This is a genomic window from Bacillus sp. FJAT-29937 (genome assembly GCF_001509555.1).
Classification (GTDB): Bacteria; Bacillota; Bacilli; order Bacillales; family Cytobacillaceae; genus Cytobacillus.
In genome coordinates this window covers 321,326-378,996 of record NZ_LMAS01000001.1, presented here as the reverse complement: position 1 = coordinate 378,996, position 57,671 = coordinate 321,326, and the positions used below count along the sequence as shown (strand labels likewise).

At 38.7% G+C, this 57,671-nt stretch carries 59 protein-coding genes, 1 tRNA gene and 1 pseudogene (2 of these 61 running past the window's edge); 54 read left to right on the top strand and 7 right to left on the bottom strand.

What is annotated here, in order from left to right:
- Positions 1 to 260: the 5' portion of a DUF2621 domain-containing protein gene (locus AR328_RS01850; RefSeq protein WP_066288678.1), read on the bottom strand. 166 nt of this gene lie to the left of the window's left edge; 260 of the gene's 426 nt are visible here — the first part of the coding sequence; it begins with the start codon at positions 258 to 260; its stop codon lies beyond the left edge, outside the window.
- 141 nt (positions 261 to 401) lie between these two features.
- Between AR328_RS01850 and AR328_RS22445 the strand changes: the two genes are divergently transcribed.
- The 20 genes and pseudogenes from AR328_RS22445 (at position 402) to AR328_RS01755 (ending at position 17,917) form a co-directional block, all read left to right on the top strand.
- A tRNA-Sec gene (locus AR328_RS22445) sits at positions 402 to 498 on the top strand.
- Positions 499 to 800: 302 nt separating this feature from the next.
- Positions 801 to 2,162: pseudogene (locus AR328_RS01845) on the top strand (ethanolamine ammonia-lyase subunit EutB).
- Positions 2,163 to 2,181: 19 nt separating this feature from the next.
- Positions 2,182 to 3,051 carry an ethanolamine ammonia-lyase subunit EutC gene (gene eutC / locus AR328_RS01840; protein WP_066288675.1) on the top strand — a complete coding sequence of 290 codons (870 nt, stop codon included), beginning with the start codon at positions 2,182 to 2,184 and terminating at the stop codon, positions 3,049 to 3,051.
- A 138-nt stretch (positions 3,052 to 3,189) separates the two neighbouring features.
- The gene (locus tag AR328_RS01835) at positions 3,190 to 4,614 is read left to right on the top strand and encodes a sensor histidine kinase (RefSeq protein ID WP_066288666.1); all 1,425 of its coding nucleotides are present in this window, start codon (positions 3,190 to 3,192) and stop codon (positions 4,612 to 4,614) included.
- Entirely contained in the window at positions 4,611 to 5,183 is a 573-nt protein-coding gene (locus tag AR328_RS01830) for an ANTAR domain-containing response regulator (RefSeq protein WP_066288662.1), read from the top strand. Before AR328_RS01835 ends, AR328_RS01830 begins: the two co-directional genes overlap by 4 nt.
- A 220-nt stretch (positions 5,184 to 5,403) precedes the next feature.
- Positions 5,404 to 6,663: an ethanolamine utilization protein EutH gene (eutH, locus tag AR328_RS01825; protein WP_066288658.1), complete on the top strand. Its 1,260-nt coding sequence runs from the start codon at positions 5,404 to 5,406 to the stop codon at positions 6,661 to 6,663.
- Positions 6,664 to 6,693: 30 nt separating this feature from the next.
- On the top strand, positions 6,694 to 7,035 hold the full coding sequence (gene eutS, locus AR328_RS01820) for an ethanolamine utilization microcompartment protein EutS (RefSeq protein ID WP_066288653.1): 342 nt from the start codon (positions 6,694 to 6,696) through the stop codon (positions 7,033 to 7,035).
- A gap of 13 nt (positions 7,036 to 7,048) precedes the next feature.
- Positions 7,049 to 7,549 carry a EutP/PduV family microcompartment system protein gene (locus AR328_RS01815; protein WP_066288647.1) on the top strand — a complete coding sequence of 167 codons (501 nt, stop codon included), beginning with the start codon at positions 7,049 to 7,051 and terminating at the stop codon, positions 7,547 to 7,549.
- A gap of 190 nt (positions 7,550 to 7,739) precedes the next feature.
- Positions 7,740 to 9,185, top strand: coding sequence for an ethanolamine ammonia-lyase reactivating factor EutA (locus tag AR328_RS01810; RefSeq protein WP_197414403.1), 1,446 nt, complete (start codon positions 7,740 to 7,742; stop codon positions 9,183 to 9,185).
- A gap of 17 nt (positions 9,186 to 9,202) precedes the next feature.
- Positions 9,203 to 10,567, top strand: a complete 1,365-nt coding sequence (locus AR328_RS01805; protein WP_066288641.1) for an ethanolamine ammonia-lyase subunit EutB — start codon at positions 9,203 to 9,205, stop codon at positions 10,565 to 10,567.
- A 12-nt stretch (positions 10,568 to 10,579) separates the two neighbouring features.
- Positions 10,580 to 11,623, top strand: a complete 1,044-nt coding sequence (eutC, locus tag AR328_RS01800; RefSeq protein WP_066288635.1) for an ethanolamine ammonia-lyase subunit EutC — start codon at positions 10,580 to 10,582, stop codon at positions 11,621 to 11,623.
- A gap of 12 nt (positions 11,624 to 11,635) precedes the next feature.
- Positions 11,636 to 12,289 (top strand): ethanolamine utilization microcompartment protein EutL, encoded by a 654-nt coding sequence (gene eutL / locus AR328_RS01795; protein WP_066288634.1) that lies wholly within the window; start codon positions 11,636 to 11,638, stop codon positions 12,287 to 12,289.
- A gap of 34 nt (positions 12,290 to 12,323) precedes the next feature.
- Complete coding sequence (locus tag AR328_RS01790) at positions 12,324 to 13,853, top strand: acetaldehyde dehydrogenase (acetylating) (RefSeq protein WP_066288633.1); 1,530 nt, start codon at positions 12,324 to 12,326, stop codon at positions 13,851 to 13,853.
- Positions 13,854 to 13,869: 16 nt separating this feature from the next.
- On the top strand, positions 13,870 to 14,163 hold the full coding sequence (locus tag AR328_RS01785; protein WP_066288628.1) for a BMC domain-containing protein: 294 nt from the start codon (positions 13,870 to 13,872) through the stop codon (positions 14,161 to 14,163).
- A gap of 31 nt (positions 14,164 to 14,194) precedes the next feature.
- On the top strand, positions 14,195 to 14,848 hold the full coding sequence (locus tag AR328_RS01780) for a phosphate propanoyltransferase (RefSeq protein ID WP_066288627.1): 654 nt from the start codon (positions 14,195 to 14,197) through the stop codon (positions 14,846 to 14,848).
- On the top strand, positions 14,845 to 15,537 hold the full coding sequence (locus tag AR328_RS01775) for a hypothetical protein (RefSeq protein WP_066288626.1): 693 nt from the start codon (positions 14,845 to 14,847) through the stop codon (positions 15,535 to 15,537). Before AR328_RS01780 ends, AR328_RS01775 begins: the two co-directional genes overlap by 4 nt.
- The gene (locus AR328_RS01770; protein ID WP_066288623.1) at positions 15,528 to 15,809 is read left to right on the top strand and encodes a EutN/CcmL family microcompartment protein; all 282 of its coding nucleotides are present in this window, start codon (positions 15,528 to 15,530) and stop codon (positions 15,807 to 15,809) included. Before AR328_RS01775 ends, AR328_RS01770 begins: the two co-directional genes overlap by 10 nt.
- Before the next feature lie 2 nt (positions 15,810 to 15,811).
- A complete protein-coding gene (locus AR328_RS01765) occupies positions 15,812 to 16,198 on the top strand; it encodes a BMC domain-containing protein (protein ID WP_066288617.1) in 387 nt (128 codons plus the stop codon).
- Between the two features lie 54 nt (positions 16,199 to 16,252).
- A complete protein-coding gene (gene mdh, locus AR328_RS01760) occupies positions 16,253 to 17,200 on the top strand; it encodes a malate dehydrogenase (protein WP_066288614.1) in 948 nt (315 codons plus the stop codon).
- 150 nt (positions 17,201 to 17,350) lie between these two features.
- A complete protein-coding gene (locus tag AR328_RS01755; protein WP_066288609.1) occupies positions 17,351 to 17,917 on the top strand; it encodes a Uma2 family endonuclease in 567 nt (188 codons plus the stop codon).
- Positions 17,918 to 18,020: 103 nt separating this feature from the next.
- Here the strand turns inward: AR328_RS01755 and AR328_RS01750 are convergent, their stop codons facing one another.
- Together AR328_RS01750 and AR328_RS01745 are read right to left on the bottom strand one after the other, a co-directional pair.
- Positions 18,021 to 19,178, bottom strand: a complete 1,158-nt coding sequence (locus tag AR328_RS01750) for a thermonuclease family protein (protein WP_066288606.1) — start codon at positions 19,176 to 19,178, stop codon at positions 18,021 to 18,023.
- 303 nt (positions 19,179 to 19,481) lie between these two features.
- Positions 19,482 to 19,760 carry a phage holin family protein gene (locus AR328_RS01745; protein ID WP_066288603.1) on the bottom strand — a complete coding sequence of 93 codons (279 nt, stop codon included), beginning with the start codon at positions 19,758 to 19,760 and terminating at the stop codon, positions 19,482 to 19,484.
- 196 nt (positions 19,761 to 19,956) lie between these two features.
- Here AR328_RS01745 and AR328_RS01740 point away from each other — a divergent pair, with 196 nt between their 5' ends.
- The 7 genes from AR328_RS01740 (at position 19,957) to AR328_RS01710 (ending at position 28,726) form a co-directional block, all read left to right on the top strand.
- Positions 19,957 to 20,094 carry a YvrJ family protein gene (locus tag AR328_RS01740; RefSeq protein ID WP_066288600.1) on the top strand — a complete coding sequence of 46 codons (138 nt, stop codon included), beginning with the start codon at positions 19,957 to 19,959 and terminating at the stop codon, positions 20,092 to 20,094.
- 200 nt (positions 20,095 to 20,294) lie between these two features.
- Positions 20,295 to 20,495, top strand: coding sequence for a cold-shock protein (locus AR328_RS01735; protein WP_066288596.1), 201 nt, complete (start codon positions 20,295 to 20,297; stop codon positions 20,493 to 20,495).
- A 235-nt stretch (positions 20,496 to 20,730) separates the two neighbouring features.
- Positions 20,731 to 21,876, top strand: coding sequence for an exonuclease SbcCD subunit D (locus AR328_RS01730; protein ID WP_066288587.1), 1,146 nt, complete (start codon positions 20,731 to 20,733; stop codon positions 21,874 to 21,876).
- Positions 21,873 to 25,007, top strand: a complete 3,135-nt coding sequence (locus AR328_RS01725; protein ID WP_066288584.1) for an AAA family ATPase — start codon at positions 21,873 to 21,875, stop codon at positions 25,005 to 25,007. Before AR328_RS01730 ends, AR328_RS01725 begins: the two co-directional genes overlap by 4 nt.
- 92 nt (positions 25,008 to 25,099) lie before the next feature.
- Entirely contained in the window at positions 25,100 to 25,810 is a 711-nt protein-coding gene (locus tag AR328_RS01720; protein WP_066290119.1) for a diphthine--ammonia ligase, read from the top strand.
- Positions 25,811 to 25,812: 2 nt separating this feature from the next.
- On the top strand, positions 25,813 to 27,699 hold the full coding sequence (selB, locus tag AR328_RS01715) for a selenocysteine-specific translation elongation factor (protein ID WP_082677113.1): 1,887 nt from the start codon (positions 25,813 to 25,815) through the stop codon (positions 27,697 to 27,699).
- A gap of 259 nt (positions 27,700 to 27,958) precedes the next feature.
- Positions 27,959 to 28,726 (top strand): C40 family peptidase, encoded by a 768-nt coding sequence (locus tag AR328_RS01710; protein ID WP_066288579.1) that lies wholly within the window; start codon positions 27,959 to 27,961, stop codon positions 28,724 to 28,726.
- A gap of 57 nt (positions 28,727 to 28,783) precedes the next feature.
- Here the strand turns inward: AR328_RS01710 and AR328_RS01705 are convergent, their stop codons facing one another.
- From AR328_RS01705 to AR328_RS01695, 3 genes are all read right to left on the bottom strand, one after another.
- The gene (locus tag AR328_RS01705) at positions 28,784 to 29,833 is read right to left on the bottom strand and encodes a M42 family metallopeptidase (RefSeq protein WP_066288574.1); all 1,050 of its coding nucleotides are present in this window, start codon (positions 29,831 to 29,833) and stop codon (positions 28,784 to 28,786) included.
- A 126-nt stretch (positions 29,834 to 29,959) separates the two neighbouring features.
- Positions 29,960 to 30,574, bottom strand: a complete 615-nt coding sequence (locus AR328_RS01700) for a hypothetical protein (RefSeq protein WP_066288573.1) — start codon at positions 30,572 to 30,574, stop codon at positions 29,960 to 29,962.
- Between the two features lie 106 nt (positions 30,575 to 30,680).
- Positions 30,681 to 30,869 (bottom strand): hypothetical protein, encoded by a 189-nt coding sequence (locus AR328_RS01695; RefSeq protein ID WP_066288571.1) that lies wholly within the window; start codon positions 30,867 to 30,869, stop codon positions 30,681 to 30,683.
- A gap of 318 nt (positions 30,870 to 31,187) precedes the next feature.
- Between AR328_RS01695 and AR328_RS01690 the strand changes: the two genes are divergently transcribed.
- From AR328_RS01690 to AR328_RS01660, 7 genes are all read left to right on the top strand, one after another.
- Positions 31,188 to 33,164 carry an LTA synthase family protein gene (locus tag AR328_RS01690; RefSeq protein ID WP_066288568.1) on the top strand — a complete coding sequence of 659 codons (1,977 nt, stop codon included), beginning with the start codon at positions 31,188 to 31,190 and terminating at the stop codon, positions 33,162 to 33,164.
- A gap of 176 nt (positions 33,165 to 33,340) precedes the next feature.
- Positions 33,341 to 33,574: a group-specific protein gene (locus tag AR328_RS01685; protein WP_066288565.1), complete on the top strand. Its 234-nt coding sequence runs from the start codon at positions 33,341 to 33,343 to the stop codon at positions 33,572 to 33,574.
- Positions 33,575 to 33,705: 131 nt separating this feature from the next.
- A complete protein-coding gene (locus tag AR328_RS01680) occupies positions 33,706 to 34,410 on the top strand; it encodes a helix-turn-helix transcriptional regulator (RefSeq protein WP_066288559.1) in 705 nt (234 codons plus the stop codon).
- Positions 34,411 to 34,449: 39 nt separating this feature from the next.
- Positions 34,450 to 35,112, top strand: a complete 663-nt coding sequence (sdaAB, locus tag AR328_RS01675; RefSeq protein WP_066288556.1) for an L-serine ammonia-lyase, iron-sulfur-dependent subunit beta — start codon at positions 34,450 to 34,452, stop codon at positions 35,110 to 35,112.
- A gap of 27 nt (positions 35,113 to 35,139) precedes the next feature.
- The gene (gene sdaAA / locus AR328_RS01670; RefSeq protein ID WP_066288553.1) at positions 35,140 to 36,021 is read left to right on the top strand and encodes an L-serine ammonia-lyase, iron-sulfur-dependent, subunit alpha; all 882 of its coding nucleotides are present in this window, start codon (positions 35,140 to 35,142) and stop codon (positions 36,019 to 36,021) included.
- Positions 36,022 to 36,186: 165 nt separating this feature from the next.
- Complete coding sequence (locus AR328_RS01665; RefSeq protein WP_066288550.1) at positions 36,187 to 36,552, top strand: hypothetical protein; 366 nt, start codon at positions 36,187 to 36,189, stop codon at positions 36,550 to 36,552.
- A gap of 201 nt (positions 36,553 to 36,753) precedes the next feature.
- Positions 36,754 to 38,001 carry an MFS transporter gene (locus AR328_RS01660; protein ID WP_066288547.1) on the top strand — a complete coding sequence of 416 codons (1,248 nt, stop codon included), beginning with the start codon at positions 36,754 to 36,756 and terminating at the stop codon, positions 37,999 to 38,001.
- A gap of 35 nt (positions 38,002 to 38,036) precedes the next feature.
- Here AR328_RS01660 and AR328_RS01655 read toward each other — a convergent pair whose 3' ends face one another.
- Complete coding sequence (locus tag AR328_RS01655; RefSeq protein WP_066288545.1) at positions 38,037 to 39,410, bottom strand: dipeptidase; 1,374 nt, start codon at positions 39,408 to 39,410, stop codon at positions 38,037 to 38,039.
- A 336-nt stretch (positions 39,411 to 39,746) separates the two neighbouring features.
- Between AR328_RS01655 and paaA the strand changes: the two genes are divergently transcribed.
- From paaA to AR328_RS01555, 20 genes are all read left to right on the top strand, one after another.
- Positions 39,747 to 40,709, top strand: coding sequence for a 1,2-phenylacetyl-CoA epoxidase subunit PaaA (gene paaA, locus AR328_RS01650; RefSeq protein ID WP_066288539.1), 963 nt, complete (start codon positions 39,747 to 39,749; stop codon positions 40,707 to 40,709).
- 32 nt (positions 40,710 to 40,741) lie between these two features.
- Positions 40,742 to 41,098, top strand: coding sequence for a 1,2-phenylacetyl-CoA epoxidase subunit PaaB (gene paaB, locus AR328_RS01645; RefSeq protein WP_066288536.1), 357 nt, complete (start codon positions 40,742 to 40,744; stop codon positions 41,096 to 41,098).
- On the top strand, positions 41,085 to 41,900 hold the full coding sequence (paaC, locus tag AR328_RS01640; protein ID WP_066288533.1) for a 1,2-phenylacetyl-CoA epoxidase subunit PaaC: 816 nt from the start codon (positions 41,085 to 41,087) through the stop codon (positions 41,898 to 41,900). The genes paaB and paaC overlap by 14 nt, the downstream gene beginning before the upstream one ends.
- A 19-nt stretch (positions 41,901 to 41,919) precedes the next feature.
- Positions 41,920 to 42,414: a 1,2-phenylacetyl-CoA epoxidase subunit PaaD gene (paaD, locus tag AR328_RS01635; RefSeq protein ID WP_066288526.1), complete on the top strand. Its 495-nt coding sequence runs from the start codon at positions 41,920 to 41,922 to the stop codon at positions 42,412 to 42,414.
- A gap of 38 nt (positions 42,415 to 42,452) precedes the next feature.
- Positions 42,453 to 42,761 (top strand): EthD family reductase, encoded by a 309-nt coding sequence (locus AR328_RS01630; protein WP_066288522.1) that lies wholly within the window; start codon positions 42,453 to 42,455, stop codon positions 42,759 to 42,761.
- Positions 42,754 to 43,533 (top strand): enoyl-CoA hydratase-related protein, encoded by a 780-nt coding sequence (locus AR328_RS01625; RefSeq protein ID WP_066288519.1) that lies wholly within the window; start codon positions 42,754 to 42,756, stop codon positions 43,531 to 43,533. The genes AR328_RS01630 and AR328_RS01625 overlap by 8 nt, the downstream gene beginning before the upstream one ends.
- 124 nt (positions 43,534 to 43,657) lie before the next feature.
- Entirely contained in the window at positions 43,658 to 44,533 is an 876-nt protein-coding gene (paaX, locus tag AR328_RS01620) for a phenylacetic acid degradation operon negative regulatory protein PaaX (RefSeq protein ID WP_066288517.1), read from the top strand.
- 282 nt (positions 44,534 to 44,815) lie between these two features.
- Positions 44,816 to 45,853 carry an ABC transporter substrate-binding protein gene (locus tag AR328_RS01615; protein WP_066288515.1) on the top strand — a complete coding sequence of 346 codons (1,038 nt, stop codon included), beginning with the start codon at positions 44,816 to 44,818 and terminating at the stop codon, positions 45,851 to 45,853.
- A gap of 18 nt (positions 45,854 to 45,871) precedes the next feature.
- Positions 45,872 to 46,885: an ABC transporter permease gene (locus AR328_RS01610; RefSeq protein WP_066288510.1), complete on the top strand. Its 1,014-nt coding sequence runs from the start codon at positions 45,872 to 45,874 to the stop codon at positions 46,883 to 46,885.
- On the top strand, positions 46,878 to 47,672 hold the full coding sequence (locus AR328_RS01605; protein ID WP_066288502.1) for an ABC transporter ATP-binding protein: 795 nt from the start codon (positions 46,878 to 46,880) through the stop codon (positions 47,670 to 47,672). Before AR328_RS01610 ends, AR328_RS01605 begins: the two co-directional genes overlap by 8 nt.
- A 190-nt stretch (positions 47,673 to 47,862) precedes the next feature.
- On the top strand, positions 47,863 to 48,246 hold the full coding sequence (locus tag AR328_RS01600; RefSeq protein WP_066288501.1) for a thioesterase family protein: 384 nt from the start codon (positions 47,863 to 47,865) through the stop codon (positions 48,244 to 48,246).
- A gap of 112 nt (positions 48,247 to 48,358) precedes the next feature.
- On the top strand, positions 48,359 to 49,465 hold the full coding sequence (locus tag AR328_RS01595; protein ID WP_066288498.1) for a Leu/Phe/Val dehydrogenase: 1,107 nt from the start codon (positions 48,359 to 48,361) through the stop codon (positions 49,463 to 49,465).
- Between the two features lie 88 nt (positions 49,466 to 49,553).
- Entirely contained in the window at positions 49,554 to 50,624 is a 1,071-nt protein-coding gene (gene pdhA / locus AR328_RS01590) for a pyruvate dehydrogenase (acetyl-transferring) E1 component subunit alpha (protein WP_066288495.1), read from the top strand.
- A complete protein-coding gene (locus tag AR328_RS01585) occupies positions 50,621 to 51,616 on the top strand; it encodes an alpha-ketoacid dehydrogenase subunit beta (RefSeq protein ID WP_066288494.1) in 996 nt (331 codons plus the stop codon). Before pdhA ends, AR328_RS01585 begins: the two co-directional genes overlap by 4 nt.
- 10 nt (positions 51,617 to 51,626) lie before the next feature.
- On the top strand, positions 51,627 to 52,838 hold the full coding sequence (locus AR328_RS01580; protein WP_066288492.1) for a dihydrolipoamide acetyltransferase family protein: 1,212 nt from the start codon (positions 51,627 to 51,629) through the stop codon (positions 52,836 to 52,838).
- Entirely contained in the window at positions 52,839 to 54,269 is a 1,431-nt protein-coding gene (lpdA, locus tag AR328_RS01575; protein ID WP_066288487.1) for a dihydrolipoyl dehydrogenase, read from the top strand.
- A 122-nt stretch (positions 54,270 to 54,391) separates the two neighbouring features.
- Positions 54,392 to 55,510, top strand: coding sequence for a 4-hydroxyphenylpyruvate dioxygenase (gene hppD / locus AR328_RS01570; protein ID WP_066288486.1), 1,119 nt, complete (start codon positions 54,392 to 54,394; stop codon positions 55,508 to 55,510).
- The gene (hisC, locus tag AR328_RS01565; protein ID WP_231734733.1) at positions 55,440 to 56,636 is read left to right on the top strand and encodes a histidinol-phosphate transaminase; all 1,197 of its coding nucleotides are present in this window, start codon (positions 55,440 to 55,442) and stop codon (positions 56,634 to 56,636) included. The genes hppD and hisC overlap by 71 nt, the downstream gene beginning before the upstream one ends.
- A complete protein-coding gene (locus tag AR328_RS01560; RefSeq protein WP_066288479.1) occupies positions 56,611 to 57,231 on the top strand; it encodes a flavin reductase family protein in 621 nt (206 codons plus the stop codon). The genes hisC and AR328_RS01560 overlap by 26 nt, the downstream gene beginning before the upstream one ends.
- A 4-nt stretch (positions 57,232 to 57,235) precedes the next feature.
- Positions 57,236 to 57,671, top strand: the 5' portion of a protein-coding gene (locus AR328_RS01555) for a fumarylacetoacetate hydrolase family protein (RefSeq protein ID WP_066288476.1). 473 nt of this gene lie beyond the right edge of the window; only the first 436 of its 909 coding nucleotides appear in the window; its start codon is at positions 57,236 to 57,238; the stop codon falls past the right edge of the window.

Here is a 57,671-nt window from a genome sequence, read left to right as displayed (position 1 = left end):
GCAATTTTTTGCCTTGCTACATCACGGAAAAGTTCGGGTACAGGACTCACAAGATCTTCAAGCAAGTTTTTTCCTTCTTGATTCCAAAGATGCCTAGATTCATTCACATAATATTCTTCCCAATCCATATCCGATTTTCCGTCTTCCTTAGGCATCTTTTTCAGGAATTTCCGAAACATAAAGAAGCCGCCAATGGCAAAAGAACCTGTCAGAACTACAACCCAGAACAGAATAAACCACAAAAACCATCCACTAAGCATTTATACTCACCTTCAAATAATTATACTCATTTTATTATAATCGCTTGTCAGATTGCTTACAAGTTAAGTGATCAATATAATATACAGATTATTTCCTTGCTCAAAATATTTTAAAATACTATAATGAACATGTCCAATACTGGGGCTGATTGGGGTACTGGTGTCCTCCGTAGTCTTCAAAACTATCTGTGACCACCGTGCGTGGTCAGCTGGGTTCGATTCCCAGGCAGTCCCGCCAAGTTAATTTACATTGTTTGATAGAGATGATTTACCTTAACCGAATAAAGCCAACCTATTTATATATTTGGGAAGTTGTACTCTAATCGAAATCTCATACACAAAATAGTCTATCTTTTTAAACAACTTCTTGCTATAATTTATATAAGTGAAAAAACTAGGTGAAGAAGCCTTAAAAGTTAACCGGCTATGGTTAACTTTTAAGGCTTCTTTTTGTTTTAAAGAGTCCCTTCCTGTGAAAACGGTTCCATTAGATTCGATTTAGTATTACTAAGAAGGGCTCTGCATGACTAGGGGGGAGATATTATGTTTGCATGTACTATTAAGAATCAAAGATTCCAATTCAATTCGGTTAAGGAGATTTTAGCAAAAGCAAGTGAGGAAAAGTCTGGGGATAAGATGGCGGGAATCGCGGCTCAATCTTATTTGGAACGAATGGCTGCAAAGGTCGTGCTAAGTGAACTTACTTTAAAAGAGATTTATGAAAATCCAGTGATTCCTTACGAAGCGGATGAAGTGACCAGAATTATCTATGATGGTCTCAATCAATTTATTTAAAAAGAAATATCGAATTGGTCAGTTGGAGAATTGAGGGATTATATTTTATCCCACAAGACGCACACATCTGATTTATTTCGTATTAGCAAGGGTTTAACAAGTGAGATGATTTCCGGTGTGGCCAAACTTATGTCGAGTATTGATTTAGTAGTAGCTTCCCAAAAAATAAGACCGATAGCACATTGTAATACAACAATTGGTGAAAAGGGACGGTTAGCATTCCGCTGTCAGCCCAATCACCCAATTGATAATCCAGAAGGAATATTAGCTTCACTTAAAGAGGGATTGTCTTACGGTTCTGGGGATGCGGTTATTGGTGTTAATCCGAATAATGATTCGGTTGAATCTGTGTCAAGAATATTACACATGACCCATGACTTCATCCAAAAATGGGAAATCCCAACGCAAAATTGTGTCCTTGCGCATATTACCACACAGATGCAAGCATTGAAAAAAGGGGCACCGATAGCTCTAATGTTCCAAAGTCTTGCTGGGACTCAGGCAGCTAATAATGATTTCGGTATTTCAAAAGCATTATTGGATGAAGCATCAGAGATGATGGCCAAATACGGTACATCTACAGGTCCCAATCAGTTGTACTTTGAGACTGGACAAGGATCAGAAGTATCACTTGATGCCCATCTTGGCGTTGATATGCAGACACTCGAAGCACGAACATATGGCTATGCGCGCCATTGGAAGCCGTTCATGGTTAATAATGTATCAGGATTCATTGGGCCTGAAACACTATACGATGGCAAACAATTGATTCGCGCTGACCTTGAGGATCTCTTTATGGGGAAATTACATGGACTTCCAATGGGAATTGCTCCAACCTATACAAACCATATGCAAGCAGACCAAAACGATCAGGAAATTGGGGGAATGTTGACCGCACTTGCTGGGGCGAATTTTTACATGGGTGTACCAGGAGGAGATGATGTCATGCTTAGCTATCAAGATACGAGCTACCATGATGATGCTAGTTTAAGAGAAATGCTTGGCCTGCGCCCATTACGAGAATTTGAAATTTGGCTGGAGAAAATCGGGATTATGGAAAATGGTCGCCTAACTGACCGCGCAGGAGATTTATCGATTTTTAAATAAGAAAGGAGGAGTTCACTAAATGGACATTCAGGCGATTGTTAAACAAGTAATGGCAGAATTGGAGAAAGTGGAACAAACGAACAAGGTTAAAGAAGATAAGAAAATCGAATTGGATAGTGTAGATCAAATTGTCAGGGATATTGTTTTTGAAAAAGAAAAAGTGGTAAGAGTAGAATCCCCGTTGGACCGTGAAGCCATCGAAAAGGTTCGAGCAATTACACCGGCAAGGATTGGTATTGGCCGGACAGGAACACGTATGACGACAAAGGAATACCTTGATTTCCGAATTGATCATGCCGCAGCTCAAGACGCTGTTTTTAAAGGTGTTTCAGAGGAGTTTTTAAAAGAAATGAAGCTCCCAGTCCTCCAGTCCAGGTCAGAGTCAATGGATGATTATTTAATGAATTTAGACAGCGGCAGAAGACTTGATCAAGCATCAAATGATTGGGCTGAAGCGAATCTTGCTAAAAACAAGCAGGTACAAATTATTGTTTCGGATGGACTAAGCTCTACAGGTATTGAAGCGAATGTCCCAGATTTGCTCCCAGCACTTATCCAAGGTTTGAAGGTGAAGAACATTTCGATTGGAGAACCAATTTTTATAAAACGGAGCCGAGTCTGGATTCAAGATGAGATAGCTTCTATTGTCAATTGTGATGTAGTTATATCGTTAATTGGAGAACGTCCTGGACTTGCAACATCAAAAAGTATAAGTGCCTATTTAATTTACCGCCCAAATCAGGATACGGTAGAAGCAGACAGAACAGTGATATCCAACATCCATGATGGTGGAATTCCCCCTGTTGAAGCAGGCGCTTATTTGGCTGATTTACTAGTGAATGTATTAAAACATAAAGCTAGCGGGGTAAAATTTGCTCAATTAAAGTAAGTAAGGATTTCATAGTATTAAAAAATCTATCCTTTTCCATAAAATTCAGAAAATGTCCATAATATTGACATTAATACTCAATAAGCACTATAATAATTCATGTATTCTTTCTTTCTATACTGTAGGAGAGATGTTTATATGAAAAACCTAACTGTTGAAGAATTGTGTCGTCTTCATACGAATCTATCTAGTGATGATGTCAAAAGAATTGAAGAAGTAGTAGTTAATTTGCCATTGATCGCTGACTTAAACAAAGCAAATGTTTTTGTGGATTGCCCTACGAAAGAAGGCAATCATGCAATTGTTGTCGCTGAGGCTGTACCCACTACTACTAAATCAGTCTATAAGAAGCCGGTTGTAGGTAAATTCGCCTATGAAGCATTTGAGCCTTCGGTATTTTTTACATTAAGAACAGGCAAGCCTATCTTTCTTAATCGTGCATTAACCCAAGAAGGCAAAACGGTGGACCAAAGTGTGGTTCCAATAAACGGCTGCAATAATCGTGTAATTGGTACATTAATTATGGAAAAGGATATAAGTGAACAGGTGAAATATCAGCAAAAAATGGAAGCGTTATCAGAAGCGACTGAAACGTTAAGCGAAATTCTCATTGGCATGACAGAGAATCGGCCGATTATTCCTGAGGTGATAGAAGAATCCTTATTCTTTATTGACCAGAATGGGAAGATACTCTATTCGAATCCTTCAGCAACCAATCTTATTCAGGAAATTGGTGAAAGTTGTTCCGAGAATTTGCTAGTACAGTATTTTCCTGATATAGAAGATATTCTTGAATCCCTTGATGAACTATTAGTCCAGGAAGTGACGATATTAAACAAGGTTTTTCAAGTAAAGAAAATTAAACTTGGTCACCAAGATAAGTCCAATGGAACCTTTGTGATCTTTAAGAATATTACGGAACTTAGGGAAAAGGAAAGAGAACTTACTGTAAAGTCAGTGGCAATTCGTGAAATCCACCATCGGGTAAAAAATAATCTGCAAACCGTTGCAAGCCTGTTACGACTTCAAATGCGAAGAGGATTGCCAGAGGAAAGCAAAGTCCATTTTGAGGAAAGCTTGAATCGTATTTCCAGTATTGCGTCAGTTTATGAGATCATTCTTTCCAACTCCAGTGTCGATGAGATTGATATTTATAGTTTAATAGAGAAAATTGGCAATATGTTAGTATCTGAAGCGGGGCCTGAATATCGGGGAATTAACATCACTTATTCAGGACCAAGGCTTCTAATACACTCTAATAAAGCTGTTTCAGTAGCATTAGTTATTAATGAATTGATACAAAACTGTGTGAAACATGCTTTTAATACTAACCATGACGGCAGGATTGAAGTCTTATTTAAACAAAAGGACGATAATATTGAGGTTCAGGTAATTGACAATGGTGACGGGTATTCTCCAGAGGCAAAGTCATCACTAGGTTTGGACATTGTAAAGATGATGATTGAACATGATTTAAATGGTTGTTTTACGATAGAACGTGCCGACCCTGGTACGATTGCCACAGTCAAATTCCCTTTGGAAAGGGAGGTGGTTTATTCGTGAAAAAGAGAATCATGGTCGTAGAAGATGAGTCAATTGTCCGCTTGGATGTGGTGATGATGCTGGAAGATGCAGGTTATGAAGTAATTGCTCAAGCAGGGGATGGAGAATCCGCGATTGAAAAGGCCTTTTCTTTAAAGCCGGATTTAATCATCATGGATATTAAAATGCCGAAACTTAATGGGTTGAAGGCAAGTGAGATCATTTCGAAGAGAACAAATATTCCCATTCTTCTTTTGACGGCATATAGTCAAAGGGAATATATTGATAAAGCGAAGCAAGCTAATATTATGGGGTACTTAGTTAAGCCTATAAGCGAAGCAAATTTAATTCCAGCTGTCGAGATTGCATTAAGGCAAGCCGAAAATGCAAATGGATATCGAGAACAAGTAGAGAACATGAATAAACAGCTGGAAGAAAGAAAAATCGTTGAAAAAGCTAAAGGTATCATCATGCAGAAATTCGATTTATCTGAAGAATTAGCTTTCAGAAAGATGAGGAAAATTAGCATGAATAAGCAGGTAACGCTGGAAAATGTTGCGAAGCAAATCATACTTAAGTACAATGCGTAATTTCTTTCACAAGTGAATAGATCGAGCAAAGGTGCTCTGCGGTTCCTATTTTTTGAACCGTACGGCACCTTTTTGCCTTTTCCAGGTCTATCAGAAAATGAAGGCTATTATTTGAATTTTATTCTTGTCTATGCCTGGATTAGTTATTTTCTTTCACATGAATGACGCAAACATTTTCCTGTTTTATATATTATTAAACTTTTTCAAGGAGGGGAATTATATGGAGATGATTGGAAATATCGTTATCTACATAATCATGGCTTGTGCTGTGATGGGGGCAATTGCAGCTATTCGAAATAGTGATGATGGATTAGGGAAACAATTTATGGAAGGTCTCCACGCTGTGGGTCACATTTTCGTTCCAGCTGCGGGAATCATGGCTTCCATTCCGTATTTATCTTGGTTTATTGACAAAGTGTGTGGACCGTTTTTTAGAGCAATTGGTGCAGATCCAGCCATTGCGGCTACTTCCATTTTAGCAAGTGATATGGGTGGATATCAATTAGCGGAAGTGTTAAAGCAAACCCAGGAAGGTTGGATTATGGCACTGATTGTCGGTTTTATGGCGGGTGCTACGATTGTTTTCTCCATTCCGATGGGTCTTGCCATGTTAGATAAGCGTGATCACAAGTATATGGCGCTTGGAGTAATGTCTGGGGTTTTGACCATTCCAATTGGTGCTCTTATTTCCAGTACTATTATTACTATTTCTGGATCGAAATTTCGCGATTTCATCTCCACTTCAGGAGAGGCGAAATACCAATTTGCTTTAGGTTATGGGAAAGTTCTGTTAAACTTAAGTCCGCTTCTTATATTTGTTGTAGCCATAGCGCTTGGACTATATTTCCTTCCAGACTTAATGATTAGAGGCTTTATGTTGTTTGGACGTATTATGGATGCTGCTATTAAGCTTGTACTTGTATTTTCGATTGTTGAAATTTTCACTGGATTGTTCAGCAACGTATTTGGAAGCTGGGGCTTCCACCCGATCATGGCGGATGCAGATGACCAATTCCGTGCTTTAGAAACGGCTGGTTATATCGGGATTATGTTAGCAGGGGCATTCCCAATGGTCTATTTATTGCAGAAATATGCAGGAGGCCCACTTGAAGCGATTGGACGAAAAGTAGGGCTAAGTAAAGAAGGAAGTGCTGGGATTGTAGCTACAATTGCTAATATCCTTGCTATGTTTAAGCTTGTCAAAACAATGCCGCCGAAAGATAAAGTTATTAATATTTCATTTGGAGTTTGTGCTGCCTTCCTTCTTGGTGATCATTTATCCTTTACTGCCAATTTCCAGCCAACATTAATTCTTCCAATTATGGTTGGTAAATTATCTGCTGGTATTATTGGTATTGGATTAGCCTATTGGTTATCTGTACCAAAAGCTCTTGAATTAGAGAAAAAGGATCGCGAGGCTGGAATTATTGGTAAGGATGAGTATTTACCAAAGAAAGAAAATGTTAAAAAAGCAATGTAACAGGGGTAATCACCTAGGAGGTCCAAAGTAATGAATGATGAAAAAAAACGATTTATCCAAGAATTCGTACCGGGAAAACAAGTCACATTAAGTCATTTAATCGCAAATCCTGACCCTGATATGTTTGATAAATTAGGGATTCAGCATGCGGGTGCAATGGGGATATTAACATTGACGCCAAGTGAGACCGTTATTATCGCCGGGGATATTGCCACAAAGTCTGCCGATGTTCAAATTGGTTTTCTAGATCGCTTTACTGGGAGTTTGGTCATTATTGGATCTGTTTCTTCTGTAGAAATGGCGATGGAAGAAATTAACCGATTTTTATCCGAGACTTTAAAGTTTACTCCATCGCAAATTACAAAATCGTAACGGAGGCTGTAAGATGACGAAGAAAAATAGGGCGATGCTAATTGGCTCAATCGGGGCGGGGAAATCAACCTTAACAAATGCTCTCCTTGAACGAAAGGCAGAAGCGGTAAAAACTCAAGCATTAAATTATTATGACTGGATTGTCGATACACCCGGTGAATATACGGAAAATCCTTTTTTCTATAAAAATATTATGGCAACTGCTCTTGAGGTAACCCATGTGTTGTATTTACAAGATGCAACGAAACAAAATTCAATCTTTCCCCCAGGATTCAGCACCGGCTTTAATAAGCTTCCAATTGGGGTAGTAACGAAGGGCGATTCCGAAAAAGCGGACATTCATGCAGCCATTAATCATTTGAAAAGAGTCATTCCAAGAGGACCGATTGTCATCTCCTCTTCTATTTCCGGAAAAGGGATAGAAGAGATTAGAAGTCTTGTAAAATGCCATTCCTTGCAGGAGATGAAGGAATATACGGATTCTATCACAGACGGGGTTGTAATTTTCGTATAAAGGAATGAAACCCTTTACAAAATTGATAGAATAGACTATAGTTTAACTATACAAAAGAATTTATTAGGCAAAGACGCCTTATATGAACAGTCATGAAAATGATCGTTCGTATAGGGCGTTTTTTTTATTTTAATTTTTAAAAAATTATGGATTCAATGTCGATTCCGCATATGAAATTGAGGTGATAATCATCAAACGATACGAACCTCAAAAAGAGGAAATTCTTAGTGCAGGTATTGATATCGGGACGAGTACGACAAAGATGGTCATCAGCAAATTCTCCCTTATGAATATGGCTGGCGGGATGCATATGCCCCGGATTGAAATTGTTAATAAGGAAATATTACATCGCAGCCCCATCTACCGGACTCCTTTATTGTCAGCAACTGCGATTGATATTAAGGCGGTGGAAGCACTCGTTAAGGAAGAATATCAGAAGGCTGGAATCGCGCCTCGTGATATTAAAACAGGTGCTGTTATTATTACTGGAGAAACGGCAACGAAGCAAAATGCCCAAGAAATGGTTCACTACCTATCTGATCACGCTGGTGAATTTCTAGTTGCGACAGCCGGACCAGATTTAGAAGGGATCATAGCCGCAAAAGGGTCTGGTGCCTACGAGTATTCGAAAAAAACCGGTAAAGTGATTGCTAATATTGATATTGGCGGAGGGACTGCCAATGTTGCTGTCTATAAATCGGGAAAGCTTTGCGGAACATGTACATTACATATTGGCGGAAGATTGATAGAGTTTGCAGGAAACTACGTCCAAAGTGTTTCACCTCCGATTAAAAAGTTGTTTCAACAGTGGGGGATTGCAGTAAAGAATGGAGATACTCGTAATCTGCCTGAAATCAAAGCACTTACTGATTATATGGCGTCCGTCATTTCGCGCATGTTAAGTCGGCAATTACGAGATTCGGATCGGCCGCTGCTCTTAGGTCACGAGCCAAACTGGAATGAAGACATTGATGTCATCATGTTTTCTGGTGGCATAAGCGAGTGTATCTATCAATATGAAGATCTTGCTTTTGAAACAGCACAATATGACGATATTGGAGAAATGCTCGCAGCTTCACTAAGGGAAAGTAAGGAGCTATCTAACTGGTCATGGGTGAGCCCGGATGAAACCGTACGAGCAACTGTCCTAGGGGCTGGAACACAAACGACTGAAATTAGCGGAGCAACCATCCATGTTGAAAGTAGTGATTTGCCGCTTCGAAATCTTCCAGTTTACCAAGTAGCTTTTGGACATGACCTAAAAGGAGGTTTGAAAAAGTTACCTGAAGCTGTTAAACAGGCGGTTGAAATGTATGACCCACAGCTAGAAGGTCAGAACTTTGCCTTGTATTTAACGGAAATCCCTTATTTAGGATTTCGAGACATCCAAGAAATGGCCGCTTCCATATTGGAATCAATTCAATTAAAACCTGATCATAGCCAACCATTAGTTATTGTTTTGGAAAGTGATCATGCGAAGGTTCTCGGCCAAACCCTGAAAGTTCAGAACCCTTCCCAAAGTATTATTTGTATCGACCAAATTCGTGTTGAACACGGTGATTATATTGATATTGGCAACCTGCTGCAAACGAGCGTGGTACCAGTGGTAATTAAAACATTAACGTTTCATCATTAAGAAAGGAGGGGTTTTCTATGAAACTGCAAACCAACTATTTAGGAACGGTCTATCAATTCACTTCGTTAAAAGATTTATTTGCGAAGGCGAATGAAGAAAAATCGGGAGATCGTTTGGCAGGAGTAGCAGCAGAAACCGTCCAGGAACGAATTGCCGCTAAAGAAGTGCTTAGTTATTTGACTCTTTCTGATATTCGTGAAAACCCATTACTATCCCCGGAACAAGATGAAGTATCCAGGATTATTGAAAGTCAAATTAAGGAACCTGTTTATCAATCAATTAAAAACTGGTCAGTTGCAGAGCTTCGAGAATATATATTGAGCGATTTGACTACTGGGGAAGATTTAAAAAGATTAAGTCTTGGGTTAAATAGTGAAATGATTGCTGCTGCGGCGAAAATTATGTCAAACCTTGATCTTGTTCATGCAGCCAATAAAATTGAAATTTTAACAAAATGCAATATTACAATCGGATATAAAGGTACACTAGCTTCTCGGCTTCAGCCTAACCATCCAACTGATAGTGTAGAGGGGATGATTGCCTCTTTGAAGGAAGGATTATCCTATGGGATGGGGGATGCGGTAATCGGAATAAACCCTGTTGATGACTCTGTTGAAAGTGTAAAGCGCTTGCTTCATGCTACACATGATTTTATTAATGAATGGGATATTCCAACTCAAAATTGCGTACTTGCTCATGTAACGGCGCAAATGAAGGCCATTGAACAAGGTGCACCTGCAGATATGATTTTCCAAAGCATTGCTGGAACAGAGGCAGCGAACCGTTCCTTCGGCATTACAGCATCCTTACTCGAGGAAGCCAACGATATGGCTAGGACTTTAGGAACAGGTACAGGTCCACAGCGTTTATACTTTGAAACTGGACAGGGCTCTGAATTGTCAGCTGAAGCACATTTCGGAATTGACCAAATGACGCTTGAATCAAGGAATTACGGGTTTGCTCGTTATTATGATCCATATATTGTCAATACTGTGGTTGGCTTTATCGGTCCTGAGTACCTTTATAACAATAAGCAAGTCATTCGTGCTGGTTTAGAAGATCATTTCATGGGGAAAATGCATGGACTTCCAATGGGTGTGGATATCTGCTATACGAACCATATTAAAGCAGATCAAAATGACATTGAAGATCTTAGTGTGTTGCTTACCGCAGCTGGTGTGAACTTTGTAATCGCCACTCCAATGGGTGATGACTGTATGTTGAATTATCAATCGCTAAGCTATCATGATGTAGCAACATTAAGACAAACTTTGAACAAACGCCCTTCCCCAATCTTTAATGAATGGCTCGAAAAAATGGGGATCTATGAAAATGGCAAGCTGAGTAAAATCGCTGGGGATCCAACCATTTTTTCACGATAGGAGTTGAATGAAATGAATCCTGAGCTAATTGAAAAAGTTACAAAACTAATTGTTGAAAAGATACAAGCACAAAGCAGCACTGATGGTAATGGAACCTTAAATAGAACTGAATCGGCAGTTAAGTTTTGGGATCATACATCAAGTTCAGAAGCTAAAAGTACATATCGTTCAATTGATAATGTACCTAGCTTGAAAACGGATGAGGAACGGGCTCATGGGAAGGTTGAAATTCGAAATTACATTGATACCAAGCCATCCAAATCTTCAAGTGAGAAAGAAGCTGTTGCTCGGAAAGAAAAGCAGCATGAGCAAGCTGTTTATCCAGTCTCCGGAATTGAAAACCCATTAAATCCGGAAGACCTTAAAGATCTCATTAGTAAGACTCCTGCTCGAATTGGAGTTGGAAGAGCAGGCTTGAGGCCGAAGACGAGCACTTGGTTGAAATTCCGCTATGATCACGCAGCTGCTGTCGATGCTGTGTATGGGGATGTAAATAAGGATCTTTTAGAACGGCTTGATCTTTTTAAAGTAAGCACGATGGTAAGCGATAAAGAGGTTTACATCCGCCGTCCTGATTATGGACGCAAGCTTTCTGAAGAAGCGAAGCAGGTTATTAAGGAAAAATGCAAAAAGGCACCCACTGTTCAAATCATTGTTTCGGACGGACTAAGCTCGAGTGCAGTTGAAGAAAATGCTGAGGATGTATACTTATCCCTTCAGCAATCATTAAAGAGCTTAGGCATTGATACGGGTACTCCTTTTTATATCGAAAAAGGACGAGTTGCGGTTATGGATGATGTAGGCGAACTGCTAAACCCAAAAGTAGTCGTCTTACTCATTGGTGAACGACCAGGACTTGTTAGTGCAGAGTCATTGAGTGCCTATCTATGCTATGAACCGAAAAAAGGAACAATTGAAGCAGATCGAATGGTCATCTCGAATATCCACAAAGGTGGTATTCCGCCTGTAGAGGCTGGAGCCTATCTCGGAACTGTTATTCAAAAAATACTAAAATATGAAGCTAGTGGAGTGTCACTTGTACAAAAGGAAAGCTAGGGGGGAAGGATTTTGGCTTTAGAACGTATTCACGCTGATATTTTAGCCGTTCGGGTTATTCCAAATGTTGACCCAGATTTGGCGAAGCAATTTAGTCTTGAACCACACCAGCGAAGCTTAGCCATATTCACCTCTACGGTCGATGATATTGGCTATACCGCACTTGACGAAGCAACGAAAAGAGCGGCCGTAGAAGTAGTTTATGCCCGTTCCTTTTATGCTGGATCCGGTCATGCTTCCGGACCTTTATCGGGTGAGATGATTGGAATTCTAGCCGGACCTTCACCAGATGAAGTAAAAAGCGGGATGGATGCAGTGCTTCAAACCGCTGAATCGGATGCTTATTTCGAAGCACTAAACCATGAAAAGACACATGCCTTGTATGCCCATGTCGTATCAAGAACAGGTTCCTATCTTTCTAAGGAAGCGGGAATTAGGCAAGGGGAACCACTAGCCTATCTTATCGCTCCGCCATTGGAAGCTGTATATGGATTGGATGCTGCGATGAAGGCAGCTGATGTTAAAATGGTTAAGTTTTTCGGACCGCCGTCTGAAACTAACTTTGGCGGGGGATTGCTGACAGGCTCCCAATCAGCTTGTCAGGCAGCCGCGGATGCTTTCCGTGATGCCATTTTGGAAATTGCTCAAAACCCGATTAAATATTAGAGTTTTATATTTTTAAAGAGAGGAGTGTGTTATGATGCAATTTGATCATGATCTCCAGTCGCTGCAAGAAATGCGAAATGCCGTTAAGCTTGCCAAGGAAGCGCAATTGAAATACATGTCTTATTCGCAGGAACAGGTTGATGAAATCGTCAAACGTGTTGCCCAAGCCGCATTTGCGAAATCCCATGAGCTTGCTGAAATGGCAGTTGAGGAAACAGGCATGGGTATCGTCGAACATAAAAAGATTAAAAACGAAGTCGGTTCCATGGCTGTTTACGAATCAATTAAGGATGAAAAGACAGTTGGGATTATCCGGGAGGACAAAGTAAATAAAGTAACTGAAGTTGCATATCCTTTCGGCGTGGTTGCAGGTATCATTCCAACAACAAACCCAACGTCTACTGCGATTTTTAAAACATTGATTTCTCTAAAAACAAGAAATGCAATTGTTGTAAGCCCACATCCACGTGCAGTTAAATGCACCGTTGAAGCATTGAAAATTTGTCATGAAGCAGCTGTTCAAGCCGGAGCACCTGCAGGTTTAATTGGCTGGATTTCTAAGCCATCCATGCCTGCTACGAACGAATTAATGAAGCACAGAGATGTGAATGTCATTCTAGCAACGGGTGGCGGCGCATTAGTAAAGGCTGCTTACAGCTCCGGCAAACCTGCTTATGGAGTAGGTCCTGGAAATGTTCCTTGCTATATTGAGAAAACGGCAAATGTTTCTAAGACTGTATCAATGATTATTGATAGTAAATCATTTGATAACGGAACAATTTGTGCAACAGAGCAAGCTTTAGTTGTAGACCGTAATATCCAGCAAATGGTTATTCGTGAACTGAAGAATAATGGAGCTTATTTACTTAATAACGAGGAAAAAGTTCTTGTTGAAAAAGTGATTTGTACTGCCCCAGGAAAATTAAATCCAAATATTGTAGGACAATCTGCAGTAAAGATTGCTCAAATGGCAGGTATCACTGTACCTGCTGACACAAGAGTGTTAATTGCCGAAGAGACAAGGGTTGGTAAGGATGTTCCATTTTCAATTGAAAAACTATCGCCAATCTTTGCCTTATATACCGCTAAGAGCTATGAAGAAGCAAAGGAATACTGCTTAAAGCTTCTAAATCTAGGGGGAAGAGGACATAGCCTGTCCCTTCATACAGAAGATGATACTGTAGCAAAAGAATTTGCTCTTGAAATGCCTGTATCCAGGTTAATGGTAAATACCCTTTCATCGATTGGAGCAGTTGGGGCAACAACAGCTTTAACACCATCATTAACACTTGGCTGCGGTTCATTTGGAGGAAATATTACTTCAGATAACGTCACAGCACGTCATCTCCTTAATATAAAGAGAATGGCTTATGGGATTAAGGAAGTTAGCATTCCTAAGCCATCCAATTCCACTGTGCAAGAAAGAAAAGAAGTGACTGGCAATAATGATATTGAAAATATTGTTGACCAAGTACTAAAGCAAGTATCACCATTAGGTAAGGTAGATGCAAAAGTTATTGCTGAAATGGTTAATCAAGTAGTCCAAAAATATCAAACTAACTAATTAGGAGGAAATTAAAATGAGTAGAGAATTAACAGCATTAGGAATGATTGAAACTAAAGGTTTAGTAGCATCTGTGGAAGCAGCTGACGCAATGGTAAAGGCAGCGAATGTTCATTTAGTAGGTAAGGTTCATGTTGGTGGAGGAATTGTAACAGTTCTAGTACGCGGCGATGTAGGTGCAGTGAAGGCGGCTACTGATGCTGGTGCAGCAGCAGCAACACGTGTTGGCGAGCTTATGTCTGTCCATGTAATTCCACGCCCACATAACGAATTAGAAAGCATTTTACCAAAGATCGATATTAAAGAATAAATAGTAGAATATTTAGTTAGGAGCATGAAACATGAATGAACATGCCATTCAATCGATTGTGGATGAAGTCCTTGCAAAGTTAAATGGAGCAACGGCAAATCATTCTTCCGTACCAATGGCTGTTTCTGCTCGACATTGTCATTTAAGTAAAAGCGACCTAGAATCCCTATTTGGTGAGGGATATGAGTTAACGAAAAAGGCAGATTTATCACAGCCTGGTCAATTTGCCGCCAATGAAACGATTACCATTGTAGGACCAAGAGGGAGCATCGAAAAAGTGCGCATTCTTGGTCCTGCGCGTCATATTACCCAAGTAGAGGTAAGTCGGACTGATTCTGTTAAATTAGGATTGAAACCGCCTCTGCGAGAATCGGGTGATATTGAGGGATCTGCTCCTATTACGCTTGTCGGTCCAAGAGGCAGCATCTATAAAAGCGAAGGTCTAATCATCGCACAGGCTCATATTCACATGAATCCTGAAGATGCTGCATCATTTGGAGTGGAGAATGGGGAATATGTCAAAATAGAGGTTGATGGTGAGCGTCCCGTCACTCTTGGGAAAGTTTTAATTCGGGTTTCCACTAGGTACAAGCTTGAAATGCATGTCGATACAGATGAAGCGAACGCAGGCCTTATTACGGGAAAAACGATGGGGAAACTTAAAAAATACGAGGGAATAGTATGATGGATCGCAAATTGATTGAACAAATCGTGCTGGAAGTCATAAAGAATCTAAATATCACAGAAAATCAATCTATTGATAGATCTAAAGAAAATCTACTAATAGTTGGAGATCAAAAGAGTTTAAATCAAAAGGATTTATTAGCCATTGAATCAAAGTGGAATATTATTCTTTTTGACTCCATCGAAAATTTAGAAATGCATACAGTATCAAAGGTTATTTTCTTAAATGCAAAACAAGATTTATTAGTAAAAGGTGCCCTTGGAATAAGTGATACACATGAGAGTGAATTGCTTTCGAACTGTATTCTTGAGTATGTTCCTGTATCGTTAATACCAGCGGACTATTTGCAAAGGTATATATTTAATGACCATCAAAATAGTCCTAATCGAGCTTATTTATCTCAATTGCTAGGATATAAGGATACATTAGGAAAATTAGGTGTGAAAGTGGAATCAATCGCTTCTTTTCTTAATAAGGAAAAGGAAATTCTAAAAACTTATTCTGAAAAAAGCCAAGCTAACGAGAAGAAGAAACTCATCACACATAGAGATGTACAAGATTATGTAGGTGACCAGATACTGGTTGACAAAAATACGATTATCACCCCATTGGCACGTGATACAGCACGGGAATTGGGAAAGAGCATCAAGGTAATTGATCCAAAAGGGGCGATTTGTTCATGCAATTAGGGACTGTAATCGGTAATGTCTGGGCTACAAGGAAAGAAGATGACTTACGAGGCTTGAAATTTTTAATTGTTCAACCTGAATTACCAAATGGCAAAGCTGTGGAATCTCCATTTGTTGCTGTTGATCGAATTGGTGCAGGTAATGGCGACAGAGTCCTTGTAACGCGTGGAACCGCGGCAGCTAATATGTCTGATGCATCAAACTTGCCTATTGACGCCCTTATTATTGGGATTATTGATTCGATTGATGCGGGAACAGAGAGAGGTGAATAAGTATGGGCAGAGCATTAGGAATGATTGAAACAAGAGGACTTATCGGTAGCATCGAAGCAGCTGATGCCATGCTGAAAGCAGCTGATGTTACGCTGGTCAAGCAAGAAAAAATTGATGCAGCACTTGTGACCGTACTTGTGCAAGGAGACGTAAGCGCCGTTCAAGCTGCTGTTGAAGTAGGGAAAGCAGCTGCAGCACGTGTTGGTGAGCTTGTATCATCCCACGTAATCCCACATCCAGATGAGGATGTCAATAATGTGTTATTAAAGGATGAAAAAGCAAAAAAGCCCGAGGAGAAAGGTTCGGAACTTCCTTCAGCAACAAAACGCTCCAATAAAGCAACAAAAGAGAAATCAAATAAAGAGAATGATAGTATAGAAGAAAAGTAACCTCCAACAGTAAATGGGGCTTAAAAAACCAAATAATTGAACGGAGGAGAAAAAATGGCTTTTATACGCAGAAAAATAGCAGTAATCGGAGCAGGTTTTACAGGTGCTACTGCTGCTTTAATGCTGGCTCAAAAAGAACTTGGCGACATTGTAATAGTGGACATCCCTTCTCAAACGAACCCAACGAAAGGGAAAGCACTTGATATGTTAGAGGCCAGTCCAGTCCAAGGCTTTAATGCCAACATTATTGGTACATCCAATTATGAAGATATTCAGGACGCAGATCTCGTATTAATTACCGCTGGACTTCCGAGAAATCCCGGAATGAGCCGTGATGATTTAGTTGCGACAAATGAAAAAATTATGATCGAAGTTTCTGAGAATGTAAAAAAACATGCACCGAATAGCTATATTATTGTTTTAAGCAATCCGGTAGATGCAATGACCTATGTATGTTACAAAACGACTGGTTTTCCGAAAAATCGTGTAATTGGACAGTCTGGTGTATTAGATACGGCACGCTTCAATACTTTTGTAGCACAGGAACTAAATGTGTCAATCGAAGATATTTCAGGTTTTGTCCTTGGTGGTCATGGAGATGACATGGTTCCATTAGTGCGATATTCCTATGCAGGCGGGATCCCTCTTGATAAAATTCTTTCAGCAGAAAAAATTGCAGCTATCGTTGAAAGAACTCGAAAAGGCGGAGGGGAAATCGTCAACTTACTTGGCCAAGGAAGCGCTTATTACGCACCAGCAGCATCGATGGTACAAATGGCAGAAGCAATCTTAAAAGATAAGAAACGTATCCTGCCTTCCATCGCTTACTTAGAGGGTGAATATGGGTACAGCGATATCTACCTTGGAGTACCAACAATCTTAGGCGGCAACGGGATTGAAAGTGTCATCGAAATTCCTTTGACTCAGGAAGAGAAAGCCGCATTAGATCAATCAGTTAATTCGGTTCAAAATGTTATGTCAATCTTAAAAACAGCAAAATAATTAAAATGTGCTTAAACTTTTAAGTAAATATTAAGATAGTGATGGGAGGCGCGTATGTGCTTCTCTTTTTTTTTCGGATGACTTTCGAATTGTTAATAATTTTTCCCATGATAAAATGAAGATAGGTAATTCGATTAGGAGTGATAACGAGTGAATCTATATCGAAAGGATCCAATTTCCGTAGACGAATATTTCCAGATTCGAGAAAAGTCTGAGGAACTACTAGAGTACATCGATGGATATGTGTATATGTCTCCTTCACCCGCAACAAAGCATCAAAGAGTTTCTAGTAAGCTTCATATAAAATTAGGTAATTTTCTTGAGGGAAAGCCTTGCGAAGTGTTTCATGCACCGTTTGATATTGAATTGAAAAACGAAAAAATTGATGGAACAAAAATTGTTATACCAGATTTGACTGTCATTTGTGAAAAGAGCGGATTTACTGACAAAAGGTATATCGGGGTTCCAAATTTGATCATAGAAATTTTAAGTCCCTCTAACCAAACACATGATTTAATCACTAAATTAAATCTATATATGAACTATGGTGTTCAAGAATACTGGATTGTAAATCCGATGTTAAATGCGATTACAGTTTTTGCTCTTAACGATGAAGAAATGTATGAACAACATGACATGAAAGCTGAGATTGGAAGAGTTACATCGAAGCTTTTAGAGGGCTTTAGTGTGAATTTAGAGGAGGTTTTAACGGATTAAGTTGTGAATAGTAAATTTCAACAAATCGGATATTTAAGATACCAGTAGGAATAGATAAAAAACACTTGGAATATTTTCTCCAAGTGTTTTTTAAAGCTTTATTTTACCGCTCACATGCCCAATTGTCTTTGTCTCGGTCATGCTTTGATTCGTAGGCAGGGTGATCAGAAGGAACTCCGTTAGGATAAACCTTTCTTAATTCCGTACAGTTTTTATATGATTCGCTGCCGCCGCTTGAAGGGGCAGTGGAAGTGGAGCCTGTATTCGTATTTGTACTTGTTTTTGTGTTGTTATTTGTATTGTTACTTGTGTTGCTATTTGTCTTGTTAGCAGAAGAGCTGCTGCTGGATGCTGTTGGTTTGGAATCCAGGTCGCCCTTTGTAGTACCTTCTGGTCCGAATGCCCATAATCCGGTATTCTGTTCTCTCGCTTCGCGGGCAAATTTTACAAAGAAATCACTGTATTTCACGTCAGGCGGATAAGTAGATGGTTCTGCATATCCATTTAAAACAAGATCCGCATTAAACATTTTTGTTCGAATTTCATTTTCATCCATATCGTTTGTTGGAATTTCAAGCCAAACAATTCGCAGAAAACGAGCATAGCGGTCGGTATCTGAAACGTCCTTCTGTAAATATATTTGTTTCCCTTCGAGCTTTGAAGTAGTATAGTTACTTGCCTCTTTGCCATATTCTTCAGTTTTCGTAGTAGACTCAGGTGTATTCACACCTACAAGGCGAATTTTTCTGCCATCTGATGTTTCGATTGTATCTCCATCTACAACTCTGCTAATCGACACTAGTTCTAATCCTAGGCTATTAGCTTTTTCTTCTTTTGCTTTCTGTTCAGCTTCTTGTTTTTCTTTTTCTAATCGTTCCGCTTCAGCTTTCGCTTCTTCTTTTGCTTTAGCCTCTGCTTCAGCTTTAGCTTTCTCTTCTTCCTCATTCTTGGCTTTTTCCGCCGCTTCTTTTTCGGCAGAATCTTTTTGTGCAGTTGTACTTGCTACTTGTTTATCGTTATTTTTATCTTCTGTTTCAGTTGTGTCAGCAAAGGAAACCCCTAGAACGAAAAACAAGATTAATCCTCCTGTTACAATCAATCCTGGTTTCTTAACTATTGTGTTTCCCTTTTTCTTTTGATTAGACAAATATAGCCCAAATAAAAACACAGCTGTCCCAATATATGCAAGTGGTGCTGCAATACCCATGATTAACATGAATAAAAGAATAATAGCCAGTATGATTCCTTTTAAGACCTTCATTTAATTCTCCTCACTCCTAAATCTTTGTTTCTAACATAAGAATGCAATCAATGTTAATTATACATGTTTTTTGTCATTTGGTGATTTTGTTAGAAATGTATAAATTTTATGAATATGTAAGTGGTTTGAAAAAATAATGAAAATGCGGAAGGGATTGTCCAAGCCAAATTGCACAATTTTAATACAATAATATGGAAAGATCTCCTCCCTTAGGTCTTGTGAACTACACTTTGCCGTTCATTTCCATGAACGGTAATTTTTTTGATACGATAAAAAGGCCTCTTCAACGGAGGCCTTTCCCATTTAATGTCCTTTTTTACTTTTATTCGAACGATTCCTAACCATTGTTTGCTTATACATTTGATGTCCTAACACCGCAACTCCGGCAGCTGTAATCCCGTTTATAAGCCCATCTATAGAAAATCCAAATGCCACGCTTCCGATAGTGATCGATACAATAAAGAGTATCCAAATAATTAACCAATCAGGGATTGCTGGAGTCTGTTTAAGCGCAAACCCTAACACCCAAAGGGCAGGTACTAGCATTATATAATTCTGGTTTAAATAATCAATTAGATTCAAAAAAAGTCACCTCCTATTCCAGGTTTATATATTTTATGCGATTCAAGCAATCTGGCTTGTTTTATATCCCATAAATTTGGTGTAGATAAGGGGTTGTTCAAAGCGGCCATATCCTTTTTAGGTCAGAAACTATATATAGAATGTACAGGAGGTGATAGGCAAATTTTAATATAATCGAAGAAAGGAGTGCGGAGTAATGGAGGAGCTCTTACCATTAATAAGCGAAGTTGGCTTTCCGATCATTGTGACGCTATTTTTGCTGCACAGAATAGAAGCAAAGCTAGACGTAGTCGTTAATTCCATTCAGGGTCTTCCAGACCGTTTAAAGGAGTAAGTCTAGCAATTCACAATTATTGACTTTCAATTCCAAAAATGCTAAATTTAAATCAGCCGTTATGCATCGCATTATATTTTTGAAAGCAAATTTTCCAAAGAATTCTTTTGTTTGGATGAGTAATGAGAGTAAAAGCTATAATCGTTGTGAATGGTGAATTAACACATGGCTTTCATCAGCCTATAGGAGGATTTTTTTACATGAAAAACGGTAAAGTTAAATGGTTTAATGCTGAAAAAGGCTTCGGATTCATCGAAGGTGAAGACGGAAACGATGTATTCGTACATTACTCTGCAATCCAAACTGAAGGCTTCAAAACATTAGAAGAAGGTCAAGAAGTATCTTTCGAAGTTGTTGAAGGTGCTCGTGGACCACAAGCTGCTAACGTAAACAAACTATAATCATAAATTATAAACAGTCCTGCTTTTGTAGGGCTGTTTTTTATTTTAATAAAATATTATTAAAAGTTAGGAATATTTCAGTATTGTATGCTATAATGGGTACATACGTTCGTGTATTCGTAATCCACCTAGTAATTAATTCCTCAGACTTTTATTCCAAACCAATAAAAACTTAAATTTGATATAATGAGTGTATTTGAGACTATGAATATATAAAGATAAGAAGGTGAAGATTTTGAAATTTATTCATACAGCAGATTGGCATTTGGGAAAGCTTGTACATGGAATCTATATGACAGAGGATCAGCGCTATTTTTTGAAGCAATTTGTTGATCTTGTTGCGGAAGAGAAGCCGGATGCTGTTGTTATCGCTGGGGATTTATATGATCGCTCGATACCACCTACAGAGGCAGTTGAACTGCTCAATGACATATTATTCAAAATCAATGTAGAGTTAAATACACCTGTAGTGGCAATCGGCGGAAATCATGATAGTGCAGAACGATTGTCTTTTGGCAGCTCATGGTACCGGAAAAGCCGGTTTTATTTATCAGGAAAGCTAGATTCTAACATTGTGCCAATACATATAAATGGTGTTAATTTCTATCTTGTCCCATATGCGGAGCCGGGAATTGTTCGGCAATTATTCGCAGACGACACCATTCATACGCATCAGGACGCGATGAAGAAGGTTATCGGAAAAATTGAAGATTCCTTGAATCCCAATGAGCCAAATGTACTCGTAGGACATGCTTTTGTACTTGGTGGAAAAACAAGCGAGTCGGAGAGAACTCTTTCAGTTGGTGGGTCTGGATGCGTAGGAGCAGAATTATTTGAACCATTTTCCTATACAGCACTTGGTCATCTGCATAGTCCCGATGCTCTTAAACATGATAGAATTCGTTATTCCGGCTCCCTTCTAAAATATTCTTTTTCTGAATCAAAACAAGAAAAGTCTGTTTCCATAATTGAAATGGATGATAAGGGAAATTTTGATTTGCGGGTCCGTAAACTTTCTCCACAAAAAGATATGAGGGAAATAGAAGGGTTTTTGGATGAAATAATGGATCCAGGCTTTTACGAGAAGCAAATGGTTGATGATTATTTAAAAATCATTCTCCATGACGAAGGCGCTTTATTAGATCCTATTAATAAGCTCAGGAAAATCTATCCAAATATCCTGCATCTTGAGCGAAAAATCGACATCACTGATATGAAAAAGAAACAGTTTTTCACTTCAGTGAAAGAGGAGAAAAAGACTGAGCTTGAACTTTTTCAGCAATTTTATCAAGAAATGACAACTTCAGAATTTACCGATGATAAGAAGGCTGTTATGACGGATGTTATTGAAAAAGCTTTGAAGGATGGTGCAGCTATATGAGACCTTTAAAGTTAATTATGCAGGCGTTTGGGCCGTACGCAGGAACAGAAACGATAGATTTTACAATGCTTGGAAATCGGACGATGTTTGTCATCTCTGGCAAAACCGGCTCGGGAAAAACGACTATTTTTGATGGAATTAGCTATGCTATTTATGGAAAAGCAAGTGGAGAAGATCGAAATGGACCAGAATTAAGAAGTCAATTTGCAAGGGATGAATTATTAACTGAGGTAACACTAAAGTTTTCTTTAAGAAATAAGACGTTCATTATAACGAGATCCCCTCAACAGGAGAAGAAGAAGGAACGTGGGGACGGATTCACAACGATTGGTGCAAAAGCTGAACTGTATATGATTAATGGGGATGGGGAAAAACAGCTTCTCGCTTCAAATATACGTGATGTAGATGAAAAGATTAAAGAAATCATGATTATTGACAGCAATCAGTTCCGGCAAATCCTCATGATTCCCCAAGGAGAATTCAGAAAGCTGCTCACATCAGAGAGTAAGGATAAGGAAGTTATTTTGCAGCGGCTTTTCCATACGCAAGTGTATAAGCGGATCGAGGAAAAGCTAAAAGAAGATGCGGTCAATCTAAAGAAATCCGTTGAGAAGCAAATTGAAAATCGAGACCAGGCCATTCAGCAAATTTCTGCTATATTTAATGACGAGCTAAAAGGGTATTTGAATGCAGGTAGTGTGAATGATACGCTCATCATGCCTTTATTACAGTTAGAAATGGAATGTATGTCTGGAGAGTTGGCTAGGCTGGCAGATCAATTAAAAGGGAAACAAGAAAAACGGGATTTACTTCAGCAGAAGCTTTTTGAAGCAGAGACCATTGTTAAACAGCTAAAGGCAAAAGACGAATTAGAAAAACGGAAGACCGTACTTCAAAATGAAAAGGAAGCTTATATTCAAATAGAGAAAAAAATTTATCTAGCCCAAAAAGCAGCCGTGCTTGCTCAGCAGGAAGAGCTTTGTCATCATTTGAAAAAAGAGTCAGATGAGGCTAATAAAGAGCTTCAGTCGATAAACGCAAAGATTACGTCACTTTCAGATCTATTAAACGAACATGAAAAGAAATGGGAAGAAGAAAAAAACCGAGAAGATGTGAGGAAGGCTTTAGCCGAGGAAATCAGTTCCCTTCATAATATGAAAGAAGACATTGAATCTCTTTCCGTTGTGAAGAAAGAGGTCAAGTTGCTTGAAAAAGCCCTTGAAGAAAGAAAAATTGAAAAGTCACAGCTGGACAATTCTTTAAAGAAATCAGAACAAGCCATCCTTCTTTTACAAGAAGAAAAACAACAGATTGAAAGAGAACAGCTAACGTTTCTTCAAAATGCCCAAAAATTAGAGAAATTAGAAGAAGAATTGCAAAGATTTAATAAGTACGAAGAGCTAGTTCTCCGTTATGATCAGGCAAATTTGAATTTTGATAAGCGAAAAGGTTATTATGATCAATTTGTTTCACGATTAGCTGATGCAAAGGCAACGATCGACCTGCTGGAACAAAAATGGCTGCATGGACAAGCTAGTCTGCTAGCAAATAAGCTTCATGATGGCGAAGCATGCCCTGTTTGCGGATCAATGGATCACCCAAATGTAGCAGTACTATCAGATTCTGTCCCTGATGAAAAAGATTTAAAAGCCGCAAAAAAACAGGCAGATGAGCTTGAAAAGGAAAAAGCAAAGGCTGAATCAGCTTTTTATGATTCACAGTCTATTGTTAATTCATTAAAAGAAGCACTAGATTTACAGCTGAGAGAAATGAAGAATCAGCGTGATGATCTGACTATTCATTCTTTAACGATGGTGAAAGAAACGATATTGGCGGAGAGGAACGAACTTGTCCATAATCAGAGCATATTATCCGAAAGACAAGCGAAAATGCCAGCATGTTTAAACGAGCTTAAGTTATTGGAGCAGGATAGGGAGAAATTTTCAAAGCAGCTTCAATTGAATATGGAACAAATAAATAACGATACCATTCATTTTACAGAGAAGAAAACGAATTTAACTAGAATGATTGCGAAAATACCTCCTGATTTACATTCAGCTGATGCTTATGCAACACGGTTGAAAAACGCCGTTAAAAAGCATGAGGAATTAATAAATCTTTTGGAAACTATGCAGCAGCAATATCAGGACACAAAGGGAAAATTCCTCGCAGAATCGGCTAAATATGAAACAATCAAAAAACAGGCTGAAAGAATAAAAGAAAGATTGACTCTGGAAAAAGAAGCTTTTGTTCAGAAGATGAATGATCAAGGCTTTGGAACGTACACAGAATACAATGAATCGAAAAAGTCTGAACAGGAAATACAGATGCTTGATCAATCATTAAGGAATTACCGGGAAGAGCTGCGATCCGTTCAGGACCGTTTTGAAGAGCTTTCTATGCTGTTAAAAGACGTAGAAATGCCTAATTTAGAACAGATTAGTGAATCCTTTAAAGAAAACGAGGAACATATTCGTTTACTTCAAGAGGAATATACAGACTTATATATGAAGAAAAAACATAATGAAGAAACAGCAGAAAGAATAAATGAAATTAATGGGCGTATGAAAGCATTGGAAGACAGGTATAAGTTAATTGGTCATTTATATGACATCGCAAAGGGACAAAACACGTACCGAGTTACTTTTGAGCGATTTGTATTAGCTGCTTTTCTTGATGGCATTTTAAGAGAAGCAAATGGAAGATTGAGAAAAATGACGAGTGGAAGATATGAATTGTTAAGGAAAACCGACCGATCGAAAGGGAATATACAAAGCGGTTTAGAACTTCTTGTTTTTGATCAATATACGGGACAAGAAAGGCATGTTAAAACCTTGTCTGGAGGAGAAAGCTTTAAAGCGGCCTTAGCTCTTGCATTAGGGTTAGCAGATGTTGTTCAACAATATGCCGGCGGAGTCTCATTGGAAACTATGTTTATTGATGAAGGATTTGGAACTCTCGATCCAGAATCACTTGATCAAGCGATTGAGGCTTTAATGGATATACAAAGCAGCGGAAGACTAGTTGGAATTATTTCCCACGTTCCTGAGCTTAAGGAAAGAATAGATGCCCGTCTTGAAGTGATTGCAACTCAAACAGGAAGTCAGACAGAGTTTCAATTTTTAACTTAACATCATGGAAAGGTGCGAATCTGATGATTCAATCCTTTCTTTTAGGATTACAATTTATGCATTGGCATAAATTAGATAGAAGGATGATGACTATGAAAAAAAGAGTAGCATTATCGTGGAGCGGTGGAAAAGATGGCTGTCTCGGTCTTGATGTATTAACAAAGAATGGAATTGATGTCGTTTGTTTAGTGACGACCGTGCCGATTGAATTGGGCAGAACATTTGGACATGGTGAAAAATTAGAATTAGTGAGACTACAAGGAGAGTGCCTGGATATCCCTGTAGAGTTTATTTCCACCACCTTTGAGAAGTATACTGATAGCTTCATCAATAAATTAGCTATATTAAAAGAAAAGTATCAACTTGATGGCATCGCCTTCGGTGATTTGTATTTACAAGGGCATCGTGAGTGGGGAGAAAAGATGGCAGAATCAGCTGGTCTTGAAGCGATATATCCGTTATGGGGAAAGCAGGAAGATGCTCTTAATATGCTTGAGAATTATCTACAATCTGGTTATAAGGCAACGGTTATTCGTATACGCGAGGACATTCTAGATGAAACATGGTTAGGAAGGCAGCTGGACTATTCATTTTTTGAAGACGTAAAGACAAAGCAAATGTGTCCGATGGGTGAATCGGGCGAATATCATTCATTTGTATATGATGGACCGTTGTTTAAGCAGAAAATTATTCTTAAGAATCCGGAAATTATTCAATTAGAGACTACGAAGAAACTGGAATTTAGCCAGTACGAGCTACAGACAAAGGATCATAGCCATACAGAGGCAGGTGACAGCTTTTGAATATGAAAAGATATTTCACAATCGGCATGGCGGGTCATATCGACCATGGGAAGACAACGCTTACGAAAGCAATGACAAATGTTGATACAGACAGATTGAAAGAGGAGAAGGAAAGGCAAATATCAATTGAACTTGGGTTTGCTCCTTTATATGAGGATCAAGAGCTGGAAATTTCAGTAGTCGATGTTCCAGGTCATGAACGCTTTATTAGACAGATGATTGCTGGAGTAGCTGGGATTGATTTAGTTGTACTCGTTGTCGCGGCCGATGAAGGAGTCATGCCGCAAACACGGGAGCATTTACATATACTCGGTTTATTAGGGATTAAGAATGGAATTATTGCAGTGACAAAAATTAATCGCGTCGACAATGATTTTATCGACCTTGTTAAGGATGATATATTAGATGAACTAAAAGGTACGGTATTTGAAGATGCGAAAGTTATGCTTGTCGATAGTTTAACTGGACAAGGCATAATGGATTTGAAACATTTCATTATTCATGAATTAAAAAAACATGAGCCTAGAGATAGTAGAGGTGCTTTTCGTCTGCCAATTGATCAAGTATTCTCTGTGAAAGGGCAGGGTACAGTAGTTAGAGGAACTGTCTATGAGGGATCAGTAGAGGAAGGACAACCATTAATGATTATGCCAAAAGGGCTGGAAACTCGTGCAAGGCAGCTTCAGGTCCATCATAAACCGGCTATAAGCGCCTATGCGGGTCAGCGAACTGCCATTAATTTGTCCGGAATCGCAAAGGATGACATAGAGCGTGGTGATGTGCTAGTCTCTTCAGAGCATTTTATCGTGACGCAAACGATTGATGTCGCTCTTAGACTTGCAGGAGATTTGGAATACATGATTAAGCAGCGGATGCCAATCAAATGCCATATTGGAACAGCTGAGGTTATGGGGCGGATAGTATTATTTGACCGTAATGAAATTAAGACGGAAGAGGAAGAAATCCTTTGTCAAATCCGCTTGGACGAAGAGGTTGTCACGAAAAGAGGGGACCGCTTTATTTTAAGGCGTCCAAGCCCTCAGGAAACGATTGGCGGCGGCTGGGTTATTGATCCTAAAGGTGAAAAATATCGATTTGGGCAAAAGACAGTTGATGACCTTGAAAAGAAAAAAGAAGGTACACCGAAAGAAAGAATATATGCTGCCCTTTATGAGGCAAAAAGTTTGCCGTTTCAAGAGATTTTGAAAAGAACCTCCATTGCGGAACAAGAGCTGCATAACTATTTACAGGATGAAGAATTTCTCTTTTTTGGCGGAAAAGAGTATACCCTGTTAATAATCAAGGAATCGATTGAAAAAGACATGATAGCTCTCTTACGGGATTTCCATAGTGAAAGTCCTTTGAAGACAGGGATGAATAGGGCTGAGTTCTTGCAATTATTTAGTAAACAATACCCTAAAAAACTAGTAGACTTTGTGTTAGAGCACGGGATTGAAACAAATGTTTTCGGTAAGAAGGACCAATTTGTTTTCTTAAGTGAATTTATATCACATGTACCAAAAAGCTGGCAAAAGCGCACTGAAAATATGCTGGCAGATTTGAAAAAAGACGGATTAAAGGTTAAGCATTTCAACGATTATCTATCACAAGCCGGTATTCCGAATGATTTAAATCTAGATTTAACAAAATTTCTGACTGATATCGACGAAGTAATCTCACTTGATGGACAATTCTATTGGCATGCGGAGCACTTTAATAAAGCTGTCGAACAATTAAGAGCGGGAACGAATACAGAATTTGAAGTCAGTGATGCAAAAGACATCCTCGATCTTTCCCGTAAGTATATGATCCCATTTCTAGAGAAGCTAGACTCTTTAGGTTATACAAAAAGAGTTGATAATAAAAGGGTGTGGCAAGATAGAGTATAAATTCATGAGGGAAGCTGATTTCTTATTCAGCTTCTTTTTTTCGTGGTAACAAATAATTTGCTTGCTTTAATTATTTAATAGTTAATTAGATCTTGTATTTAGGGATAAATACCTATGAATACTTAGGCAGATTTTACATTAAACCCAATTTTGATATCCACAGGGTTAAACTACCAACACAGCCAATTTATACATATAGGATTTTAATAGATTTATTACTAAAATAAGGGTGTATAAGAAAAAATAAGGAGTGGTCACCATGAGAAAGCAGCTACTGACAATGACTGCAGCAGCCGGGTTAGTATTGACTGCATTTCAGAATCCTGCAAGTGCTCACGAATTGACTTATCAAGTACGACCGGGCGATATGCTTTGGAAAATTGCTCTAGCAAACAATCTATCTATTAGTCAGCTTATGGAATGGAACAGCCTTTTAGATGACGTTATCTATCCTGGCCAAAGTTTGAGTCTTTTAGCACCACATACTCATGAAGAAGTTACATACATAGTCAAAAATGGTGATACTCTTTGGAAAATTGCAACTGCCAATAATTTATCTGTTTCGCAGTTAATGTCTATGAATAATTTAAGCTCTAACGTCATTTATGCAGGGCAAAAATTAACGGTTCAACAGGCACCTGCTAGTCAAAATAAAGGAAGCGCAGTATCAAAGGTTGAAACTATGATTGCTGAAGCGAAGAAATATATAGGAGTGCCATATGTTTGGGGAGGGAGCTCACCTGCGGGATTTGATTGCAGCGGCTACTTAAACTATGTTTTTAATCATGCTGGAATACCTATTCCGCGAACTGTCTTAAACATTTGGAATGCCACAAAGCCAGTTTCATCTCCAAACATAGGGGATATTGTGTTCTTTAATACTAGCTCAGCCGGTCCATCTCATGCAGGAATTTATCTAGGAAACAATAAATTCATCCACTCCGGATCGTCTACTGGGGTCACTATTAGCGATATGACTCTTACATACTGGAAATCCCGTTACTTAGGTGCGAAAACGGCCTTTTAAATTAGTTTGCAGCAAAAGGTAAACCAAGCCACTAACAAAGGCTTGGTTTACTGATGTTTATTCTATCATCTCTGATTGCACGTAATGATATAGTAATTTAGCTGTATGATTGATGGAAGACTTATGAGTTCGTTCAAAAGCATGGGATGAATCAATACCAGGTCCAACTAATCCATGAACGATATCATGACCTGACCGAATTGCGGCAGATGCATCTGATCCATAAAATGGATAAATATCTAGTTTATAATCGATTTGGTTTTCCACTGCCAGCTGGACTAGTCTTTTTCTTAAACCATAGTGGTAAGGTCCGCTTGCATCCTTTACACAAATAGACACTGTGTATTCATCGGTAGATTGACCATCACCGATCGCTCCCATATCAACAGCTAAATATTCAACGGTTTCTGGGGTAATATTTGAATTTCCCCCATAACCAATTTCCTCATTATTAGAGATTAAAAAATGGGTAGTATAAGGCAGTTCGATTTTCTCTGTCTTAATTTGTTTAATTAATTCCAGAAGAATGGCTACGCTTGCCTTATCGTCTAAATGTCTTGATTTAATAAATCCTGACGGTGTTATTTCCACTCTAGGGTCAAAAGAGACAAAATCTCCGACCTCAATTCCTAAGGCACGAACATCCTCAGCATTTTTTACTACTTCATCTAAACGCACTTCCATATTGTCCTGGTTTCTTTCAGCCTTGCCTGCATCTTTGTAAACATGGACGGACGTTTGGTGCATTAAAATTGTCCCAGTATATTTTTTTCCTGATGCCGTTTCAATCTCGCAATATTCCCCTTCAATTGAGTTATATTTAAAGCCTCCAATTAGGTCAAGCTTTAACCTTCCGCTCGGTTTAATTTCCTTAACAATGGCACCAAGTGTGTCGACATGAGCTGTAAGCATTCGATGTTTCGTATCATCCTGGCCGCCAATCATTGCAATGAGACCGCCTTTGCGATTTCTTTTTGTTTCGACCTTTAATTCTTTTAAATAACTTTCGACAAAAGTAATGACATCATTTGTATTTCCTGATGGACTTGGTATGGATACAAGTTTAGAAATTAATTGAAAAATCTCATCTGTATTCGGATATGACATATGTATGGACCCCTCTCTATAAAAAATCATGAATCTTTCCTATTATACTGCTTTATACATTCTTATTAAATGAATAAGAGGCATGCTTGAAAACCGAAATGGTGTAATTAGCATGCCTTCCCATGATTAATGAATTTTTTCAAGTTCTGAAGTAACGGAGAACTCTTCTGTATTCTTTTCTGAGGAAACAAATTCCTGCTTAACCATCCCCAACCCAGGTGCCCAATATTTTCGGACAATCGTTTTATTTTCCTCATCTTGCTGTTCGATGATGACGACATTTTTGACTTCGCCGATAGGAAGCAACAGTTCCGCATTTGTTTGAACGATTGTAAAGCCATTAAATGTTTTTTCGGCTTGTAATGGTTTTATTAAAAGGGGGATAGGGTTAAACTCCTTTTCTAATTCCGCCAATGGTGGAATCTCTTCATCATAAAATTCAGGCCGATTGTAAACCTGATAAATGCCTTCATCCGTTAACTTATAAATCTTTAATATTCTAGTTCCGCCATTTTCAACAATAGAAGGGAGGTAGCTGTCTGTTCTTTGATAAAAAAACTCTGAAAAGGCTGCATATTCATTCCCTTCACCGCGGTATACATAAGTTTTATTTTCCTGAGGAAAATAGTCTTCTACCATTATTTCTTTAGCAGTCCCATTTGGTTTTGGCGGTGCCGCCTTTTTTTCGGTACATCCCGTTAATAAAAGAAATCCAAGAAGCAGAAATAAGTACTTGTTCATATTTTTAACCCCTTTTATAATATGACGGAAAAATTGTAAAAAGGTTTCAATCTTCTACCTTGTCTTTATGTACATCAGGAGATCATAAAAAGATCTCCTGATTCATTTATTTTTTACCAATTAAAGCTTTGACTCCTAAATAAAGCAGCGCCAAAGAGAAAACGATGATTGCAATTACGCCTAAAATATGAAATAAACTTGCGATGCCTGCTGTGATTATAGCAGATGTAGGAACCTTCATTAAAGCAAAGCCAGCCAAAATACATGCTAAATAAAGTAAAGCTGATGAATGCATAACTTATCCCTCCTTTACTACAATTTATGTAAAGAAAGAGGGTATTGCTTGGGTTAAAGGACAGTACAAAGGTTGGAAAATACCGGTAATTTTCGAAAAATAAGATTATCTAGTCATCGATTATTTTTGAATTTTTTGCAGAATTTTGAAGAAATAATACTAATAATTTATTGTACATCTCTGTTTAATTTTTATTTTTTTTATGTTATATTATTAATCGTTCACCAAACTGATCATTATTTATTTGCGAATAAACAACTACTATAAACTTAGCGATTGCTAAGTTTTTCTGATTTTTACAATTGTGAGGTGCAATCAATGAAAAAACTAATCCCTTTAACAAAGGAATTGATGAAAGAAAAAAGAATGAGAATTTTCTTCTCTATCGTCCTTCTTTTTTGGTTAAAAACATATGCAGCATACAAAATTGAATTTAGTTTAGGAATTGATAATAAACTTCAAGAGTTTTTATTGTTTCTTAATCCGTTAAGTTCTGCCTTATTATTCTTAGGTTTTGCTTTATTTTTTAAAGGACGGATGCAATCTGCATTATTCATTACATTCAACTTCCTGATGTCGTTTTTATTATATGCAAATATTGTATACTACCGGTTCTTCAATGACTTTATTACCGTTCCAGTCGTCATGCAAACGAAGACTAACGGGGGGCAATTAGGAGACAGTGCTTTATCCTTAATGAGTCCTTTTGATGTATTTTACTTTATTGATACAATTATCCTGGTCGTTTTCATTGTAAAAAAATGGTACAACCCAAGTAAAACTGTAAGCAGAAAGCCTGCAACGTATATAATTGCTGCAGCTATCCTTACGTTTATTATTAATCTAGGTTTGGCTGAAGCGGATCGTCCGCAATTGCTTACGCGTTCTTTCGACAGAAACTATCTTGTGAAATATTTAGGCGCTTATAATTTCTCTGTTTATGATGTTATTCAGAATGCAAGATCAGCCAGCCAACGAGCTTTAGCTGATTCAAATGACATTACTGAAGTGGAGAACTATATTAAAGCCAATTATGCAGCTCCTAATCCTGAATACTTTGGAAAAGCTAAGGGAATGAATGTGATTTACATTTCTTTAGAATCACTTCAAACCTTTATTATTGACTACAAGCTAAACGGGCAAGAGGTTACTCCATTCTTGAACTCACTAGCACATAATGGAGAAACGTTCTATTTTGATAATATTATTAACCAAACAGGTCAAGGAAAAACATCGGATGCTGAATTTATTATGGATAATTCCTTATATCCGATGTCACAAGGCTCTGTTTATGTAACAAAAGCGCAAAATACGTATCAAGCAGCACCAGCTATTTTGAAAACACATGGGTATACATCAGCAGTATTCCACGGTAACTATAAAACGTTTTGGAATCGCAACGAAATGTATCGCTCTTTAGGCTATGATAAATTTTTCGATGCAGAATACTACGATATGAGTGAAGAGAATACAAAAAACTATGGTATGAAAGATAAGCCATTCTTTACTGAATCCATGCCAATATTAGAAAGTCTGCCACAGCCTTTCTATACAAAATTTATTACTTTATCAAACCACTTCCCATTTAAAATGGATGAAGGGGATACTGATTTCCCTGCAGCTGAAACTGCGGATAAGGTAGTAAACCAATACTTTCAGTCTGCTCATTATATGGACCAAGCCATTGAACAGTTCTTTAATGATCTTAAAGCATCTGGACTATACGATAATACAGTAATTGTCATGTATGGCGACCATTATGGCATTTCAGAAAATCACAACGATGCAATGGCTGAAATTATCGGGAAAGAAATTACACCTTTTGAATATGCTAGAAATCTGCAAAGGGTTCCGGTATTCATTCATGTGCCGGGTGTAGATGGCGGAGCTCAGCATCAGCTAGGCGGCCAGGTAGATGTCCGTCCAACTGTATTGCATTTATTAGGAATTGATACGAAGGATTATTTAGAAATTGGCTCTGATCTGTTGTCTAAAAACCATCGTGAAGTCATTCCTTTCCGAAATGGCGACTTTATCTCTCCGAAAGTCACCCAAGTAGATGAAAAAATCTATTCGAATGACACTGGTGAGCTTATAGATGGAGAAGAATATGCACCTTTAGCTGAAAAAGTAAAAGCTGAACTGCAAATGTCAGATAACATCGTATATAAAGACCTTTTAAGATTCTATCAGCCGGATGGATATGAACCAATTAACAGAAATGAATATCAGTATATAAAGAAAGAAGACCCGATTCAAACTGAACAAAGAAAACAATCGGGTAGTGTAGAATAAAGGGAGGAGCGAAGAGAAATCTTCGCTCTTTTTTGTGTTGCTTAAAGTGATTTCCATAAAATGGCGCAAAAAATAAAATAATAATATTATGTAAACTATCACACTCAAAATTAGACTATCGATCATCTATATAGTAAAGTGATGTTATAAGGCTAATCAGGCAGGAGGAATTAATAATGAGCGAGTGTAAATTAGATCATTCACATGAAGATGTTAGGGAGAAGTACGAGCAGCAAAAGGATTTTTTACCTCATGAAATGGCTCCTCTTTTTGAATCATTCTTTAAAAAAGAACATACACAAGATATTTTGAATGAAGTGTTTCACCTGTTAAAGAAATATGATTTGGCTTCAGAAGATGAGAGAAAGCAGCGGGAAAACCGGTTAAATTTAGTATTAAAAAATGTATAAACAGATAATGTAAGAAGACTTTTTAAACGAAGTCTTCTTTTATTTTTGGAGGGCATTACAAAATTTTTGTAGCTATTAAAATATTATTTTAACTACATAATTTTTGTGATATTATTATATTGCAAGGTTAGATGAAACAGTTTGTGAAGGATGTGGCGGAATTGAAGGAATCTCATCGCCCAATATTTGATTTAGCAATTCGCACAGCCGATATGCTTGTAAAGATGTTTGGGTCTCGTTGTGAAGTGGCCGTTCATGATTTCTCAGATTTGAAAAGTTCGCTTATTCATCTTGCTGGGAGTGTGACTGGCAGAAAAATTGGCTCTCCCATTACGGATCTCGTGTTAAACGAGCTCGCAAAAAAGGATCAGGATATTGAGGATATTCCGAGCTATAAAACCCAATCAAGCAAAGGGAATGTGATGAAATCAGCAACGATCTTTCTTCGTGATACTCAGGGAAAGATTATCGGTGCTTTATGTATAAATTATGATATAAGTCTTTTAATGCAGTTCGGCGGAGAAATCGAAGAATTTATTAGCTTCGATGAGCAGCATACAAAATCAGAAAACTTCTTTACTTCTGTGCAAGAGGTTATTCATGAAATGGTTGAACAAGTTTTGCTTGGATTTAAGAAAGCGCCATCTTTAATGAGCCTTGATGAAAAAGTGGAATGTGTTCGGCAGCTTGATGAAAAAGGGACCTTTCTAATAAAAGGTGCAACAGATTATGTGGGATCAGTACTCGGTGTTTCAAAATTCACTGTTTACAATTATCTGCAAAAAATTAGAACAATAAATGATCTTCAGCCGGAAGAACTTGCTGAACATAAATAATTTTGAACTCATAAATATAGAGAAAAAGGAGCATTCGATATGAAATATAGATCCGCCTTTGATATTATCGGTCCGGTTATGATCGGCCCATCCAGCTCTCATACGGCAGGAGCCGCAAGAATCGGCCGAGTGGCCAGAACTTTGTTTAACCGACTTCCAAAAAAAGCAGTCATTTCATTATATGGTTCTTTTGCCAAGACCTATAAAGGTCATGGAACGGATGTAGCCATTGTTGGTGGGCTCTTAGACTTTGATACGTTTGATGAGCGGATTCCTACCTCTCTAAAGCTTGCCGAAGAAGCGGGAATGGAAATTGTATTTTCCGTTGAGGAAATGATACCAGACCACCCAAATACAGTTCGAATTAATTTATACGATGAAAAAGGCGATTTAGAGGTAGTTGGAATTTCAATTGGCGGAGGCACGATTGAAATAACCGAACTAAATTCATTTAAGCTTAAATTGTCTGGCGAACATCCAGCCATTCTTGTTGTTCATAACGATCAGTTTGGTGTGATCTCATCTGTTACAAAAATATTAGCCAATCATGAAATCAATATTGGTCATATGGAGGTTTCCCGTAAGGAAAAGGGAAAAATGGCCTTAATGGTTATAGAGGTGGATCAAAAGATCAAGCAGGGTGTCATAGCAGAGATAGAAAATGTTCCTAATGTAACGCAGATTATTAGAATGGTCGATTAATAGATAGCCAAAATTAGGGGTGGAAAGATGATTTTATTTAGGAATGTAGCTGAACTTGTTGAGCTTGCAGAAAGTAAACAAGTGAAAATAGCAGAAATTATGATTCAGCAGGAGATTGAAGTAACTGGACTTACAAGAGAAGAAATTATTGCTAAGATGGATCGTAATTTAACCGTTATGGAAGAAGCTGTAGAGCGAGGTTTAAAAGGGGTTACTTCTGTATCTGGTTTAACGGGTGGTGATGCAGTTCTGCTGCAAAATTATATAAAAAGCGGAAAATCATTATCGGGAAATATTCTGCTTGATGCGGTAAGTAAAGCAGTTGCAACGAACGAGGTTAACGCAGCAATGGGGACTATTTGCGCAACTCCGACTGCTGGTTCTGCAGGTGTTGTACCTGGTACGTTATTTGCAGTGAAGGAAGTCTTAAATCCAACGAGAATGGAAATGATCGAATTTCTGTTTACTTCTGCAGCCTTTGGCTTTGTTGTGGCGAATAATGCATCTATTTCTGGAGCAGCTGGCGGCTGTCAGGCTGAAGTTGGCTCAGCAAGCGGGATGGCGGCTGCGTCTATTGTTGAGCTTGCTGGAGGTACACCTAGTCAGGCAGCTGAAGCAATGGCCATTACGTTGAAAAACATGCTTGGCTTAGTATGTGACCCTGTTGCAGGATTAGTAGAAGTACCATGTGTAAAACGAAATGCGATGGGTGCCTCAAATGCAATGACTGCGGCTGATATGGCTCTTGCTGGCATCACAAGCCGTATTCCATGTGATGAAGTCATTCATGCGATGTTCCTCATCGGTCAGTCAATGCCTTCAGCATTAAGAGAAACGGCTGAAGGCGGTCTTGCAGCAACACCTACAGGACGAAGACTAGAAGCAGAAATATTTGGCGAAAAAAAATAATAAACGTAAAAAGCCTGGATATGTTGAATGTCCAGGCTTCTTTATTTTTGCTATTCACACATCTGACATATTTTGTGAATCTTTAATATTGTAAATAAATATTCACAGATTCCTCCTACTCAATGGTGGTAAGATGAATGTAATAAAAGTAAGGAGCGATAAGTGATGGAGGAGATATTAACGAAAATATTGAATGGAATGAATGACATAAGAAATCAAGTTGCTGACATCAGTGATAACATTAAATCGCTGGAGAGACGGCTGGACCGATTAGAAAAAGTCGATAGCATTGAACATAGAATTGAAGTGAATCAAATTGATTTATCTGATATTAAGGACATCGTTGAAAAAATGGAATCGTACCAAAGAGAGGAATTAAATGACTTTTTTCAATTTTTAAAAGGGGCATCAATGAAAATATTCAACGAAGAACTGCATTGTATAAATCAGCGTTTGGATGCCCAATTAACGAAAATTGCCAAAAACGAAGAAGCGATTTTGATGTTAAAAGGTAAGAATATGGTAAGCTGATTTTTTTATATGCCATTTCTAAAGAGGCCGAAAATAAGGCTTCTTTTTTTTTTGAAAAGCCGTTATGAGTCACAGGAATAATTTTTTTCCTAAAACGCAGAAACCCTCTTGCATCTTGTTTGAGGAGGGATTATGATAGCTAAAGAAAAAATTATTTAGAATAACGAAATAAATAGTTATATGAATGAAGGAAGAGGAAAAATGCCACAGTCTTATAGTACTTTAAAGGCAAATGAAAAGCTTAGTATTCGAAACGGAATTGCAACAACGATTGTCCTAAATATTAGTAACAATTATTTTCCATTGTTCGCCATTAGTGTCCTTGGCGCTACCAATTATCAGGTTGGTTTAATTAGTTCCTTGCCGCAATTTGTCGGCATGTTCGCGATGCTGATCGGCTCCATTATTTTAAGCAGATTAGAAGAAAAGAAGAAATTTACCGCGTATTCTTTTCTAGCAGCACGTTTGTTTCTCATTGCCATGTTTTTTGTTATTTTTCTGCCTGTTGAATATCGGAGCTGGGCATTTGTTCTTTTAGTTGGTTTGATGAATTTACCTGGTTCATTTGCCAATTTAAGCTGGCAATCCTTTATTGGAGATCTTATTCCTGATGAAAGAAGAAGCGGATTTTTCAGTGAAAGAAATAAAATGATGACCATTGTTGGGATGATATCTACCTTCTTGATTGGTATTCTTTTGCAGCAATTTGATAAAAGCAATGCGTTACCATATCAGCTATTATTTATTTCCGCGTTCCTTTTCGGATTAATGGAAGTTTACTATTTATTGAAGCATAAAGAAAAAAAGACTGGTAAGAAAATAGAAAAGAAGAAACTAAATTTAGGCCTCCATGTTTATAAACATAAGCCATTCGTCTATTTCTTAGTTTGCTGCTTGTTTTTTAATTTTGGCTGGCAAATGGCGTGGTCATTATTTAGCATTTACCAAATCAAGTTTGCAGGAGCGACTGCTTTTTGGATTAGTTTATTTACTGTTTCTAATCAACTTGCCCAGATAGTCAGTTTTAACTGGTGGGGGAGAATGGCTGACAAACATAGTAATGCAAAGATGCTGATTTTCGTATCTTTAGGAATGGCCAGTACTCCTATTTTGACTGTACTCTCCACTAATTTAGTTTATCTTGTCATTGTAAATGCCTCTTCCGGCTTATTCGTCTCGGGGACTGTGTTATTATTATTTAATCATTTGTTAGAGGTTACAAAAGAGGAGAATCGGAGTACTTATATTTCGAATTATAATATATTGTTAGCACTTGTAGCGTTTATTGCGCCACAATTCGGTGTGTTCCTTCTTGAGAATACGAGCATGAACATGGCTATGAGTATTTCCACGATTCTAAGAGGGGCCAGCGCTATTCTATTCTTGTTCATGTTCTTATATATGCGAAAAAGCCATACTGGATCAATCGGCAGTAAAGTGCTTGGATAAATGGAAAGACGCCAGCTAAAGCGGCGTCTTTTTACTTATATTGATTTCTCCAGTTCATACCAATAATAACAAAGTGTATCAAGGCCTTTATCAAAGTTTTCTAAATGGAAATGCTCATTTGGCGCATGAAAATTTTCATCAGGCAGCCCGAAACCCATTAAGACAACAGGTAGCTGTAATATTTGATCAAATGCCGCTACGATCGGAATGGATCCGCCTCCGCGAGTATAGGATGTAGGAACGCCATATACTTTTTCATAGGCACGGCCTGCAGCTTGGATAGCCGGATGGTCAAAAGGAGTGACATACGGTGAACCTTTATCAAATAGAGAAATATTCACTTCTACACCCTTTGGTTTATGTTTTTCAATATGCTGCTTTAAAAGGCTGACAATTTCATCTGGATCTTGATTTGGGACTAGGCGGCATGTGATCTTTGCCGAAGCTTCAGAAGGGATGACTGTTTTAATGCCTTCCCCTTGAAAACCTCCATAAATCCCATTTACTTCAAGTGTTGGTCTAACCCATAATCTTTCTAATGTTGAAAACCCTAGTTCACCGAATAATTCTGTAACACCAGCTTGCTGCTTAAAGCTCTCATCACTCATTTTCAATGCATCATATGCTTGTTTTTCATCTTCAGTTAAAGGCTGAACTTGATCATAAAATCCATCTACTGTAATTTTACCATCGATATCATGGAACGTATTAACTAATTGGACTAGTGCATGAATAGGGTTTTGTACAGCTCCGCCATATAATCCAGAATGAAGGTCTCCTTTTGCACCTTTTACATCAATCTGTAAACCGCATAATCCGCGCAGGCCGTAGCAAATAGTAGGCTTCCCTTTATCAATCATGCCTGTATCTGAAATAACAATTACATCAGCTGATAGAAGGTCTTTATTCTCTTCAACAAAAGCTGGTAGGTTAGGGCTTCCAATCTCCTCTTCGCCTTCAATGCAAAACTTAAAGTTCACCGGAAGAGTGCCGGTTGTTTGAAGAATCGCTTCAATGGCTTTCAAATGCATGAATACTTGCCCTTTATCATCACTGGCCCCACGCGCATATATTTTTTTATCTCTAATATCTGCTTCAAATGGGGAAGTCTCCCATAAATGAAGGGGATCTACCGGCTGTACATCATAGTGGCCGTATATAAGAACTGTCGGTTTTCCTTCGGCTTTTAACCAGTCTCCATAGACAACAGGATGTCCTTTTGTTTCGTAAATTTTCACATGTTCAATCCCTATTTTTGTCAATGCATCAGCTGTCCATTGAGCACCCCTTTGTACATCGTTTTTATGGTCGGGCAGGGCGCTAATGCTTGGTATGGCTAGAAATTCGAAAAGCTCCTTAAGATGTATTTCTCTTTTATCCTGAAGAAAATCCAATATTGCTTGATTCATTTTTCTTCCCTCCATGTCCTAATTCTGGAATTACCTTTACATAATCCTTCCAAATTGTTTGTCCTATTTAACTATAACATAGTCAACTATTTGGATAAAAAATCTAAGCCGATTTCGAATTTTTAATTTTAAAAATAGGGCGAATAAATATATAAAATTTTCAGAAAACTCATTGACTTTTTACCATTTCCAATGTATCTTTGTTTTAAATATATGACACATATTAAATAGTACGAGAAATAAACGTTATATAAAATCATTTAAAGGAGAGATTTTGATTTTTGAGTAAATCGCATGACGTAATAAAAACGTCATTAAAACTTGGGGGTGAGTCATTTGTCTATTACGATTTTTAACGAGCATTTAACAGAGGAGGAGAAATACGAGCACTTCTTGAACCGCATCAATAATGGTGAAAAAATTGAAGCGGATGATTGGATGCCGGACGAGTATCGAATAACGCTGATTAAATTAATTTCAATGCACGGAATAAGTGAAATTATGGGGGCATTACCTGAAAAGGAATGGGTCCCGAAAGCACCTTCATTGAAAAGAAAGCTTGGGATCATGGCAAAGGTACAGGATGAAATGGGGCACGGGCAGCTGCTATTAAGAGTCGCAGAAGATTTAATGAAGCCTCTTGGTAAAACCCGTGAAGATATTATGCAAGATTTGTTTAACGGAAGGCTGAAATTTCATAATGTATTTCATATGGAAGCCCCGACATGGGGAGACGCAGGATTAATTGGCTGGCTTGTCGATGGTGCAGCTATTATTTCACAAACGAATATGCTTGATGCTTCATATGGGCCTTATGCAAGAGCTTTGAAAAGAATTTGTGCAGAGGAGGTTTTCCATGCACAGCATGGCGAGTCCATCATTATGGCATTGGCTGAAGGGACAAAGGATCAAAGAGAGATGGTACAGGGTGCCGTTAATAGGTGGTGGGAATCTCTTCTGATGTTCTTCGGTCCGGCAGATGCATCTACGACAGGCACTTCTAAGCAAGATATAACGATTAAATATCGAATCCGAACTAAAACAAATGAACAACTGAGACAGGATTTCTTTTCGAAATATATCCCTAGAGTCTTATCACTTGGATTAACAATCCCGGATGAAACGATGCATTTTGATAAAGAGCAGGAAAAGTGGGTTTATAAGCAGCCTGATTGGGATCGATTTAAGGAAATTGTCAGGAATAATGGCCCGAAATCAAAGGAACGTTTAGAGTTGCGGCAAACAACTTATGTTGAAAATCAGTGGGTTCGTGATGCGCTGGCTAATGCGAATCATTGATTTTACGAAAAATTTGGATAGGAGGAGACTCATTGAGCAGTGGAGGATTTTACCAGGAATTCGAGGTTTTCAGTAAAAGGACAGATACCTCCCCATTACAATATCAATTTTCTTTGCTTGCCCCGAATCAAGAGCTTGCACTAGTCATGGCACAGGAAAATTTCATGCGGCGGGAGCCGGTAGCTGATATATGGGTCATTAAAAGGTCAGATATTCGCAAAATGTCTCTTGAGGAAAAGCAGTCATTAAAGCGGCTTGATAATAAAGATTATCGAAATACGAAAGGATACGGATATTTAAAGAAAAAATGGCGTCAGTATGAACAAGCAATGCTTGATGAAAAGGAAATTCTGTCATGGGGAGGATTGAAAAAGAGTGAACAAGACTGATATTTCATCACTGGATCCTGCATATAAATCTTCATTAACATTGCTTCTTTACCAGCTCGCTGATGATGATTTCATTCTCGCCTACCGGGGGTCGGAATGGCTTGGGCTTGCTCCTCATATTGAGGAGGACGTTGCCTTCTCCTCTATTAGCCAAGATATGATGGGGCATGCGGCAATGTTCTATCAGCTTCTTGAAGACCTTGGTGAAGGCAGTGTTGATGAATTAGCGCATTCACGAAAAGCGAAGGACCGAAGAAATGCTGTATTGCTGGAAATGGTTAATGGACCGGGCCACTATTTATCAAAGCCCCAGTACGACTTTGCATTTGCAGTCGTCAGAAATTACTTCTATGATCAGGCAAAAAAAATCCGTATGGACTCCTTGAAAAATTCATCCTATCAACCACTTGCCCACATGGCAATCAATGTGAATATGGAGCTCCACTACCATCTTCTGCATTGGAAAACATGGTTTGTGCAATTAATGAATGCTGGTGGTGAGGCAAGAAAAAGAATGGAAACTGCTGTTGCAAAAGTGCTGGCTGAACTCGAAGGTGTCCTCACTTTAGGGCCAAAGGGGAGTGAGATGGCAAAGCTTGGTTTGATTGAGGATGAAGACGTATTAAAACAGAGGTGGAGGTCTGCCATGCTTCCAGTATTTGAATCGGTCAATCTGCCGTTGCCAGAATCATTTGGAATGAAGAGCGGGAATGGACGTTTAGGGGAGCACTCAAAGGACCTCGACATCGCTTTAGCTATTCTTTCTGAAGTGTACTTTGCAGATCCGGCAGCGAATTGGTAGGAAGAAGGATTGATTAAGTATGAAGAAAACTAACACTTCTGCAGAAGAAATTATTAAAGTGCTTCATCAAGTTAAGGATCCAGAAATAGACTCCATTTCGATCGTTGATTTAGGGATGGTAGAAAGAGTGGCGGTGGATGAATCCTTAGTAACCATTGAACTGCTTCCAACCTTTATGGGCTGTCCAGCTCTTGAAATTATCCGTCAAAATGTAGTTAAAGAAATTAAATCTCAATTTGCTTATGAAATAATCGATGTACAATTCATTTACCATCCGCCATGGACATCAGACCGCATTACAGCAAAGGGGAGAGAGGATTTAAAAGAATTCGGAATTGCCCCTCCTCCAAAACATATTCAGGAAACTGGAGAATGGCAAGTCAATTGCCCGTTTTGCGACTCCATTTATACAACTCTAGACAATCTCTTTGGACCTACTGCCTGTCGCAGCATTCTTTACTGCAGGACTTGCAAAAACCCTTTTGAAGCGATGAAACCTGTTTCTACAATATAAATATAAATATAAATATAAATTGAAGGGAAGACAATTAAATGGCAAAACTGATCGCATTATACAAGCATCCAGAAAACAAAGAAGCTTTTGATAAGCATTACTTCGAAACACATGCCCCTCTTACGGCAAAAATCCCTGGCCTTCGCAAAATGGAGGTTACTAGAATAGTAGGAAGTCCAATGGGCGGGGAAGGGAAGTATTACCTCATGTGTGAAATGCATTATGACAGTATGGAGGCACTTCAAACGGCGATGAGAACAGATGAAGGGAAGGCTTCAGGCAAAGATGCGATGAAATTTGCAGGTGATTTAATCACATTAATGATCGGTGAAGATGTAAATGGGTAATGACTATGAATATATTGAAGCTGCCATAGAAGGAAAGCTTGGATTCATAGCCTTAAATCGTCCAAAGGTACTTAACGCAATTAATCGCAAAATGGTATCAGAAATACTAACTGTTATGGAAGAATTTGAAGAAAATGATGATGTCAAAGTTATCATTTTGAGCGGCAAAGGGAGGGCCTTTGCTGCTGGGGCTGATATTGAAGAAATGGCTAATGACGATGCAATTAATTTTGAGCTTCGCAATCAATTCAAAGATTGGGACAGATTGGCCATGATAAAGAAGCCGATAATTGGAGCTGTCCAAGGGTTTGCTCTTGGCGGAGGCTTTGAACTTGCTCTCTGCTGCGATCTTCTTTATGCCACAGATGATGCGGAATTTGGATTTCCCGAAGTAAATCTTGGTGTGATGCCTGGAGCAGGGGGAACGCAGAGGTTAACGAAGCTAGCCGGTAAAACAAAGGCAATGGAATGGCTTTTTACAGGAAAAAGAATCTTGGCGAAAGAAGCTCTCCACTTTGGTATAGTCAATCAACTGTTTGCTAGAGAGGTTCTTATGGAAGAAACATTAAAAATGGCTAGATATATAGCCAATCAAGCGCCAATATCTATTCGCTTAATAAAGGAATCAGTGCTGAAAGCGGTAGATGCCTCTCTTGAGGAAGGCATGCATTTTGAAAGGAAAAATTTCTATCTATTATTTTCAACTGAAGATCAAAAAGAAGGCATGAAGGCTTTTCAAGAAAAAAGAAAGCCGAATTTCAAAGGGAGATAGAGTATGTAACATCATGCTAGGATTTAAAATGTTATGAATATTTCATTTTATATAGTAGAATTACTTCATAACGCATTTATTTCGACATTCTTTCTATATGAAATGAAGTGAGGATTGAAGGTACTTGAATACTAGATCAATGATTTTTACTTTATATGGAGACTATATATCGCATTATGGCAGTAAAATTTGGATTGGAAGTTTAATCCGGTTATTAAGTGAATTTGGTCATAATGATCAATCTGTTCGGGCAGCTATTTCCAGGATGAATAAGCAAGGCTGGGTTCAGTCTGATAAAATCGGCAATAAAAGCTATTACTCTTTAACAAATCGTGGTCAAAAGAGGATTGATGAAGCGGCAAAAAGGATATTTAAGCTTATGCCTGAAAAGTGGGATGGGCAGTGGAGAATATTCATGTATACCATTCCAGAGGAAATTCGGACAGTGAGGGATGAACTTAGAAAAGAATTAGTATGGAGCGGATTTGGCTCTTTATCTAATAGCTGCTGGATTTCGGCCAATAATCTTGAAAAGCAAGTAAATGAAATCATAGATAAATATGATATCAGTCAATATGTTGATTTTTTTATCGCAAAATATGAAGGGCCGCATGATAATTTTCGCTTAGTTGAGAAGAGCTGGAACCTCGAAGACATTAATTCCAAGTATCAATTGTTTATTTCCGAATATAGTCAGAAATACATTATTGATAAAAATAAAATTCAAAAGGGACAGATGTCCGATGCCGAATGCTTTGTGGAAAGGACAAAGCTCGTCCATGAATATAGGAAATTCTTGTTTGTTGATCCGGGATTGCCCGAGGAGCTGCTTCCTCATAAATGGTTGGGCAATCATGCGGCGTCCTTATTCAGTGAGTATTATAAAGAATTAGCAAAGCCAGCTTCCCGCTTTTTTGAAACGGTGTTTATAGAAGGAAACGAGATTGAGCACAAAGATGTTAATTATGATGTGCTCGATCACCCATATATTGTTGAATAACTATGATGATATTCGTCCCGGTAAAAAAGAAGGGTGTCTTTAAGCATACAGAAACTAAATCTGTATGCTTTTCTTCTTGCTTCCAAACTGATAATATATTAATCTAAATATATTAAATTTTTTGAATATTATTGACTATTTACTTCGTGAAATGATAATATAACGATATATTTACGTTATCCATGTTATTTATCATATATTTTTTTGCAGCTTCCTACATAGGTAGTCACACTGCAATTTTTGCAGTGTTTAATATTTAATATAAAAAGGGGGTATTTCAAGATGAAAAGATCTTTATATGGTTTATTCTTCCTATTGGCAGCAATTCTGCTCGTGCTTGGTGCATGTGGAAAACAGGAGGCAGAAGCACCGGCCAAGGTTGAAAAAGAAACTGAGAGTAAAACTGAAACTGAAAAGGAAAAACAGAAGATTGGCATTACCCAGTTTGTAGCCCACCCTTCGTTAGATGCAGCAACAGAAGGTTTTAAAAAGGCATTGGAAGATGAAGGATTTAAAGAAGGAGAAAACGTGGAATACAATTTCCAAAATGCACAAGCAGATATGAATAACACGCAGACAATTGCCAATAACTTTGTTGGGGATAAGGTTGATTTAATTTTCGCTAATGCTACACCTAGTGCAGTAAGTGCTCTAAATGCAACAAAGGATATCCCTATTCTGTTTACATCTGTAACGGATCCGGTTGGCGCTGGACTTGTAGAAGCATTTGATAAACCAGGAAGCAACATTACAGGTACAACGGATAATCATCCGGAAGGTACCGCAAAGACGATTCATTTTATCATTGATGAAGCTGGAGCGAAGACGATTGGCGTCATTTATAATGCAGGTGAACAAAATTCAGAAGTGCAGGTGGCAGAAGTGAAGAAGCTTGCTGAAGCGAAAGGTGCAACGATTGTTGAAGCCTCTGTCTCAACATCTGCAGAAGTAAAGCAGGCTACTGAATCATTAGTAGGCAGAGTGGATGCCATTTATGTTCCGACAGATAATACAGTTGTTTCCGCCTTAGAATCTGTTATATCTGTTGCAGATAGCGAGAAGCTGCCGCTTTTCGTTGGAGAGCTTGACTCTATGAAGCGTGGAGCGGTTGCAGCAAGCGGCTTTAGCTATTATGATCTCGGCTACCAGACTGGAAAAATGGCTGCAGAAATTTTAAAAGGAAATAAAAAGCCATCTGACATTCCGGTTGAACTTCCAAGCAGTCTAACATTAATGATTAATAAGAAAGCTGCTGAACAGCAGGGGCTTGAAGTAAAGCAAGATTGGGAGAAAATTGCGGAGTTTTATGAAGGCGAATAACAGAGGGTGTGATTCATAATGTTCACGGCAGTATTTGGAGCGTTTGAAGCTGGAATTATCTATGCGATTATGGCACTCGGAGTTTATTTATCATTCCGAGTGCTGGATTTTCCAGACTTAACGGTAGATGGAAGCTTTGTAACAGGAGCGGCTGTTGCAGCGACAATGATTGTCAGCGGGATAAATCCATTTCTAGCCACTGTTTTCGCACTGATCGCTGGGTTTGCTGCAGGCTGTATTACGGGTGTCCTTCATACGTTCGGAAAGATCAATGCTCTCCTTTCTGGGATATTAATGATGATTGCTCTTTATTCGATTAATCTCCGAATTATGGGGAAATCAAACGTTCCGTTATTAAATACAGAAACAGCTATAACAAATGTTAGAGATACTTGGGCTACAACGGGCTTAGACTCTTTTTTTAATAGTATCCTTTCTGCGGTGGGACTTGGAGACAGTTTGCCAAGGACATGGGGAATTTTAATCTTCATGCTTATTGTTACCTTTTTGATTAAATTCCTGACAGATAAGTTCCTGCAGACTGAAATTGGGCTGGCCATTCGAGCGACTGGCGATAATAAGCGAATGATTAGAAGCTTATCGGCAAATACAAATTTAACAGTCATTCTTGGACTTGGCATTTCAAACGCTATGGTTGCATTTTCTGGAGCACTTATCGCCCAGCAGGGTGGCTTTGCTGATGTTGGAATGGGCATAGGGATGATTATTATAGGGCTGGCCTCAGTCATTATTGGAGAGGCTCTGTTTGGAACAAAAACGATTGCAAGAACAACGTTAGCAGTCATCGGTGGAGCGATAATATACCGAATTGTTGTGACACTTGCTTTGAGGGTAGATTTCCTTGAGCCCGGAGATATGAAATTAATAACGGCAACCATCGTCATTTTAGCTCTCATTCTTCCTAAAATAATTGACTCTTCTAAAGAGAAAAAGAGGAAAGCGAGAAAACAAGCGGAAAACTTGGGTCTAAGCAATATTCCTTCGGATAGAAAGGAGGGGCCATATGCTTGAACTCAAACACATTCATAAAGTTTTTAATGAAGGCACACCTGACGAGAAAATTGCTTTAGATCATATCCATTTAACGTTAAATAAAGGTGATTTTGTTACTGTCATTGGCAGTAATGGTGCTGGAAAATCGACCTTAATGAATATGATCTCTGGCGTCATGATACCTGATGTTGGTACTGTATCGATTGATGGGCAGAATGTTACGATGATGTCCGAATACAAAAGAGCGAAGTTAATCGGACGTGTATTTCAAGACCCGATGGCTGGGACAGCGCCAAATATGACGATTGAAGAAAATTTGGCAATGGCTTATTCCAGAAATAAACAGAGAACGTTAAGAAAAGGAGTTACGAAGAAGCGAAAAGAATATTTTCAAGAAGTGCTGCAATCACTTCATCTTGGGTTAGAAAATCGGCTTACGGCCAAAGTAGGATTGCTTTCAGGAGGAGAAAGGCAGGCACTCTCTTTATTGATGGCTACATTTACAGAGCCGGCGATCCTATTGCTGGATGAGCACACAGCCGCCCTTGACCCAGCCCGTGCTGAGCTCATCACAAATTTAACAAAGGAAATTGTAGAAAAATACAATTTAACGACATTGATGGTCACTCATAATATGCAGCAGGCTCTTGATTTAGGCAATAGACTAATTATGATGGATAAAGGGCAGATCATCTTGCAGGTAGAAGAGGATCAAAAAGGAAACTTGACGATCGAGCAGTTATTAAATGAGTTTCAGAGAATTCGGGGCTCGAAAATGGCAAGTGACCGTGCTTTATTAACTTAATATTGAACGCAATAGGGGATTAATTAGGGATTGTTCACTAATTAATCCTTTTTATTATGTATTAGCCATATTATAAATAAGAAAGAATTTTTTAAAATTTTACAATTTATTGACTATTCATTATACGAAATGGTATTATATCGTTAATTAAACGTCATACTTATTATTGTATAAACGATGGAGGGATCGAATGAAACCAGGTTTAACGGCAGGTTATTCGGTTACAATCGAGGCAGCAGTAACTCCTGAAATGTTTGCTCAATTCGAAGGCAAAATTGTTCATCCTACATATTCGACTGTGATGATGATTTACCATATGGAATGGGCATCTAGACAAATCATCTTGCCTTTTTTAGAAGAGCATGAGGAAGGAATGGGAATTTCAGTTTCAGCTAATCATATTTTACCAGCACCAGAAGGCTCTAACTTGAAAATAAAGGCGGTTCTAACTGAAAAAAAAGACAATAAGATTAAGACCGATGTTTTTATTGTTCATGATACGAAGCTTATTGGCACAGGGGAGGTTACGCAGGTAATCCTTCCGAAAACGAAAATTAAGAGCATGCTGTCATAAGTCGCGGTCGTTCACTTAATCTATCTTTTTTAAAACTAGCACATCTATCGGTACAGTAATATTAAGATGATTCGGTTTGTAAGCGTTAACAAATGTTTAGGGGGAATTGTTCATGAACATGTTTTCGAAGATAAAAGACCATGAACAGGTTGTATTTTGTAATGATGAGTTAACTGGTTTAAAGGCGATTATTGCGATCCATAGTACAAAGCTTGGTCCAGCACTAGGCGGCTGCAGGATGCTTCCTTATTCAAGTGAAGAGGAGGCACTGGAAGATGTTCTGCGGCTCTCTCGTGGTATGACATATAAATGTGCTGCTGCAGATGTTGATTTTGGCGGTGGAAAAGCAGTTATTATTGGCGATCCTCATAAAGATAAGACACCTGAGCTATTCCGTGCGTTCGGGCAGTTCGTAGAATCATTGAATGGTAGATTTTATACAGGGACAGATATGGGGACGTCACCAGATGATTTCATTCATGCATTGAAGGAAACGAATTGTATCGTTGGTGTTGATGAGGTTTACGGTGGAAGCGGGGATTCATCTGTTCCGACAGCACAAGGCGTTATTTATGGAATTCAAGCAACCAATAAGATATTAACTGGAGAGGATCATCTAAGCGGAAAAAGCTATGCGATTCAGGGACTTGGAAAAGTGGGATACAAAGTAGCTGAAAGGCTGCTGGAGGAAGGCGGGGATTTATACGTAACGGATATTAATCAGCAAGCAATCGATAAGCTGCTTTCTAAAGCAAAAACTCTCGGAGCGGCTGTAAAAGTTTTATCAAGTGAAGAGATTTATGGGGCAAACGCAGATGTTTTTATCCCATGCGCAATGGGTGGAATTATAAATGACGAAACTATTCAGCGATTATCTGTTAAGGCCGTTGTCGGTTCAGCGAATAATCAGCTTTTGGAGCTTCATCATGCACAAATGCTAATGGAGAAAGGGATTTTATTTGCGCCTGATTATATTGTCAATTCGGGCGGATTAATTCAGGTTGCAGATGAGCTGTATACACCAAATAAAGAAAGAGTCTTGCAAAAAACAAAAGCCATTTATAACTCTCTTCTCCATATTTACGAGTATGCAAGTGAAGAAGGAATTACAACAGTGGAAGCAGCTAATCAATTTTGTGAAAGACGTATTGAAGCGAGAGCGCGCCGGAATAGCTTTTTTTCTCATAAAAAACGTCCAAAATGGGAAGTAAGGACGTAACTTTTTCGCCGTAATAACAACATTAATAATGTGCAAATGATTGTTTAACCCAAATAGTCACTAAAAATATTTCACAAAGGGTGAGAAAATGGACATTCAGTTTCCGATGCTTCAAGTAATGGATCCAAACGGACAAATAACAGCATCAGAATATAAGGAGAAGATTACAGAGGAATTAGCCAGAAAATTTTATCGACAGCTCGTAAGAATCCGCCTTTTTGATCGAAAGGCCGTGAGTCTGCAACGGCAAGGAAGGATCGGCACATATGCACCATTTGAAGGACAGGAGGCTTCACAGGTAGGAAGTGCGCTTGCATTAAACGAATCAGATTGGATGTTCCCAACGTACCGCGATCATGGGGCGGCCTTCGTGTTTGGCCACGCATTAAGGAATATTCTCTTATTCTGGAATGGACGGAACGAAGGGTGTGTCCCACCGGCTGGAAAAAAGATCTTTCCTCCAGCCATCCCGATTGCCACCCAGATTCCTCACGCAGCTGGAGCCGCCTTGGCTGAAAAGAAAAAGGGAACGAACCATGCAGCGATTGCTTACTTTGGGGATGGGGCTACATCTGAAGGGGATTTTCATGAAGGGCTTAATTTTGCAAGTGTATTTAAAGCACCGGTTGTTTTCTTTAATCAAAATAATCAATACGCCATCTCCGTCCCTATGACTAAGCAAATGAATTCCAAGACGATTGCTCAAAAGGCTTTAGCCTATGATATTCCGGGTATCAGGATCGACGGTAATGATGTCTTTATTGTCTATTTTGAAACGTTAAAGGCTTTGGAAAGAGCGAGAAAGGGTGAAGGACCGACTTTAATTGAAGCTGTCACATGGAGATATGGGGCTCATACGACCGCTGATGACCCATCGAAATACCGCAGCCAAGTGGAGAGCAATAACCGCCGTTTAGAAACAGATCCTATTCTCCGCCTTGAAAGATGGATGAAAAATGAAGGATTATATGATGAAAAATGGGTGAGTGAAGTAGAATCGGAAGTCACACAGGAAATTGAAAAAGCAGTTGAAGAAATGGAAGATTTTCCGCCTGCTGACCCTGCTAATATATTTGATCATGTTTTTGCCGAGCCGACTTGGCAAATTGCTCAGCAAAAAGAGGAGTATTTGAGATTTATAGGAGGTGAAGGGAGATGAGTACGGCGATCAAAACCAAAACACTCACACTCATACAAGCTATTACTGATGCTCTGGATACAATGCTTGAGGAAAGATCCGAAGTACTGCTCTTAGGAGAGGACATCGGAAAAAATGGCGGGGTATTTCGGGCTACTGAAGGACTTCAGGAGAAATACGGAACTGACCGGGTCATTGATACACCTTTAAGTGAAGCAGGATTTGTCGGCGCAGGTATTGGAATGGCGGTTAATGGATTTTTGCCAGTCATTGAAATTCAGTTTCTTAGTTTTATTTACCCTGCCTATGAGCAAATTATGACACACGCATCAAGATTAAGGATGAGAACAATGGGGCATTTTACTGTTCCAATGGTCATTCGCGCCCCGTATGGGGCGGGTGTCAGGGCTCCTGAAATTCATTGTGATAGTCCAGAATCCATATTTACCCATATGCCAGGAATTAAGGTTGTTTGCCCGTCAAGTCCTTACGATGCCAAGGGTTTGCTTATTGCAGCAATTGAAGATCCAGATCCCGTATTATTTATGGAACCGATGAGGTGTTACCGTTCTGGCAGAGAAGAAGTTCCAGAAGGAAAATACAAAATAGAAATAGGCAAAGGAAAAAAAATGCTGGAAGGAGACGATGTATCCATCATTACTTGGGGAGCAATGGTCCCGGTTGTCATGAAAGCAGCGAAAGAAATGGAGGATCGAGGCATACATTGTGATGTGATCGACCTAAGAACTTTATACCCAATCGATAAAGAGATTATTGCCGATTCCGTTCAAAAGACAGGACGTACTGTTATTGTTCACGAGGCACATGCTACTGGAGGAGTCGGGAATGATGTATTAGCCATCATCAATGATACATCGTTCTTATATCAAAAAGCACCTGTAGAAAGGGTAACTGGTTTTGATGCTCCAGTTCCATACTTTGGCTTCGAGGATCATTATTTACCTTCAGCTGATCGGGTGAAATTTGCCATTCATAAAGTTATGTCGTTCTAGGAGGGAAGGAATGGAAGTTAAATTACATGATATAGGAGAAGGAATGACCGAAGCAGATATAAATTGTTTTTTAGTGAAGGCAGGTGATTTTGTAAGGGCCGATGAACCAATCATTGAAATTCAAACAGACAAAATGACCGCGGAAATTCCTGCCCCGCGCACTGGATATATTCGAGAGTTTAAAGTAGAAATCGGGCAGACCGTTCCTGTTGGAACAACATTATTAATCTTGGAAGAGGAAGACAGCTTAAATAAAAAGCCTATATCACTTCCTATAATGACAGTTGATCATCCTATGACGATTGTGAAAGACAATAAAAAACGGATTCTTGCCTCACCGTATACTAGGAAAATTGCGAGAGAAAACGGGATAAATATTGAGATTGTTAAAGGTTCTGGTCCAGCTGGAAGAATCACTGACGAAGATATTTATCAATTACTAGTTTCTTCACAACAACAGGAATCGGAGATCAATAGCCAACCCGCAAGAAATACGGCAATCGCACCTGCAGAGCTATCCCCATTAAAATCAGACACCATTCCATTCAGAGGCAGAAGAAAGCAAATCGCAAAAAAAATGGTTCAATCCTTAAATACGATTCCACATTGTACTCACTTTGAAGAAGTGGATGTTACGGAACTGATTCAATTTCGAGCGGATTTAAAGAAAATGAATCAAACGATTTCAGCAACTGCCTTCTTCATAAAAGCTTTATCTATATGTCTTACAGAATTTCCGATTTTTAATGCTCGGCTTGACGAGGAAAATGAGGTCATTCATCTTCAAAGAGAGCATCAAATTGGAATTGCGGTGGATGCGGAAGATGGTCTTATCGTTCCCGTGCTTCGCGATGTCGAGAAGAAGTCCATTCGAGCTATACATGACGAAATGAAAATATTAACAGAAAAAGCATTAGGCAACCAATTAAGCATGAAGGATATAACAGGCGGAACGTTTACGATTAGTAATGTAGGGCCACTTGGTGGAAGCTTTGGGGCAACACCGATTATTCAGCACCCTGAAGTGGCGCTTATATCCTTCCATAAGACGAAGAAAATGCCAGTAGTGACAGACGATGATCAAATTGTCATCCGCTCCATCATGAATATTTCGATGTCCTTCGATCATCGGGTGGCAGACGGGGCTAGTGCTGTCCGTTTTACGAACAGATTTGCACAATTCATTCAAAATCCAAAAATGCTTTTGCTGGAGTTGGTTTAGATGGTTGTCGGCGACCTTGCCCACGAACGTGATTTAATCATTATTGGCGGTGGACCTGGAGGATATCATGCGGCTATTCGGGCTGCTCAGCTTGGGAAATCAGTTACCCTTATCGAAAAGGGTGAGCTTGGAGGGGTATGCCTAAATAAGGGCTGTATCCCGTCTAAAGTGTTGACCCATGGCGCAGCTAAATACGCATCCCTTAAGGAAATGGATCAACTAGGAATTGAGATTGATAGTATTATGTTTAATTTGGATAAACTCCAAGCTTACAAACATAAAACGATTAACCAGCTTCGAGATGGTGTCCTAACTTTATGTAAAGCGAATAAGATTGAAATCATAAAGGGATCGGCGTTTTTTCTCTCTGACGATCGGATTGGTGTTGAAAATGGGGATCAATATGATATTTATCGTTTTAATCATGCAATTATCGCGACAGGGAGCTCCCCAAAACCACCGGAAGGAATCCAAATTGATCATGAAAGATTCCTAAATTCATGGTCAATCACTAATCTTGAAATCGTGCCTGAAAAGCTTTTCGTTTATGGTCATGACTATGTTGCTTTAGAAATAGCGATGGCTTATAACGCTATTGGTTCTGAAGTTGTGCTTATAAACGAACAGGATGACTTCATGTTTGATTCATCAATAAACCGAGAGCTCATGCGAATATTAAAGAAAAAACAGATTGGGGTACTTAAAAACAACTTTATTTTAGAAGCATATACTACGGATGAACAAGTAACCATTGTTATAAAAAATAAGACAGGCACAGAAGAATTAACTGGTTCACATTTATTTATTTCCGGCAGCCCTGTCCCAAACACGGATCATCTAGGATTAAATCGAATAGGTGTTGAAACGACAAAGAGCGGATTCATAGTCGTTAATCACGAATGCCGTACTTCTAAGAATCATATATTTGCCATTGGCGATGTAACGGAAGGACCAAGTTTAGCCCTTAAAGCCATTAAGCAGGGCAAGACAGCTGCAGAAGCAATCACAGATATAAAGGCTGAAGCAGATTTGCGTTTTCTGCCAGTCATAGCTCATACTAGCCCACCGATTGCTTATGTAGGTTTAACTGAGGAAGAAGCTATTGAGCAAGGGCACTCAGTTGAAACAGCGCAATTTCCGCTATCAGGAAATGGCTATGCAGCCATCCTTGGAAAAAAAGATGGATTGATTAAAGTGGTTTTTGATAAAGATAATCATCTTTTACTCGGAGTGCACATCATTGGGTACGGGGCAGTTGAGTTGATTTCCAGCGGAGTATTCTCGCTTGAAATGGGGGCGAGAGATGAGGATTTGCTGTTCCCGCTTTACCCGCACCCAAGCTTAAATGAGGGGTTCCTAGAGGCAGTAGAAGCAATAAAAAATCAGGCCATTCATCTTCCGCCAAATTTAAGAAAAAAAATAAATGTTTAAATCTTATGTTTCTTTAATGCAGATGTGCATTATAGCTTTAACCTGTACTCTTGAGAACATTGTCACTATCCATATAAAATTAATTCAGAATATTATTACTTTTCGAATTAGGGGGAGCTAGAATGAAAGAAAAAATAACGGAAAGCAAGCAGAAAGTGGAGGATTTTTTTCCAGTTAAGGAAGTTGATTATTTAGAAATTTACACAGGAAACGCTAAACAATCCTGTTACTTTTTTTGTTCTGCCTTTGGCTTTAAACCTGTAGCCTATTCTGGATTGGAGACAGGCAATAGAGAAACCGTTTCCTATGTTCTTCAGCAAAGAAAAATTCGTCTAGTCATTACGGGCTCCTTAACTGAAGGGAGCAGAGTCTCTTCTTTTGTGAAGAAGCATGGAGACGGAGTAAAGGATATTGCTTTAACAGTAGATGATGTGGAGAAAGCATATAAAGAAGCTGTTTCAAGAGGAGCAATTGAAATTTTGCCTCCGTTCGAAATTAAAGATGAGCACGGGACAGTTAAAAAGGCAGTCATCGGAACTTATGGAGATACGATCCACACATTAGTGGAACGGAATAACTATAAAGGTGTTTTCATGCCAGGCTATGAGCCATATGAAATGAATATACCAATTGAAGATGCAGGTTTTATCGGGATTGATCATGTGGTCGGCAATGTGGAAAGGATGGAAGAGTGGGTTAACTACTATGCAAATGTTATGGGCTTCAAAGAGATGACACACTTCACGGACAAAGATATTAGTACGGAGTATTCTGCACTGATGTCAAAGGTCATGCACAATGGCGGCCGAATTAAATTCCCGATCAACGAGCCTGCTGAAGGGAAGCGCAAATCGCAAATTGAAGAGTATCTGGAATTTTACAATGGACCAGGTGTTCAGCATTTGGCGCTTCTTACAGAGGATATTGTTAGTACAGTCAGCATCCTTCGCAAAAATGGAGTAGAGTTTTTAAATACACCTTCCGCTTATTATGATGAGGCTTTATCAAAGCGTGTCGGCAAAATTGATGAAGAAATTGAAAAGCTGAAAGAATTAAGTATTTTAGTAGATCGTGATGACGAAGGTTATTTACTGCAAATCTTTACGAAGCCAGTTGTTGATCGTCCGACATTGTTTATCGAAGTGATCCAGCGTAAAGGGGCAAGAGGGTTTGGGGAAGGGAATTTCAAAGCTTTATTTGAATCCATTGAGCGAGAACAGGCCAGAAGGGGAAATCTATAATTATATGGTTAAAATCCAAACAAAAAGTATACTGGAAGAACTTAAATCATACCCCCTTGGACTTTCGCCAGAGGAAATAAAAGAGAAATACAATCTTAATAGAGTGTGGAAAATGTCGGATAATGAAAACATTTATGGGTGCGCGCCAACGGTAAAAGAGGCTATTCAACAGCATCTGCAAACGCTGCATTTATATCCGGACGGCAATACTTCAGAGTTAGTAAGCAGGCTTGCAAACTTTTACCATCTTAAGGAGGAACAGTTTATTGCCGGGAACGGATCTGACGAAATCATTAGACTTCTTACCCGGGCTTATATCAATAAAGGTGATGAGGCTATAATGGCCGATATCACCTTTCCACGATATGAAACGAATGTTGTCATAGAAGGCGGGACAGCGGTCAAGGTCCCTTTAGCAAACGGAGTTCATCATTTATCAGCTATGCTTGAACGGATTACACAAAGAACGAAAATGATCTTTATTTGCAATCCTAATAATCCTACGGGAACGATTGTAGGAAAAGAAGAATTGAATGACTTTATTGAAAATATCCCAGAACATATCCTTATCGTTCTGGATGAGGCTTATTGCGAATATGTAACATCCGAGCAATATTTGCAATCCATTCCCCTTCTGAGTAGTCATACGAATTTAATCGCTTTAAGAACCTTTTCGAAAATATATGGGCTAGCCGGACTGCGTGTTGGGTACGGAATGATGCATACCGACATTGTAAAAGAACTTCAAAAAGTGAAAGAAGTGTTTAATGTAAATCAGTTGGCACAAGCTGCAGCTGCTCAGGCGCTTGAAGACCAAGAGTTTATCACAGAATGTACCGAGAAAAACGCAGCGGAAAGGATTTTTTTCTCAGCTCAGCTGAGAAAATTAGAATTAGAATTTTTCCCATCCGAAGCAAATTTTCTATATGTTTATAGCAAGTATTCGTTGTCAAAAGAGCTGATTTCTAAAGGATTTCTTATAAGGCCGACGAAGCTCAGCGGCTATGCTGATGCATTTAGAATCACTTTAGGTAATAGGGCTGATAATGAAGCCTTCCTTCAAGCCCTTTACCAAATTGTAAAAGATGGGCGGTGTGAGGATGGAAATATCGCCAGGGAATCTTGAATGGAGAGAGGCATATAAGCTATTAGTCGGTTCTATTTTGCCGCGCCCCATTGCTTTTGTTACAACGATAGATAAACAAGGGGTTGTCAATGCAGCACCCTTTAGCTTCTTCACGGCAATCTGTGCAAATCCCTTGCTAATCTGCTTCTCACCCATGAGAAGAGGTACTGATGGAGCAAAAAAGGATACCCTTACAAATATAGAAGCAACAAAAGAATTTGTCATTAATATTGTGAGCGAAGATTTTGTGGAACAGATGAATATTTGTGCAGGTGAGTTTCCACCTGAGATTGATGAATTAGAAGTAGCGGGCCTTACGAAATTAAAAAGCCTTACGGTAAAGCCTCCTAGAATAGGAGAATCCAAGGTCCACCTCGAATGTACGCTATACGAAGCTCTTCACTTTGGCGAACAGGCAGGAGCCGGGAGCCTAGTCATTGGAAAGGTTGAACATGTTCATGTTGCTGATGAACTCTATGAAAAAGGAAGAATTAATTCAGAAAAATTAAAGCCTATTGGCCGGCTTGCAGGTCAAATGTATACGAAGCCAATGGCGGACACGTTTGAATTAATTCGAAAAATAAATCCAGGGTGATGATATGAAATTTGTAACCTTTCAAAAAGAGGACGGTTCTATTAGAGCAGGCTGGATGATAGATCATAGCCATGTAATTGATATGCATAAAGCTTCAAATGGTGTACTGCCAAAAGATATGTTTTCTTTTCTTGAAAACCAAACTTTTTTTCTAAACTATATTTCTACACTATCCATTACAGAATATGGCGTATACCCCATTGATAAAGTTTTACTTAAGGCGCCGCTGCCGAACCCGAAAAGCTTTCGAGATTTTTATGCCTTTGAGGAACATGTAAAAACTGCTAGAGAAAATCGTGGTTTAGAAATGATTCAAGAATGGTATGACATTCCCGTCTTTTACTTTTCGAATCATCTAGCGATTAAAGGCCCGAATGAAACGATCAGCAGACCAAAACATTGCCATTGGCTTGATTATGAATTGGAAATCGCTTGCGTGA

Excerpts from the sequence above, each read along its gene's own strand:
- AR328_RS01625 (WP_066288519.1), top strand. The coding sequence starts at position 42,754 with ATGGGTAATGACTATGAATATATTGAAGCTGCCATAGAAGGAAAGCTT.
- AR328_RS01740 (WP_066288600.1), top strand. The coding sequence starts at position 19,957 with ATGGAGGAGCTCTTACCATTAATAAGCGAAGTTGGCTTTCCGATCATT.
- hppD (WP_066288486.1), top strand. The coding sequence starts at position 54,392 with ATGAAAGAAAAAATAACGGAAAGCAAGCAGAAAGTGGAGGATTTTTTT.
- AR328_RS01615 (WP_066288515.1), top strand. The coding sequence starts at position 44,816 with ATGAAAAGATCTTTATATGGTTTATTCTTCCTATTGGCAGCAATTCTG.
- mdh (WP_066288614.1), top strand. The coding sequence starts at position 16,253 with ATGGCTTTTATACGCAGAAAAATAGCAGTAATCGGAGCAGGTTTTACA.
- AR328_RS01605 (WP_066288502.1), top strand. The coding sequence starts at position 46,878 with ATGCTTGAACTCAAACACATTCATAAAGTTTTTAATGAAGGCACACCT.
- sdaAB (WP_066288556.1), top strand. The coding sequence starts at position 34,450 with ATGAAATATAGATCCGCCTTTGATATTATCGGTCCGGTTATGATCGGC.
- AR328_RS01595 (WP_066288498.1), top strand. The coding sequence starts at position 48,359 with ATGAACATGTTTTCGAAGATAAAAGACCATGAACAGGTTGTATTTTGT.
- AR328_RS01725 (WP_066288584.1), top strand. The coding sequence starts at position 21,873 with ATGAGACCTTTAAAGTTAATTATGCAGGCGTTTGGGCCGTACGCAGGA.
- AR328_RS01710 (WP_066288579.1), top strand. The coding sequence starts at position 27,959 with ATGAGAAAGCAGCTACTGACAATGACTGCAGCAGCCGGGTTAGTATTG.
- AR328_RS01700 (WP_066288573.1), bottom strand. The coding sequence starts at position 30,574 with ATGAACAAGTACTTATTTCTGCTTCTTGGATTTCTTTTATTAACGGGA.
- AR328_RS01630 (WP_066288522.1), top strand. The coding sequence starts at position 42,453 with ATGGCAAAACTGATCGCATTATACAAGCATCCAGAAAACAAAGAAGCT.
- AR328_RS01805 (WP_066288641.1), top strand. The coding sequence starts at position 9,203 with ATGAAACTGCAAACCAACTATTTAGGAACGGTCTATCAATTCACTTCG.
- AR328_RS01770 (WP_066288623.1), top strand. The coding sequence starts at position 15,528 with ATGCAATTAGGGACTGTAATCGGTAATGTCTGGGCTACAAGGAAAGAA.
- AR328_RS01765 (WP_066288617.1), top strand. The coding sequence starts at position 15,812 with ATGGGCAGAGCATTAGGAATGATTGAAACAAGAGGACTTATCGGTAGC.
- AR328_RS01690 (WP_066288568.1), top strand. The coding sequence starts at position 31,188 with ATGAAAAAACTAATCCCTTTAACAAAGGAATTGATGAAAGAAAAAAGA.
- AR328_RS01695 (WP_066288571.1), bottom strand. The coding sequence starts at position 30,869 with ATGCATTCATCAGCTTTACTTTATTTAGCATGTATTTTGGCTGGCTTT.
- lpdA (WP_066288487.1), top strand. The coding sequence starts at position 52,839 with ATGGTTGTCGGCGACCTTGCCCACGAACGTGATTTAATCATTATTGGC.
- AR328_RS01815 (WP_066288647.1), top strand. The coding sequence starts at position 7,049 with ATGACGAAGAAAAATAGGGCGATGCTAATTGGCTCAATCGGGGCGGGG.
- AR328_RS01750 (WP_066288606.1), bottom strand. The coding sequence starts at position 19,178 with ATGAAGGTCTTAAAAGGAATCATACTGGCTATTATTCTTTTATTCATG.
- selB (WP_082677113.1), top strand. The coding sequence starts at position 25,813 with ATGAAAAGATATTTCACAATCGGCATGGCGGGTCATATCGACCATGGG.
- eutS (WP_066288653.1), top strand. The coding sequence starts at position 6,694 with ATGAATGATGAAAAAAAACGATTTATCCAAGAATTCGTACCGGGAAAA.
- AR328_RS01610 (WP_066288510.1), top strand. The coding sequence starts at position 45,872 with ATGTTCACGGCAGTATTTGGAGCGTTTGAAGCTGGAATTATCTATGCG.
- paaD (WP_066288526.1), top strand. The coding sequence starts at position 41,920 with ATGAAGAAAACTAACACTTCTGCAGAAGAAATTATTAAAGTGCTTCAT.
- AR328_RS01790 (WP_066288633.1), top strand. The coding sequence starts at position 12,324 with ATGCAATTTGATCATGATCTCCAGTCGCTGCAAGAAATGCGAAATGCC.
- AR328_RS01780 (WP_066288627.1), top strand. The coding sequence starts at position 14,195 with ATGAATGAACATGCCATTCAATCGATTGTGGATGAAGTCCTTGCAAAG.
- AR328_RS01580 (WP_066288492.1), top strand. The coding sequence starts at position 51,627 with ATGGAAGTTAAATTACATGATATAGGAGAAGGAATGACCGAAGCAGAT.
- eutC (WP_066288675.1), top strand. The coding sequence starts at position 2,182 with ATGGACATTCAGGCGATTGTTAAACAAGTAATGGCAGAATTGGAGAAA.
- AR328_RS01655 (WP_066288545.1), bottom strand. The coding sequence starts at position 39,410 with ATGAATCAAGCAATATTGGATTTTCTTCAGGATAAAAGAGAAATACAT.
- AR328_RS01665 (WP_066288550.1), top strand. The coding sequence starts at position 36,187 with ATGGAGGAGATATTAACGAAAATATTGAATGGAATGAATGACATAAGA.
- AR328_RS01680 (WP_066288559.1), top strand. The coding sequence starts at position 33,706 with ATGAAACAGTTTGTGAAGGATGTGGCGGAATTGAAGGAATCTCATCGC.
- AR328_RS01735 (WP_066288596.1), top strand. The coding sequence starts at position 20,295 with ATGAAAAACGGTAAAGTTAAATGGTTTAATGCTGAAAAAGGCTTCGGA.
- AR328_RS01685 (WP_066288565.1), top strand. The coding sequence starts at position 33,341 with ATGAGCGAGTGTAAATTAGATCATTCACATGAAGATGTTAGGGAGAAG.
- pdhA (WP_066288495.1), top strand. The coding sequence starts at position 49,554 with ATGGACATTCAGTTTCCGATGCTTCAAGTAATGGATCCAAACGGACAA.
- AR328_RS01585 (WP_066288494.1), top strand. The coding sequence starts at position 50,621 with ATGAGTACGGCGATCAAAACCAAAACACTCACACTCATACAAGCTATT.
- AR328_RS01560 (WP_066288479.1), top strand. The coding sequence starts at position 56,611 with ATGGAAATATCGCCAGGGAATCTTGAATGGAGAGAGGCATATAAGCTA.
- AR328_RS01705 (WP_066288574.1), bottom strand. The coding sequence starts at position 29,833 with ATGTCATATCCGAATACAGATGAGATTTTTCAATTAATTTCTAAACTT.
- eutC (WP_066288635.1), top strand. The coding sequence starts at position 10,580 with ATGAATCCTGAGCTAATTGAAAAAGTTACAAAACTAATTGTTGAAAAG.
- AR328_RS01835 (WP_066288666.1), top strand. The coding sequence starts at position 3,190 with ATGAAAAACCTAACTGTTGAAGAATTGTGTCGTCTTCATACGAATCTA.
- AR328_RS01660 (WP_066288547.1), top strand. The coding sequence starts at position 36,754 with ATGCCACAGTCTTATAGTACTTTAAAGGCAAATGAAAAGCTTAGTATT.
- eutH (WP_066288658.1), top strand. The coding sequence starts at position 5,404 with ATGGAGATGATTGGAAATATCGTTATCTACATAATCATGGCTTGTGCT.
- AR328_RS01785 (WP_066288628.1), top strand. The coding sequence starts at position 13,870 with ATGAGTAGAGAATTAACAGCATTAGGAATGATTGAAACTAAAGGTTTA.
- AR328_RS01775 (WP_066288626.1), top strand. The coding sequence starts at position 14,845 with ATGATGGATCGCAAATTGATTGAACAAATCGTGCTGGAAGTCATAAAG.
- sdaAA (WP_066288553.1), top strand. The coding sequence starts at position 35,140 with ATGATTTTATTTAGGAATGTAGCTGAACTTGTTGAGCTTGCAGAAAGT.
- AR328_RS01720 (WP_066290119.1), top strand. The coding sequence starts at position 25,100 with ATGAAAAAAAGAGTAGCATTATCGTGGAGCGGTGGAAAAGATGGCTGT.
- AR328_RS01600 (WP_066288501.1), top strand. The coding sequence starts at position 47,863 with ATGAAACCAGGTTTAACGGCAGGTTATTCGGTTACAATCGAGGCAGCA.